This window comes from Pseudomonas sp., from assembly GCF_050739655.1.
Taxonomy (GTDB): Bacteria; Pseudomonadota; Gammaproteobacteria; order Pseudomonadales; family Pseudomonadaceae; genus Aquipseudomonas.
Genome location: NZ_JBOIBY010000209.1, coordinates 1 through 41,092, shown reverse-complemented (window position 1 = coordinate 41,092; position 41,092 = coordinate 1). Strand labels below are relative to the sequence as shown.

The following is a 41,092-nucleotide window of genomic DNA, read 5'->3' as shown; positions in this document are numbered from 1 at the left end:
ATCCCCACCTCAGCGCTGTAGGCTGGCTCGCTTTCTATTTTGGAACGTACGCAGCTACCGATTTGCAAATCTCTTCCCGCGCTTCATCTGCACTACCCCAGCGGCCCATCTTCACCCACTTACCCGGCTCCAATGCCTTGTAGTTTTCGAAGAAGTGCTGGATCTGTGCGAGCAGCAATGCAGGGAGGTCAGAGCACTCCTTCACGTTGCTGTACATAGAGCTCAGCTTGTCATGAGGTACTGCGATCACCTTGGCATCCGCACCAGCTTCGTCCGTCATGTACATCACACCAACCGGGCGGCTGCGAATGACAACGCCAGGTGACACGGGATAAGGGCAAACCACCAGGACGTCCAGCGGATCACCATCGTCGCTCAGCGTATTCGGGATAAACCCGTAGTTGGCCGGATAGAACATCGGGGTGCTGAGGAAGCGGTCGACGAAAATTTGTCCGCTTGGCTTGTCGACCTCGTACTTAATCGGCGAGTGATTTGCAGGAATCTCGATAACGGTGAAAAAGGCATCGGGGATGGCGTTTCCAGCAGGGATATCCGCATAGCTCATATTCATATCTCGAGGGTTCGAATGAGGGGGTGAGGCTAGTTGGCCTTTTTGCCGACGGTGCCCATTTCGATTGGGGTCTTTATGTAAAACACGGAGATGTCCTCAAGCTCCAATCGCTTGAACAACCTTTCGGATTCGTCCTCGGTGATAGCCATGCGAATTTCGGTCGGCTGATCCGCCAGTTCAAAAAAATGCGAGGAGTGCAACCGACCAGTATGCCCATAGCCCTCGATACCTGTAGAAAGGGTCGCGCCACGCAGCTCCATTTCCTTGGCTAAATCAACGATCCAGTCGCCCAGCATCTTTCCCTGATAACGACGGTTCTGTTGGGTAAAGAAAATCACCAGAAAACCTTTCATTTTCATCTCCTCAACGCGTGCCAATCATTTGAAAGGACAGAAGCCCGGCAGCCGTCATCGCCAACGAACCCACGACGTGCAACGAAATCGAGCCAAGTGCCCACAGCAATCTCCCTTCTTGGATTAGGGCAACTGTTTCGGCTGAAAAGGTGGAAAAGGTGGTAAGTCCCCCACAGAAACCCGTGATGATCAGCAGGCGCCATTCGGGGCTTAAGGAGGGAGATGCGGCCAAAAATGCGATGGCTAGGCCAATGATGTACCCCCCGACCATGTTCGCCACCACAGTGCCTGGGGGAATTGTCGGGAACAGCGCGTTAAGCTTCATGCCCAGGAACCAACGCAACCAAGCACCAAGTGATGCGCCGATGGCGATAACTAATAGTGATTTCAGCATGGCTGCAATTCTCCTCTGGGCTGGTAGAGCCGAGGAGGTGCTGATAACCGCAGATTGCGATAGAGAGCTGATATGAGGTTTGAATTCACGATCCTGTCCTAAATTGGGGGGGACAGGGAGGCACACCTACGCACCCTGTCCAGGGTTCACGTAGGCATCATCAGCACAAAGGCGGTTAAAGGAGGAATGCCATCTCCTGCTTTCATCCTAAAGCAGCGGCGGTCAAACATTCAAGCTGCTATGAGGTCGAGAATCCGAAACTGTAAGCAGTCATTCGAAGCGTTCAATCGATGTCGAACAAAATCCTCAACACATGAGCTAGATCAGTTGGATTCAAACCTGACTCGCTATACTGGCTACCGCCCAGCACCAACCTAAGGTTTCCCCATGACTCGTTCGTTCAGTGGCCAGCTAGATGTAGTCATTATCGGTGGGGGGCAGTCAGCCTTGGCGGTAGCGTATTTCCTACGTCGAACTCAACTTTCATTCGTTATCCTGGATGCGGAGGAAGAGCCCGGTGGTGCCTGGCGGCATGGCTGGAACTCGCTGCGTTTATTCTCCCCGTCCACCTGGAGTTCGATCCCCGGTTGGATGATGCCGCCCGCGCAAGATGGTTACCCCACACGAAATCATGTGGTCGACTACCTCAACCAATATGAGCAGCGCTACCAATTTCCGGTTGAGCGTCCAGTTCGGGTCGCTTCTGTGGAACGTACAGAATCTGGCTTACGAGTACGCTCTGCCGACAAGTATTGGGATGCCAAGGTTGTGGTCAGCGCTACCGGCACCTGGAGCAATCCGTATATCCCTCGCTACCCTGATGCCGAGTTATTCGCCGGTCGGCAATTGCACTCCGCGAACTATGTCGACGCACAAGCGTTTGCTGGCAAGAAGGTTTTGGTGGTGGGTGGCGGTAATTCAGGGGCACAAATTCTGGCCGAGGTGTCCAAAGTCGCCGAGACCACTTGGGTAACCCCTACTGAACCGGTGTTTTTGCCTGACGAAGTGGATGGACGGGTACTATTCGAGCGTGCCACTCAGCGCTTGAAAGCTCAGCAGGAAGGGCGTGTCATTGACCGGCCCGTCGGCGGGTTGGGGGACATTGTAATGGTGCCGCCAGTTGTAGAAGCCCGTGAGCGTGCAGCTCTCGAATCTGTACGCCCTTTTGAACGTTTCACTCGCGATGGCGTGATTTGGGCCGATGGATCTGAATCTGCCGTGGATGTGGTGATCTGGTGTACCGGATTCAGGCCAGCCCTTCAGCATTTGGATACGCTGGGGGTGATTAACACTGAGGGCCGCGTTGAGGTCGAAGGCACCCACTCTACCGAAGAGCCAAGGCTGTGGCTGGTCGGTTACGGCGAGTGGACAGGTTCGGCTTCCGCCACGCTGATCGGCGTAACACGAACTGCACGGAGCACAGTCAGTGAGATCGTGGCCTTTCTCGCCGATCAGTCCGCCTGAAGCAGACTGCAGCCGGCCTTGGTATATACCCCACGGCGCGCAGCGCGCAGAGAATCACTCCGTCATATCTGACGGTTTAAAGTCGCCTCGGCATGCCTGGGTAAGGCGATAGAAATTACAGCGGCCAGCAGCACGAAGACCGAGGAAACCCACAAGCAAGTCTCCAATCCGTAACTCTGATAAATCCAGCCGGACAGCACGGTGCCGAGCAGTCGGCCCAGGGCGTTGGACATGTAGTAGAAACCCACGTCCAGCGATACCCCGTCTTCTTTGGCATACGAGACGATGAGATAGCTGTGCAGAGAAGAGTTCACCGCGAACAGCGCGCCGAACACCATCAACCCGCCTAGAAGCACAACGTGAGGCGACCACCCCGCCGAGAGACCGAGGGCGATTGCCGCAGGCAGACCCGCCAGCAATGCCGCCCAAACGAAGGCAGCCCACCCATCTGGGACGTGGCCGCGCTTCTTTCCGGTGATGTTAGGGGCCAAGGACTGGACAATGCCGTAGCCGATAACCCAGGCCGCCAGGAAGCCACCGACCTTCCAGAAGTCCCAGCCGAACACGCTACTCAGGTAGACCGGCAACGCCACCACAAACCAGACATCGCGGGCACCAAAGAGGAACATTCGCGCCGCCGAGAGGATATTGATCGCCCGGCTCTTGGAGAGAATGTCGCGAAACTTCGGTTTGGCCTTGGCTTTGCCCAAATCCTTCTTCAACAGGAACAGACTGGCTATCCAGATCAACGCCAGAGTCGCGGCCATCGCCAGCACGGCAACCGTAAAGCCCAGCAATGCCAGCAGCGCACCGCCCAGGAAGAAACCTACGCCTTTAAGTGCGTTCTTCGAGCCGGTGAGAATTGCCACCCACTGGTAAAGGGTGCCTTGCTGGTTGTCGGGCACGAGCAGCTTGATGGAGCTCTTCGCGCTCATCTTGTTGAGGTCTTTGGCAATACCCGACAGCGCCTGGGCCCCCATCACCCAAGGGATGGTCAGCCAGGCAGCGGGCACAGTCAGCATCAACAAGGCCGCCACCTGGAGTCCCAAACCAATGTTCATGGTGCGATTGAGACCCAGGCGGGCACCGAGGTAGCCGCCGACCAAATTGGTGATGACACCGAAGATTTCGTAGAACAGGAACAGGAACGCAATTTGTAGCGGGCTGTAGCCCAACGCATGGAAGTGCAATACCACCAACATGCGCAAGGCGCCGTCGGTGAGAGTAAAAGCCCAGTAATTGCCGGTCACTAACAGGTACTGGCGCACTTGCGGGGAAAGGGCTGACAACGCGTTCATGATCGCTCCCTGTTAATCGGCCAAACCGACCAGTTTGGCCAACTCAACAGCGCGGTTGGCGTAACCCCACTCATTGTCGTACCAGGCGTAGATCTTCACTTGAGTGCCATTGATCACCATCGTCGACAGTGCATCGATGATCGATGAGCGCGGGTCAGTGCGGTAGTCGATGGACACCAGTGGGCGTACTTCATAGCCGAGGATATTTTTCAGCGGGCCTTCTGCCGCAGCCTTGAGCAACGCATTAACTTCATCCACCGAGGTGGCGCGCTCCACTTCGAACACACAGTCGGTGAGCGAGGCGTTGGCCAGCGGTACGCGCACCGCGTGGCCATTCAGACGGCCACGCAGTTCGGGGAAGATTTCCGCAATGGCGGTGGCCGAGCCGGTGCTGGTCGGGATCAGACTCATGCCTGAAGCGCGGGCGCGGCGCAGATCCTTGTGCGGCTGATCGAGGATGCTCTGGGTGTTGGTCAGGTCGTGAATCGTGGTGATCGAGCCGTGGCGTATACCCAGGTTCTCGTGGATCACTTTGACCACTGGGGCCAGGCAATTGGTGGTGCAGGAGGCAGCGGTCACTATGCGGTGCTGCGCCGGGTCGAACAGGTGCTGGTTAACGCCCATCACAACATTCAAGGCGCCTTGCTCCTTGACCGGCGCACAGACCACCACACGCTTAACGCCCTGATCCAGGTAGGCCTGCAGCACCGCCACAGTCTTCATCTTGCCACTGGCCTCGATCACCAGATCGCAACCCGACCAGTCGGTGTCGGCAATCGCTTTGTTCGCGGTGACCTTGATGCGCTTGCTTCCAATCACTACATGATCGCCTTCGGCGCTGGCTTCGTTGTGCCAACGGCCATGCACAGAGTCGAAGTTGATCAGGTGCGCATGGGTGACTGCATCGCCTGCCGGATCGTTGATTTGCACAAACTCGAACTCTGGCCAGCCCCAGGCTGCACGCAGGGCGAGACGACCGATGCGACCGAAACCATTGATACCTACTTTGATGCTCATGCTGTTGTTCTCTTGGGACTGCTGTCTGCGGGCAATTACGACTTCGCGATGTCGAATTGGCTGATGTAGTTGATATGTGCAGGGTGCTGAATCGCACGCGGACGCAGCGCTTGCACTTCACTTATCGCCTCACGGAACGGCACTCCGCATTCGATCAACAGTTGCGCTGCAATCAATCCAGTACGGCCCGAACCGCCCTTGCAGTGAATGGCAATATTCTTGCCTTCGATGAGCAATTGCTTGATCCGCTCACGATTGGTCTCCCAGGCAGCCTGAAACGGCTCACCAGGTGCCTCGTCATCCTCCACGGGCAGATGAAACCACTCGATACCACGCTGCAGGCACTGCTCTGGCAGATTTGCGACTTCGTTCTGGCTCAATTCTTCAACCGGCATCAGCGTCAGCAAGGCCGAAGCACCTGCTTCCTTCAGAGAGTCCAGCGCCTCAGCGACCGACGCGTCTTTCGTGCCTGGGCAAGGCGTGAAGATCAATTGGCCTTGCACAGCTGTCGTGGTGAAAACGGAATACGGATGTTGGTGCACGATCAGTCGTCCTTTAGATAGAGCGTTGATTAACGCGTTTGGAGAGTTCTTCCGCCGACTCCTTACGTTCGGAATAGCGGTCGACCAGATAGTCCTGCCGTTCGCGCAGCAGCAATGTGAACTTCACCAGCTCTTCCATTACGTCCACGACACGGTCGTAGAATGCGGAGGGTTTCATGCGCCCGGCTTCATCGAACTCCAGGTAGGCCTTCGGCACCGAGGACTGGTTGGGAATAGTGAACATACGCATCCAGCGACCCAGCACACGCAGCTGGTTGACCACGTTGAAGGATTGCGAGCCGCCACAGACCTGCATCACCGCCAGCGTCTTACCCTGGGTTGGGCGCACCGCGCCCATGGTCAACGGAATCCAGTCGATCTGCGCCTTGAACACCGCGCTCATCGAGCCGTGGCGCTCAGGAGAGCACCAGACCTGACCTTCTGACCAGAGCACCAGTTCGCGTAGTTCTTGCACTTTGGGGTGGCTGTCCGGCACGTCGTCTGGCAACGGCAGCTCAGATGGATTGAAGATGCGTGTTTCTGCGCCGAAGTGCTGCAACAGGCGCGCAGCTTCTTCGGTCAGCAGGCGGCTGAACGAACGCTCGCGAGTCGAGCCGTAGAGCAGCAGGATGCGCGGTTTGTGTGTAGCCGACAGCGTACTGCCGAGTTTATCGAGGGTCGGCAGGTCGACCAGTTCGGCATCGAGGTTGGGGATCATTTCTTCAGTCATAAATTTACTCCTGAGCGAGGGCGCCCTTCGGATGATCGAACCAGCGGCGCTTGAGCCAGAGGGCCACGCCGACCAGGGAGATCAACACCGGCACTTCCACCAGCGGGCCAATCACAGTAGCGAAGGCCACCGGGGAGGCCAGGCCGAATGTGGCAATGGCCACAGCGATGGCCAGTTCGAAGTTGTTACTGGCAGCGGTAAAGGCCAGTGCAGTGGTGCGTGGATAGTCAGCGCGGAGTAGCTTGCCCATCCAAAAGCTGATGAAAAACATCACCACAAAGTAGATGGTCAGCGGGATAGCGATACGCAGCACATCCAGCGGCAACTGCAACACCATGTCGCCCTTGAGGCTGAACATCGCCACGATGGTCAGCAACAGCGCGACCAGCGTCAGCGGGCTGATGCGTGGAATGAAGCGTTGGCTGTACCAGGTTTCGCCTTTGCGGCTGATGAGGATCCTGCGCGTAAGGAAACCGGCCAGAAATGGGATGCCCAGATAGATCAGCACGGACTCCGCGATGCTGACAAAGTTGGTATCAATCACACTGCCCTGAAGGCCGAACAATGGCGGTAGTAGACCTAAGAAGATCCATGCATACACGCTGAAGAACAGGATCTGGAAGATGCTGTTGAAGGCCACCAACCCGGCGACATATTGGTTATTGCCGCCCGCGATCTGATTCCACACCAGCACCATGGCGATGCAGCGCGCCAGACCGATAAGGATCAGGCCGGTCATGTACTCCGGCTTGTCAGCGAGAAACACGATGGCCAGTACGAACATCAGCACTGGGCCGATCACCCAGTTCTGAATCAGCGAAAGGGCCAGAATGCGCTTGTCCTTGAACACCTCCGGCAGCTCTTCGTACCTGACCTTAGCCAGCGGCGGATACATCATCACAATCAGGCCGATGGCAATCGGGATGTTGGTCGAACCCACCGAAAGGCTGTTAAGCCAGGCCGGCAGCCCCTCGAACAGACTGCCCAAGCTGACACCAACCGCCATAGCGAGAAAGATCCAGACCGTCAGATAGCGATCCAAAAAAGAAAGACGGCTTTTACTCATCGTCATGTCTCCAGTGTCAGAAGGTGCCGATCAGGGCCAACTCGGCCTTGAGTTGTTCGGCACTTAACTGCTTGAGCGGTAAAGCCAGGAAGGCTTCGATTCGGGTTCTGATCTGTTCCAGAGTGGCTTCGAAAGCCACCTCGATCTCTTCTTGAGTCCCTTGGTATTCCGAAGGGTCTGCCAAACCCCAGTGGGCCTTGGTGGCCGGCCCGAAAAACACCGGGCAGGCTTCGCCGGCAGCCTTGTCACACACCGTAATGACGAAATCAGGCGCCAGGTTCTCGTAGACATCGCTGGATTTGCTGTAGAGCCCTGCAGGCGAGATTTCAGCCTTATCCAACGTTTTCAGACTCAGCGGATGCACTTCACCTTTCGGCTGACTGCCGGCGCTGTAGGCGTGCATATCCGTCGGAGCCAAGTGATTGAACATGGCTTCACAAAGAATGCTGCGGCAGCTGTTAGCAGTGCAGAGAAACAGAATCTTCATCAGGCTATCTCGTAATGGCCCAGCGTTTCTTGGGCAGGCGTTAACTCAGCAACAAGCGGCCAGGCGCTGTGGGCGATCACCCATTACGTCGAGGCGTTTGGCATCTGGACTGAGCCAATGCTGGTTGGCGTCCAGTGTGGTTTTCAGTACGGCAATCACCCAGTCCGGCAGATTGGGGTGCAGGCGGTAATACACCCATTGACCTTGCCGACGATCCTCCAGCAAACCGCAACTGCGCAGTTGCGCCAGGTGCCGGGAGATTTTCGGTTGGCTCTCATCGAGTGCGCAGGTCAGTTCACAAACGCACAGCTCTTGCTCACGGGTGATGAGCAACATCAGACGAACGCGGGTTTCGTCAGCCAAGCATTTGAATACAGTGGTCGGTGTCAGATGGTCAGCCATAGGGGTCTCAACGTTTGGTTTTCACCAACACGAACATCTTGATGCGTTCATGGATCTCGTGAAGGGTGTGACGAAATGCATCGTGTTTGGTGCTGGTCACCGGGTCTTCAAAGTTCCAGGCCAGCACCTCTCCGGCGCCTGGGAGGGCATGACATTCCAGCGATGATTTATCGCATAGGGTGATGACGTAATCGAAACGCTCGCCCGCAAACTCATCGATAGGCTTGCTGCGCAACCCTTCGGTACTCACACGCAGGAGCTGAAGCGATCCCAAGGTGCGGGGATCGATCTCGCCGGGCGCAGTACCTGCACTGAAGGCGTCGAATTGTTCGGAGTCAGTGTGCCGCAGAAGTGCTTCAGCCAGTTGCGAGCGGGCAGCGTTAGCCACACAAACAAACAGCACGCGGGTCTTATCGGTCATCGCCAAGTCTCGAATTGGATATGGTTTTTCGAATATACGTTTTTTCGAATATCCAGTAAAGCAGTAAGACCAATGACTGTAAATATAGGCGGCTTCTAGCCCTCTACGTTCATGAACCTCAGCTTTATCGCAGCCAGTGGCACGTCTCCAGCCACATAACATCTGATTACTCGTATATCCGTATTTGGTAATTTATCTGTCATAGCGGTGGTTTAGACTCTCCCGCACCTCAACCCCAAACAGATACCTTGCGATGAACAAACTGACCCTCTCTGTTCTCTGTTAAAGGGGCAGTATCATTCTCCAAACAGCGCTTTACATGTGCATGTACATGCACATATATTCTCGACATGAACGTCACCACCAACCGATCTCAAGCCATTGAGTCTGCCATTGAGTCTCTCGACGGCACATTTTTCAAAGCCCTCTGCGAGCCGCCAAGAGTCGCGGTGCTGAAGCGCGTGATGCAATTAGGTCGAGCAGATGTGACCGCGATTGCGGCTGACCTACCCCAGGAGCGTTCGGTGGTATCTCGTCATCTTCAGGTGCTGCTGGACGCCGGGATCGTGCGCGCCACTAAGGTGGGGCGTCAGATGTTCTATGAGGTGGACGGCCCAGCCATCGTCAAGCGACTCGAGGACATCCTCCATCACACCAAAAGCATTGCTTTATTGTGCTGCCCAGGCGAATTGCGCTGATTTTTTTTGCCTTAATATGTGTATAGGTGCGCACACATGAACATAATGAATCACCCATTCGATGTTGTCGTAATAGGCGCTGGGCAGGCAGGACTGGCCTGTGGCTGGCATCTGAAACAGCAGGGAGTCGATTTCCTGATCCTGGATGAGCAGCAGCAACCAGGTGGTAACTGGCGTAACTATTACGACAGCCTCGAACTGTTCTCGCCGGCAGCGTATTCCTCCCTACCGGGGCTACCGTTTCCTGGAGAACCGGGGCGCTACCCCTCCCGCGATGAAGTAGTGCGCTACTTGGAGCAGTACGCCAGCTTCTTCCAGTTACCGATTCTTCCAGGGATACAGGTCATAAAGGTGGATCAGGAAGCTGGGGGGTTCCAGATAGTGGCTGCCAATGGGCAGCGCTTCTTTACCAGGGCGCTGATCGTGGCGTCGGGGGCATTCAGTCGCCCCTATACACCTGAAATTCCTGGGCTCGAAAGCTTCCAAGGAGTTCGCCTTCACAGTGCCGAGTATCGGAATGTGGAAACGTTCAGTGGGCAACGCATCGTAGTGATTGGGGCGGCGAACTCAGCAGTGCAGATTGCTTACGAGCTCGCCAAGGGGGCCGAGGTTACGCTCGCCACACGCCAGGCGATTCGATTCTTTCCGCAGAAGCTACTCGGCGCGGATTTCCATGCCTGGCTGAAATGGACAGGCCTGGAAAGAACCCGCTGGCTCAATGATCAGAGCACGCCGGTGCTGGATGACGGCACTTACAAAAAGGCGCTGAAGTCAGGCCTTTTCAATCAGCGGTCGATGTTCGGGCAAGTAACCCCAACCGGAGTTGTTTGGGTGGATGATCACCACGAAGCCGTTGATTGCCTGGTCTTCGCCACTGGGTTCCGCCCAAATATTTCCTTTCTTGAAGACCTCGCGGTGACGGATGATCGAGGGCGATTGATGCAGCGCGATGGACGAGCACTGCACATCCCGGGCCTGTACTTTATGGGGTTACCAAAGCAGCGCAATTTCGCCTCAGCAACCCTCAGAGGTGTAGGGCCTGACGCTGAAGTCATCCTTCCACATTTGCTACGCCATCTGCGTTCCACAGACACTGAAGAAGTGATCGCTGCGCAGCGATGAACAGCTAAAGCAATAAAACACTGTGCGAATTCCGTACCCTGACCACATCGTTGCATTGCCCTTGATCGGCCATGTGAAATCACCCGAGATCTAAGTCGGCGCGGATGATGGTTGGTGCACTTTCAGGAGCAACATCTGGAGCTAATTTTGATTCCGGATTCGGCTAGCGCTTCTACGATGGTGCAATCGGGTGCCATCGTTCCGGGACAGCAGCTTTGGCAATCCTTGGCCATAGACAGTAATTCTTGTCTGATGGTTTGCAATCGGGCCAATTTTGCTTCTACGGACTCCAGATGCTTTCTGACCACAGACAATGCCTCACCGCAAGAACGCTGCTGATCACCTGAGAGGCTAATCAGTTCGCGGACTTCATCCAGAGGGAATCCAAGCTCCCGTCCTTGGCGGATAAACAGCAGTCGCGCTCGGTGCTGTTCCGTGTAAACCCGGTGTCCTCCAGATGAACGATTGGCGACGGGTAGCAGGCCAATTTTTTCGTAGTACCGGATGGTTTCGATGTTACATCCGGTCTGCTTCGACAAGGCGCCGATTCCCCACATATCGCTTCTCCAAAGAAATCGCTTGAACCTGTAGTAGCTACAGATATTACTCTGGTTCGGCTTGATTTTGATAACCAGCGCACGGTGATCAGCTCAAGCCTTGTTTTCCTAAAGAGATGCTCAATGATGAAGGTCGCAAGCCTCAATAGAATAGGCGGTGCAGTGGGCCTGGGTTGCCTGGCCTGTTGTGTCACACCGGTGCTTGGGCTCATGAATGGGCTGATAGGGCTGCCTGCAGTTTCCATAACAGCCAGAATCACCAATGACTTCTGGCTTGCGCTGACCCTAGTGGCCCTATCGGTTGGAACTCTGGTATATCGCAACGTCCGCCACAAATGGAACCGTTGCGCGAATTCGCAAAAGCCTTGCAAAGGAGCGGAGTGCAGTGGTCACTGATATCGTGGGCACATCGCGTTTGATCGCCCTGCACAAGCACTTGGTACGCTTATGCATTACGTTGTTGCTCGGTGTCTACGCGGGCGCGCTATGGGCATCCACTGCGAGCAACGTAGTCACAACCGAGCACATGAGTGCGCAGTTGGTGGCAGAACACCAGGAGCTGACGCCGGGAAAAACATCGTCAATTGCGTTGAAATTGAACCACCATCCACAGTGGCACAGCTATTGGCGTACCCCTGGCGATTCCGGCATGCCGACGCAGATCAAGTGGAACGTGCCAGCAGGCATCAAAATGGGCTCGATTCAATGGCCCGCGCCTAAGCGACTACCGTTTGGCCCACTAATGAACTTTGGTTATGAAGGTGAAACCTGGCTCATTAGTGACATCACCGTGCCACCTGACTTTGCCAAACCGTCGGTCACGCTGAGTGGTCACGTAGAGTGGCTGGTTTGCTATGACGTCTGCATCCCTGAAGAGGGGCTGCTGACACTAACCCTGCCAGTCGGATTGCCGGGCACTTCTCCAATCGCCAATCCCGAGGCCGTTCAGGGCTTCGAGAAGCTGCGAACCCTGTTGCCAAAAAAGGCGGATGACTGGAGCTTTGCTGCGGTATCGACGAGTGCCGGTAGTACCCTTTCTATCGTGCCTCCACAGGGGCAATCCTTCCCTCAGAGCGTCAGTTTTTTTCCTTATGATGAAGGTGTGATCGAACCGAGCGCGGCTCAGACCTTGTCACACGATGGCGCTGGCTATCAGCTCTCCATCACACGTGCAGTTCAGCCAGTTGCTCCCCTGGTGAGACTTCGCGGCATTGTGGTGACGGAAAATGGCACGGCCTCACCAGAGGCGCTGGAAATCGATATTCCAGTCCAGGGTGCAGAAGCTGCCAAGCCGGACACGGCCATCGATACAAGCACTCAACTGGGGTTGATTGCTGCGGTGTTGCTGGCTTTTTCAGGTGGGATACTGCTCAACCTGATGCCTTGCGTCTTTCCGATCCTCTCGATGAAAGTGTTCGCATTTGCTCGCGAAGCAGATGCTGACAAATCGCGTCGAAATGGCCTGTTCTACTCCATCGGCGTCGTCATTTCGTTCTGGTTACTTGCGATTGTGCTGATGGGATTACGATCCGCTGGGCATGAATTCGGATGGGGCTTTCAGCTTCAATCGCCGGTAATAGTCGCCAGCCTTGCGTTGTTGTTTTTTGTGCTTTCGCTCAACCTTTTGGGTGTCTTCGAGATGGGCAGCCTGGTGCCGAGCCCTCTTGCATCCATCAGCCCTCGTCACCCAGACGTCAGTGCATTTTTCTCCGGTGTGCTCGCAGTTGCGGTTGCCTCGCCCTGTACAGGCCCTTTCATGGCGGTGGCGCTCGGTTATGCGGTGACCCAGCCGGGGTGGACTTCATTGGCAGTCTTCACCTCGCTGGGCCTCGGTATGGCCTTGCCGTATTTTTTTCTGGCGTGGTTTTCTGGCATCAGGAAATGGTTGCCGCGACCAGGGCCATGGATGGTGCAGCTACGTCAATTTCTAGCCTTTCCGCTGCTTGCAACCGTCATATGGCTCGCCTGGGTGCTGGGCGTCCAGGCTGGCGTAAGCCCGTTGATCGACCTTCTTTTGGCACTCTGGTTAATTGGTCTTGGTCTATGGTTTTTCGGCAGGTTTCCCTCTAGGTTGGGTAAAACAATTTCGTGGGTTTTTGCGTTAAGCGTCCTGATACCGATGACCAATATCGCCGGCTCCGCGACCTCCGGGTTAACACCCCAAGCTGGTAAGTGGGAGGCATACTCGCAAGCCAAGGTTGAGCAGCGACTGAGCGATGGAAAGACCGTATTTGTCGACTTTACCGCTGCCTGGTGCGTGACCTGCCAAGTCAACAAAAAGCTCGTGCTGAATTCCGATGAAATCGAGCATGCCTTCGAGCAAAGCGGCGTGGTCAGAATGCGGGCCGACTGGACAAATCGTGACCTAGAAATCACCCGTGCGCTGGCGCGCTATGGCCGTTCAGGTGTCCCGGTGTATCTCATTCTCCGTCCAGGCCAATCGCCAGAAATACTGCCAGAGTTGCTGACTAAATCACTGGTGAAGGCTGCACTTGCTTCTCCCGTGTCACCTGGTAACGAGTCATCAAAGCCCATTCTGGGCACTCATTAACTGAGGAAAACCCGACATGAAAACGTCCATCGTCGCATCAATGACATTACTGCTTGTATCGCTCTGGGCGAACGTGGCGAGCGCAGCGGCAGTCGTAGGGCAAGCCGCTCCGAACTTCACCGCCACGGACAGCAACGGCACTTCTGTCTCACTGGCAGACTACAAAGGGAAGTACGTGGTTCTGGAGTGGATGAATCCCGTTTGCCCCTTTACCCAAAAGCACTATCGCAGCGGCAACATGCAGGCCTTACAAAGCGAATACCGCGCAAAAGGCGTGGTGTGGTTGTCAGTCAACACCGCAGAGGCAGGAAGCTCTTCTTACCGTCCAGGTTCAGAGATGAACGCTTGGGAAACCGAGATGAAAGCAGCCCCATCCGCCTTGTTGATGGATTCAGACAGCAGCTTGGCCAAGCTTTATGGCGCTAAAACGACCCCTCACATGTTTGTGGTAAGCCCTGCCGGCATGGTGGTGTATGCGGGTGCTATTGATGACAAGCGCAGCACGAACATCGAGGACGTAAAAAACGCGAAAAACTTCGTGAAAACGGCTTTGGATGAAAGCTTGGCCGATAAGCCGGTCAGTATTTCTTCAACACAACCTTATGGTTGTTCCGTTAAATATCTGTGATGGTCTTCGCACAGCATTAGAAATACACGCACAACTCGACGGACGAGCTGCGCTTGCTTAGGCTGACGGCCTTTTTGATACCCGAGGGGAGCGCTATGGATAGGGATGCACTTGAACAGAACCAGATACCGATCTATTTCGTCGCGGTCATTGCCGCAGCAATCGGTGGGTTCATGGCGCCTGTCGCCGCTCAGGGGCTGAACGCTTTGGTGACTCCAACCATCGCCGTGCTGATGTACGCGATGTTCCTACAGATTCCCTTTCTTGATCTGCGCGAAGGGCTGAGCAACAAACGCTTCATGTCAGCCCTGCTGATCGCTAACTTCGTGTTGATTCCGCTGTTGGTTTGGGGGCTCACCCGAGGACTCACGGATCACCCGGCGATCCTTGTCGGTGCTCTCCTGGTATTGCTGACACCCTGCATCGACTACGTGGTGGTCTTTACGCATATTGGCAAGGGCGACTCTCGTGGAATCCTTGCGGCCACACCCATTTTACTGCTGCTTCAACTTGTACTGCTGCCTGTGTATCTGGCCTTCATGTTGGGTGGACAATCCGAAGTCGTGATTTCGATAGGCCCTTTTGTTGAAGCCTTTCTCGTGCTGATTGTCGCGCCGTTGTTGTTGGCCGTGGTTACAGCAGCACTGGCCAAAAAGTCGACAATCGTCAGCGGTTGGAACGCCGTCTGGGCTTGGCTACCCGTCCCAGCAATGGCAGCGGTTCTGATCGCGGTGGTCGGTTCTCAAATTTCCTCGGTCATTCGCGATATCGACAAACTTGCTCCGGTCATCCCTGTGTATATCGGATTCATGATGATGGCACCGTTGGTGGGTGCTTTGGCTTCGAGAGCTTTCAAGCTGCCTGCCACAGCAGCCAGGGCGGTCACTTTCAGCTCGTCAACGCGTAACTCTTTGGTCGTTCTCCCACTGGCCTTGGCATTGCCTGAAGAAATTCGAGGCCTTGCGGCGGCTGCGGTAATCACCCAGACGCTAGTCGAGCTGGTTGGTGAGCTGATCTACATCCGCGCAATTCCGGCCCTCGTCTGGCGTGACAAATCGCAGGTTGCATCGATGAGTTAGTAAGTACATCAGCTGCGTGCATGTAGATTTGCACATAGCTACGAGCAGCAGGAACCCTTTGCAACTTCGGCAACCTTAGCTGCATCGGTACAACAACTTGGCTCGCAGCAGCCAGGGCTTGCCGCTCGGTCGCAGCACTCAGAATCATCAAACTGCGTGCTGCACACACCTGTCTCTGGCAAGACCAATTCAACTCGCTTGGCCGCATCCCAATCACCGGCTAGCGCCGCTACCACCGAACGCACCTGCTCATAGCCTGTCAGGAGCAGGAAAGTCGGGGCACGGCCATAGCTCTTCATTCCTACGATGAAAATCCCTTCATCAGGGTGAGCCAGCTCGACGGCACCATGTGGGCGAACAGTGCCGCAACTATGCTCATTCGGATCAATCAGCGGAGCAAGATGAATGGGGCTTTGAGTCGCTGAATCTAGCGCCAAGCGCAGTTCGGCAAGTAGTCCCAATTCAGGTCGGAAACCCGTTGCGACTACGACCTCATCCACCATGGGAAGGGCTTGACCGCCCGCCTCAACAACGATGCCATCGTCAGTTGCAACAACCCTGTCGATGGCGATGCTGGTGAATAGCTCAATGGCCCCATCATTCAACAGCTGGCGAACCGTCTGCCCGAGTTTCCCTCGCTCCTCCAATTTGTCGTTTGCCCCTCCGCCCAATATGCGATCCAAAGAAGAGCCGCGAATCACCCAGAAAATCTTCGTGCCAGGCTCCTGGAGGGCAAGCCGGGCCAAGTCTTGCAAGACGTTGAACGCAGAGTGCCCACTGCCTATCACCATGACACGCCGATTTGCATACCGTTGGCGTTCCCTATGAAGCACTTCGGGAATGCCATAGGCGATACGTTCAGCCAAATCCTTCTCGCCCAACGCAGGAATACCATGTGCTCCCATCCAATTTGGCGAGCGGAAGGTGCCGGATGCATCTATGACAGCACTGGCGAGCACATCCTTTTCGCCCTCTGGAGTCCTGACCCGCAGCAAAAAGGATGCGGCTGTACGGTTCTTCGTCTTCATGACATCCTGGCCGAACCGAGTCACCGCCAGGACTTCGGTGTTCAGGCATAGATACCTATTCACGGATGGCAGTGCTGCAAGTGGATATACGTAGTCATCCAGCAGTTCACGCCCTGTGGGATAAACGTCCTCAGCGGGCGCTTCCCATCCTTGGGCCGTGAGCAACGAGGCAGCCTGCTTGTCGATGTTGAACCCCCATGGAGAGAACATCCGCACGTGTGCCCAGTTTTCGATGCTTGCCCCTGCACTGGGCCCTGCCTCGAAGATCAAGGGAGTCCCCCCTCTCGCGATGAGATGGCAGGCAGCAGCCAACCCTACGGGGCCGGCGCCAATGATCGCAATAGGAAGTTTACTGTCCATGACTGACTCCTCGCTTTAGTACGGTTGATTAGCAGGAATTAGGTGCTCGACGATTACACAATCGAGCCACTGGCCTTCAAGGCAAGCGTGTTTTTCGTACACACCCACCTCCCGAAATCCACACGAACGGCACAACGCCAAGCTGGCCGCATTAAAGGTGAAGATACGAGAAAGCACCTTCCAAAATCCTCGAGCCTGGGCCTCGTCCAGTAGCGATTGAAGCAAGACTCTTCCTAACCCCTGGCCACGAATGCTCCGATCCAGATAGATCGAAAAATCTGCGATACCGTCGTAGCAGGCGCGAGAACGGTAACTACTCAATCCTGCCCACGCGACCACTTCATCCGTATCGTTGACCATGACCAGGGTCGGGTAGTGATCCATTAAGGCAATGCGCTCAAGCATGTCCTCTGGCCTGCGTGGCATCGTCTCAAATGTGGAGCTTCTCTCCTCGATACCCTGGTTGTAGATGTCAGCTATTGACGCAGCATCCCCGACTTCAGCGAATCGAATGCGCATACTTAAACCCTTAAAGTTGGTAGTAACAACATTCTAGATAAAAAAGGGGCTTCCCCCTCATTTCACTTCAGGCACCGACGGACAGCAGCCACTGACCAGGCCACAGCGAATCTCAGTCGCTCGAGTGATCTGTTTTAGCAAGCTCAACGCGCCTTGCCGTGCTTCGGGTGACAAGTGCTCGATCATTGCCCGTTCTTCAGTGATCAGGTCAGCACGAATCTTCTGGTAAAGCGTATGTCCAGATTCAGTAACCTGAACCTGCACTGCGCGACGATCCTCGCTGTCCTCCACCCGAGATACATAGCCTTTTCGTTCAAGCGTATCGACCACCCGGCTCGCGGTGCTTTTATCCAGAAACATCTCTTCTGCCAGCGCTTGTAGGCGGAGTCGGCCCCTTTTAACCAAAGTCTCGATGGCATAGCACTGCGTGACCGAAACGTCATAGCAGCAGATGCGATCCCGGTCGCGGAACTGATACACCCGGACGAGCTGGTTCAAGGCTTCGTATAGATCCTCGGAGTCTTGAGTCAGCTGGTCTTTTTTTCGCTTTGCCATGGTCGCCACAAATTAGTTGTTAGGTGCAACGATAGTCCCGACTTCAGGAAATGGTCAACCGCTCCCTCATTTTGATTGACGACGCTGCTCAGGTGTAGCTAATTTGTTGCACCTAACAACTAAAATGGACTCGCGCCTTGTGAGTTATCCAATCAGCCGTCCTCACACAATCAACCGAACTGGGTTGGTCTGGGCGATGGGCATCGCACAGATACTGGCGTGGAGTACAACGTACTATTTGCCCGCAGTCCTTGCGTCGCCGATTGCACGAGATATGGGATGGTCAATTACCAGCACTGTAGCCGGACTTTCATGGGGTCTGTTGGTCGCAGGGGCTTGCTCTCCTATGGTCGGAAGGCAGATAGATCGGCATGGTGGCCGTCCCGTCCTGGCAACCAGTTCAATACTGATGTCACTGGGACTGCTGCTGATGGGCATGGCGAGCAACCTGGGCATCTACTACCTGGCCTGGACACTCATTGGCGTCGCCATGGCTGCCGGACTATATGACGCGGCCTTCTCGACTCTCGGACGTCTATTCGGAGAAAGTGCACGGACTTCAATGACCGGTCTTACTCTGTTGGGTGGCTTCGCGAGCACTTTGGGCTGGCCACTGATAGCCGGTCTTGAGCAGCAGATTGGCTGGAGATATAGCTGTGTGGCGCTAGCTGCAACTCACCTGGTCATTGGATTGCCAATTCATCTCTTTGTAATTCCAAAGAGTGAGAGGATTTCGAACAGCGGAACGCCGCCTATCCGCGATCCCTCCACCACTACTGCCCACCACGCAAAATCCTACAATCGTCTCTTCCTGCTACTGGCAACCCTTCTGACACTCCAGTCGCTGGTAGTTGCTTCGATTTCTGTCCATTTGCTTGATGTGCTGAAGCTGCTCGGCATCGCTACAGCGACCGCACTGGCCATCGGCATGATGATCGGGCCATCTCAAGTAATAGCCCGACTTGCGGAGTTTTCCGTAGGGCGAAATTTGCATCCGACCACCTCCGCCAAGACCGCGATACTGCTAAGCGGGATAGGAATCGGGCTACTGATACCGGCCATTCCATCGCTGGCATTCGTTGCAATGGCGCTGTATGGCGCTGGAAATGGGATTCTGACCATTGCACGTGGGACGCTACCACTGGCTCTCTTTGGGCAAGATGGCTACGGCACTCGCATGGGCTTATTGGCCCGTCCAATGCTGGTCGCACAGGCGGTAGGCCCCGTGGCAGCTGCTGTTATTCTGGACAAACTCGGCTCAACACCTTTGCTCGTTGTGATGTGCACTTTAGCGACGGCAAGCCTCATCGCCAGCTTCGGCCTTCCTTCGAAATAGTTGGTTGACGCTAGAGAGGCCACGATCACATCGCAGTGCCCGGTATGGAAACTACTCACAACCATTTTCCAAATAACTGGTTATAGTCGTGATCGTAGTGTCCAAATCACCCGACAATCCTTTGATCGGATTGAATTAACATGACCACCATCCTAGTCGTCGACGACGAATATTTGATCGCTGACATTCTCGGCTTCGCGCTGGAGGATGAGGGGTTCATGGTCGTAAAGGCCAGTAATGGAAAAAAAGGACTCGAAGTGCTGGACAGAGAGCGGCCAGCCCTGATCATTACCGACTTCATGATGCCGGTCATGGACGGCCTAGAATTCGCCACAGCCGTTCGGGCTCTGCCTTCGGCCAATCAATTGCCGATCATATTGATGAGCGGTGCTCAAGCACACATCGGTATGCAGAGATCGGATTTGTTTGATGCTGTGTTGGCAAAGCCATTCAACATCGACTTGATCATTGCCGAAGTTAGAACACTCTTGGATTCTGAGTAAGACTCAACTCTTTAAGGCAACGGAAATCTGTCAAATCAAAAAAGAGCCCTCGAAGGGCCCTTTTGTACTCAAATCAGTATCACTTGCCGAGCCAGGACTCGACAGTGTCGGAGCCATATTTCGCTTTCCATTCCTTTAGAATTTTGTGGTTGCCGCCTTTGGTTTCGACGACTTCGCCGGTATGCGGTTTTTTGTAGACCTTCACCTGGCGTGGTTTGCGGCTGCCGGATTTGGATTCGACTGCTAGAGCGCGACGACCAGACTGAGGATCAAGCAGGTTGATCACGTTTGGCAGGCTGTAGCCGTACTCGGCAAGCAGAGCGCGCAGCTTGGTTTCAAATTCGATTTCTTTCTTGAGGCCAGCGTCGCCTTTCAGCGCCTCAAGGGCTTCGAGCTGCTCGGAAAGTGAGCAGAAGCAGTTGAACACCTGGGTCAGTTTTCAGTCGGCAGAACAGCCTTTACTGGGTCAGTTTTCGGTCAGCCGCAACAATCAACATTGATAAAGAGACCACGCGTGAGCGCCAAAGCCTGCGTCCGCCCACGCGGAAGCCATGAGGATTCCACCCAGAGCCAGTCGTTTTGTGGGGGTAAAAACGACCAAACATAAAAAAGGGTAGCAAGATAAAATCTCGCAACCCTTTGAATTATATGGTCGGGACGGAGTGATTCGAACACTCGACCCCTAGCACCCCATCTCCTTTTTCATACTTCTTGAAAGATTCCAAAATTTTACTCTGGATTTTTCTAAGCTAGTATTTACTTGAGCTCCAGCGGTGTTCTGCTCTACGAGAGTCCAGGAACGTCCATCAAGAGCCGACGTTTTTGTGGGGGTAAAAGTAGGGGGAGTCCATTTCATGGCCAAAATCACCATCAAAGAACTTGAGTCGCTGACCGTCAATGATGCCGGCCGGATCCTCCGCGAGGATGGTAATCTCGCCGGTCGAATCTCAGTCCGCAAGGACGGCGTGTCAGTCAGCTTTTTCTACCGTTATCGCTGGGGCAATCAAAACAAAGAGTACGCCTGCGGAACCTGGCCGCGCAAATCCCTGACGGACATCCGCAAGGCCCGCAACCAGGCCCGGGCGCTCATTGATGAGCAGATCAATCCCAGCGAGCAAAAGAAAACCGCCAAGGCCCAGGCATACGCCGCTACTAACGTAGAGGCTGAACAAGTAAAAACGACGAAGGTGAAAACGCTGACCGTCCAGGATCTGGCCAGCGCGTGGCTGCTGGATGGCGTAGCGCGGAAAGATGGCAATGCTGAATTGCAACGACGCTTTAACAAGGACCTTTATCCGGCACTCGGCAAGACCGCGGTGAGCAGCGTCTCCGAACACGATGTTCGGGCGCTGATCCGCGCCGTGGTCAACCGCGGCGCTCACCGGCAAGCCATCAGTTTCTTCGCCGACCTCACTCAGATGTTCAGCTGGGCCAGAAAACGTCAGCCCTGGCGGGCCTTATTGATCGAGGGCGATCCGACGGAACTGGTCGACATCTCCCCTCTGATCCCAGCCGACTACGAGGCCGAAAGAAGCCGCATCCTTTCACCGGCTGAGCTGTTGGAACTGCACAACCGCTTCAAGCAAATGACTGCCGATTACAACGCCCTGCCCGCCGGGCAAAAATACGACGGCATACGGCCGCTAAAGAAAGAAACCCAACTCGCACTCTGGATCAGCCTGGGTACGCTGTGCCGGATTGGCGAGTTGCTCCAGGCCGAATGGAAAAATGTCGATCTTGACCGGCAGACCTGGTTCCTCCCCAGTGAAAACGTCAAAGGCACCCGGGGCAAGAAACAGGACCACCATGTGTTCCTCTCGTCATTTGCCCTGCATTTCTTTCAGGAACTCAAGACGCTGACGGGAAACTCTGAATGGTGCTTTCCCAACAAGCAGGATGATGGGCATGTGGATGTGAAAGTGGTGAGCAAACAGGTCGGCGATCGTCAGGCTCGGTTCAAAAACCGTAAGGCCCTCTCTAGACGGCGTCATGACGATACCCTGGTGCTTGCTGACGGCCAGAACGGTGACTGGACCCCGCATGACCTGCGCCGTACCGGCGCGACCATGATGCAGGCCTTGGGGGTCAGCCTGGACGTCATCGATCGCTGCCAAAATCATGTGTTGGCCGGCTCTAGGGTGAGGCGTCATTACCTGCATCACGACTATGCCGAAGAGAAGAAAAGCGCCTGGAACCTGTTGGGCGATCGGCTCAGTGCCGTTCTTTCCTCAACCTACGAGCATCCTCCGGTCGAGTCGATGATGTCCTTTCCAGACTACGCAGCCGCAGAGACTCTGCCGTCGTCATAAGTCGAATTCTTATAACGCTGAACTCCTTGTAGTTATGTATATATCGCTGAGAGCTCGGTTCGGGTCGATTCCGACCCGACATGACACGCAGCAATCGGCCAATAGCGGTATAGCTGGTTCTGTTATTTTCCCGCTGACAGATCGTCGGAGAGCTTACTTGCACGTCAGTTATGTGAAACAGAGGTATGCTATTAAACAACTAACACTAATCGCGTATACGCCCCTTCCGCCATAGGCAGAGCACTACCAGAAACCCGCCCATCGACATCAGTGCTGCACAGAGAAATATCGCAGCAAAACCAAAACCTGACGCAACCAGGCCCATCACCGGACCGGCCATCCCCACTGCAATATCGAAGAATAATGAAAGGGCGCTGAGCGCCGAGTTACGGTTCGCGGCCGGAGTGCTAGCCAAAGTCTCCACCCCAAGCCCCGGATAGACCCATGACACCCCTATCCCGGTTAACGCCCCGCCGGCAATGGCCAGCGCAGGCGAAGGCGCGAGCCATATCAGCAGCATGCCCAATGTCTGCACAAGCAGGCAGCCGCCCACCACTTTGTACCCTCTGAATCGCTGCAGTATTCCTGGCGACGACAATCGGGCAACGATAAAACCTGCGCCGAAACCACTTAAGCAATAGGCGGCGTAATCCCAGCCGAGACTATCGAAATACAGTGCGACGAACGCCGTAAGCCCGCCAAATCCCACCGAGCTGCAAACCAGGACCAGGCCATTGGGCATGACGGCGAACAGGACTCGGTGAAATGCCAGACGGGCGCCTGCAACCAATGGCGCTGGGCGCTTGCCCAGAGCCAAAAGCAGGAACGCCAAGCCAAGCAACACGGTGCACAACCCCACACTGGCGATACCCATCGAATTGCGCAGCAGCACACCCAGTGGCGCGCCAACAGCCGTGCCGCCGTAAGCCGCTATTCCGTTCCACGACATGACCTGTGCCGCCCGCGGGGCACCACATAACCCGATGGCCCAGGTGCAGCAGGGCGTGGAGATCATGGCCGTGGACGCCCCCAACACCAGCCTCCCCAGCAGTAATAGCGTCAGGGTCAACCAGGGTTGGGTGGGCAGGATAATGGCGAGCGCCGTCAGGGCGCCGCTCAACATCAAGCCACTGAACCCGCACACAACCGCGTATTTGGCACCCAGGCGATCGGCCACACCACCGGCCAAGGGGCGGGCCAGGAGCGTCGCCAGGTATTGCGAGCTGATAACCACGCCGGCGAAAACCGAGGTCAGGCCCAGGTCATTGAGGACATAGCCCGGCAACACCGCAAGCGGCAAGCCACTGCATATGTACGAGATAAAGTTGAAGCTGATAATGGACAGGATCAACCAATCGCTGCGGATTGCCTTGCCGTTGCTACGGATTGAAACACCGATATCGCTCATCACTCATGCCGCTCTATACCTCGTATGACATCCGCCAGTAGCTGCGGGTGTGATACGAACGGCTCGTGCGCCGTATCTATCTCGATAACCACGCCCGCGCCAGCACGTTGCGCAAAACGGCGTTGCCAGTCGACGGGCAGGATGTTGTCGCGCAGTGTGATGATGTAACTCGCCGGAATCATTCCCAGGTATCCCGCACGACTGATGGAGTCTGTCGCCACACAGAGTGGCGTCGTGTCCTGGCTCGCTTCGCTTAACAACCAACTCATGGTTTGCTCACTCAAGTCCTGACCGAACATGGCCACCGCCAGCGCTTGAGGGGTTGTGTGCGCGGGGTCCAGCGGCCAGCCGACATGTTCCGGGCTTTCGCCATGCAGCGTTGTGCCAAGTAACTCCAGAATCGATTGGCCTTCACTGGGCAATGCGCAGGCCAGGTAAACCAGCTGCGAATATAGTTGCGGAGCAGCCAACACCATCATTGGCAGCACGACCCCCGCAATGGAATGCCCAAGCAACACGGCCTGGTTCACACCGAGTGCATGCAGGTCGTCATTAAGCTCCTTGACCACATCGTCGAGCCGCAGGGACGCAACATCTCGACCGCGCTTCTTGCCGCACCCAGGCATATCCAGAGTGATCACTCGTTTGAAACATCCGGGTTGTTGGTTTAACGCCTCCACAAAAGGCTTCCAACACCACGAGCCATGGTTGCCGCCATGCAGCAATACTAAATCAGTCATGCGCACACTCCTTGCTGCGGGCGCCGGTGGTCCCTGTTTTGATCACTTGATTGCATAGCAGCCCACGGCGACGACGTATCCATTAACCCGCTGCAGAAAAGTCCTCTTGTATTCATTCTGCCCCGTCATAGGGTTACGCCATTGATAAGTGATCTCCCCTGCTTCATGCGTGTTCATCTGCTTGAGTATGTCCTCGCCAATCGGCTTGCCGTCGGTAGAGCGCAATGACTTGAAGTCGGTGCCGATCAGCCGGGGCGAAAAGCCGTGAGCGATGAACCGCCTGGTTTTCAGGTCCACCACAAAGGCATAGAGATCATCCTGGGTGAGCTGCTTATCGTGCTGATTAATGCGCCCGACAGTGGCTTTTGCGTCGCTGGCAACTTGCGCCGAAATCTGGCGCAGCAGCTGTTGTGCCTGTTCAGGGCTGGACCGTGGCATGTAGTAACCCACGGAGATCACCCGATCTTTCACACGTTGATAGAACACGCGCTTACGCTCGACCTTACCGTGTTGCCAGTTCCACCAGCGGTATTCGGCGCTACGCACGATGCCGTCGTCTGGCTGCGAAATCGCTTGCTGGAATGCAGCCTTGAGGTCGTCGTCCAGAACGTTGACCACCGGTTTTCCGACCAGTGAAACCGAAGGCCCTCCGCTGGCAAGCATCACGCCGGAGGTATCGACAACGTAGATGTACAGCTCTCCATCGACATAGGCTCCCTGGCGACTGAACTCAGCCAGGGCGGTGTCGCCCTTGGCTTTGTATTCGGCGACAGCTTTTAACAGCAAGGCGTTGGCACGCTGGGTGTCGGCACCATAGGCATCCACTGGCGCTTGTTGAGCCATGCCGACAAGAGAGACAAGGCACAGGCCAAGAACAGTGAACGCTCGATAGAGGCTCATGGGTGTTGTTCCTCTGGTGATCTTTTTGATGGCCGAAGGTCCACCGTCAGATTGTCAATGAGCCGCGTTTTGCCGATGCGCGCCGCCACAAGAATCACAAAGTGAGTATCGGAGCTGGTCAGAGGTTTTAAATCCTGAGCATTCCTGACTTCAAAGTATTCCGGCTGAAAACCGGCGTCGCTTATACGTTGATGACATTCAATCAACAGGTGCTCAGTCACCCGCCCCTCAACCTGGATACTCGCCTCCATTTGCTTCAAACAAGCGTAAAGGACGGGGGCCACCGAACGCTCATGGTCACTCAGATAGCCGTTGCGCGACGATAATGCCAAGCCGTCCGCGGCCCGGATCGTCGGTGCACCGACAACGTCAGTCACCATATTCAGATCCCTGACCATGGAGCGGACGACTGCCAGCTGCTGATAGTCCTTTTCCCCGAAAACAGCCACGTCTGGCTGAACAATGTTCAGCAGCTTGACGACGACAGTGGCCATGCCATCAAAGTGACCAGGACGTGCCGCAGCGCAAAGACCTTCAGACACGTTCGGCACACTGACGATGGCCTGATTGAGCATTCCATCTGGATAGATCTGTTCGACAGCAGGGGCAAACAGCGCATCACACCCGGCGTTGACCAGTCTTTCGCGATCGGCGTCGGGGGTCCGAGGATAGTTGGCCAGATCCTCATTCGCCCCGAACTGGAGTGGATTGACGAAGATGCTGGCGACCACAAAATCGGCTCGCTGCTTTGCGCAATGAATCAGGGCGATATGACCGTCATGCAGGTTGCCCATTGTCGGCACCAGCGCGACTTTCTTGTTTTCACCTCGTGCACGGGCCACGAGCGCACGAAGCGCGCTAACCGTATCGACTGTCAGCACCGCTTCACGCCTCTTGGACCAATTGAGCTTCGATTGCTTCAAGCAAACGAGGATCATCAGCCGCGATGTCTGGAGCGAAACGGGCAACGACCGTGCCCTGCCGATCAATCAGAAACTTTTCGAAATTCCAGAGTACGTCCGTTGTGTTGTCTGACTTGATGCCATAACCCGTCAAGCGCTCTCGGAAAGGACCTTCACCCGTGGACTCGGGCTGTGCAGCAGTCAGCTCGGCGTAGAGAGGATGCTGGTCCGCGCCGACAACCGAGATTTTCGAGAACAACGGAAAGTGAATGTCATAGTTCACTGAACAGAACTCAACGATTTCCACATCGCTACCCGGTTCTTGCTCCTTGAAGTTGTTGGCGGGGAAACCCAGTATTTCCAGGCCTTGGGATTTTTTGTCTTGGTACAGTTTTTCCAAGCCCTCGTATTGCGGGGTCAGCCCGCATTTTGAAGCGACATTGACCACCAACAGGACCTTGCCCCGATAGTCGCCAAGGGTGCGGACGCTTCCATCGATCTGCTTCAGCGAAATGTCGTAAAGGGAATTACTCATCTGTTTGCCTCATGCAAATGTGCTTCAAAGGGTACGGCCGATAATTTCTTTCATGATTTCAGAGGTGCCGCCATAGATGCGCGCGACCCGGGCGTCAACCCAGGCGCGGCTGATCTTGTATTCGCTCATGAAGCCGTAGCCGCCATGTAATTGCAGAAACTCATCAAGCAGCTTGCCTTGCATCTCCGAGCCCAGCAGCTTGGCCATTGCCGCGATTTCCGGCGTCAGTTCACCGCGCATCACTTTGGCCAGACAGTCGTCGACGAACACCCGCAGCATGGTGGCCTGGGCCTTGGCTTCAGCGAGTTTGAAGCGGGTGTTCTGGAAGTCGAGCACCGGTTTTCCGAAGACCTTGCGCTCCCGGGTGTAGCCGATGGTTTCTTCCAGCAGCGTGTCGATGGATTGCGCGGCACGGATCGCGATGATCAGGCGTTCCCAGGCCAATTGATGAGTCAGGTATTTGAATCCCATGCCCTCCTCACCCAATCGATTGCCGACGGGCACCCGGACTTCATCAAAAAACAATTCGGCAGTGTCTTGCCCTTTCAGGCCAATCTTTTCCAGCAGACGCCCCTTGGCGAAGCCGGCTCGGTCTTCCTCAACGCAGATCAGTGTGAGTTCCTTGGCCGCCGGATCAATCTTGGTGGCGGTGACCACCAGTCCGGCATTGCCGCCGTTGGTGATAAAGGTCTTCTGGCCGTTGACGATGTAGTCATCACCGTCACGCCGCGCCGAAGTGCGCATGGCACGCAGGTCGCTGCCGATACCCGGCTCGCTCATGGCGATGACGCCGATCAACTCACCACTGACCATACGTGGCAGCCATTGCTGCTTCTGCTCTTCGCTGCCATAGGCAACGATGTAAGGCGTGACGATTTCCGAGTGGGTGGTGAAACCCACGGCGGTAGCGTTGGCCCGCGCCAGCTCTTCGATCATCACCGCCGAGTGACCGAAGTCGCCTCCGGGGCCACCGTATTCTTCAGGCACCGTGGAGCATAACAAGCCGTTCTCACCGGCCTTGAGCCAGACTTCCTTGGGAACGATGCCGTTTTTTTCCCACTCATGCAGGTAGGGCACGATTTCGCGGTCGACGAAACGGCGGGCCTGATCACGGAACATGTTGTGGTCTTCTCGAAATACGCCACGCATTTTGCTTACTCCAGATCGATTCTTGTATTAGGCGATGGGTAATCAGCGGTCCTGGTAATTGGGATCGCGCTTGTCGACAAAAGCCGCCACCGCTTCATGATGGTCTTCGGTGTGATGCGCCAACGCCTGATACGCCGCCGACAATTCCAGCAGCGAATCGAGGCGCATATGTTGGCCTTCGCGCAGCAGACGCTTGCACAGGCGTAACGCATGACCCGGGTTGCTGGCGATTCGGCGCGCGAGCGCCTGCGCTTCCGATTGCAGCGTTTCGTGGGTGCAGACTTGCTCGACAAGCCCCCATTCCAGCGCCTTGGCTGCATCGATAGCGTCACCGGTAAACGCCATCAGACTGGCTTTAGGGATACCAATGATGCGCGGCAACAGCCAGGCGCCGCCGTCACCCGGAACGATGCCCAGACGCACGAAACTCTCGGCAAAGATCGCCTTGGGCGCCGCCAGCCGGATATCGCACATACAGGCAAGATCGAGGCCCGCACCGATCGCCGGGCCGTTAACCGCGGCGATCACCGGGATATCCAGCTCATAAATCGCCAGGGGAATACGCTGAATGCCGTCCCGGTAGGTATTGCGCAGTTCATACGGCGAGCCGGCGAAAATGCCGCCGCGCTCGTGCATGTCCTTGACGTTGCCACCGGCACAGAAAGCGCTGCCATTGCCGGTAAGCACCATTACCCGTACCGACATGTCACGGCGCAGTTCAGCGCAGAGATCGACAAACTCCTGGATCTGCTCGCGCGTCGTCAGGGCATTGCGCGTGTCGGGATGGTTCATGCGCACGGTGACGATGCCGCCCTCACGCTCAATCTGTAGAAACGGGCTCATACCGGATTACTCGCGAGACGGGTTAAGGGTTGTTGGCCATGGCTGGTGAGCAAGGGCCAGTATCCATCGCTGCCGCCTTGGCATATCTGAGTACCCAGGCGTTGACTCCAAAGGCTGGCCGAGCCGAATTCACTGCGCCACGCCCACAACCGACGGGTGAGCAGATGCAGCGGATATTCCTCGGTAAAGCCAATGGCGCCATGCACTGAATGGGCGATGCTTGCGCCGACGCTTGCGGCTTCTGCGGTGCTGATTTTTGCCGCGGCAATGGTCAGCGCCGCGAGCCCCGCACTGGATTCCGTGAAGGCCGCCTCGGCCGCGATGCCGGCGGCGGCAGCCTGCTCAGCGAACACTGCAAGCTGTTGTTGAATGGCCTGGAAAGAACCAATTGCCTTGCCGAACTGCTTGCGTTCACCGGCATAGTTGGCGGTCATGTCCAGTAGGGCGTGCAAAGCCCCGGCGGTCTGCGCCGCGCGCAGCATCGCGCCGCCCAGTTCCAGGACGTTGGCGTCGAGCCCGCCGGGCAACGGTGCTTGTGCCAGTACCTGGGCACTGGTGAAACCCAAATCATCGCGCGGTTCGCCTGCCACATTCAGACTCAACGTCAGTTCACTCGCCGCGATTCGCGACAGCAGCACCACATGCGCCACGCCGGTTGGGCTATTGGCGATGGCGACGACCGCTTCAACGTTGCGCCCCCAAGGGACCGAGTAGACGGTGCCGTAAACGCGCTCGCCCTCAAGTACCAGATCGGCGTTGGCGGCCACGCTGATGGCACCTGCCCTGCCCTCCAGGCCAGCCCTGCTCAGCAGCCAATTGCCGAGCAGGGCTTCACCCAAAGGTGCAGGTACTGAAAAGCGCCCAGCGGCACGGATCAGCACATACATATCGGCCCAACTGGCCTCAGCGCCGCCCAGCGCTTCGGTGACACCCGCCAGGGTGAAGCCCGACTCGTCCAGCGCAGCCCATAACTCGGCCGGCCATTCGCCGCCTTCACAGCTCATCACATAAGCCGGCGTCGCCAGATCGGCAAACAGGCGTTCAATCGTCGCTTCGAATATCTCGCGCATTATCGCAACCCCAGGCCGCGGGCAATGATGCCGCGCAGAATTTCGCGAGTGCCCCCGCGCAGTGAGAATGAGGGCGCCATCTGTGTCAGGTAGACCAGCACGCGTGCGTGCTCGCTGCCGCCGTCCTGCCGTGGCTCGGTTTCCAGCAACAGCTGGGCTACTTCGGGAATTTCCTGCTCAAAAGCATTGCCAAGGTCTTTCACACAGGAGGCCGCCCAGGCTGGATGTTCACCCGCTGCCAACTGTGCCGTGACCGACAACGACATATTGCGCAGCGTCAGCAGCTTGGCTGACAGTCGCCCGATCTCCCGCGCTTGTAGTGCGTCAGGGGACTTGCCCACCGCGTCGATCAGTGTTTTCAACAACGCCATACAACTGAGGAAGCGTTCAGGGCCGCTGCGTTCGAAGGCCAGTTCGGCGGTCACCTGGTCCCATCCCTTCCCTTCAGTGCCGATCAAAGCGTCGGCGGGTAGCCTTACATTGTCGAAGAACACTTCGTTGAAGTGCTCGCCACCGGCCAGGTCGCGAATCGGGCGAATGGTGATGCCGGGCAGGCTCAGGTCGACGATGAATTGCGACATGCCCTCATGCCGGGCCGCTTGTTTCTCACCGGTACGCACCAGGGCAATCATGTACTGCGAATGGTGCGCGTTGGTGGTCCAGACCTTCTGGCCATTGACGAGCCAGCTATCGCCATCACGCACAGCAGTGCTTTTGATCGAAGCCAGGTCCGAGCCGGAATTGGGCTCGCTCATGCCAATGCAGAAGTAACTTTCACCCCGGCAAATGGCTGGAAGAAAGTGCTGTTTTTGTTGCTCGGTACCGAAGCGATTGATCAGCGGCCCACTTTGCCGGTCGGCGATCCAGTGAGCCGATACCGGCGCACCGGCGGCCAGCAATTCTTCAATGATCACGTAGCGTGCAAAAGGACCCGCCTCGCCACCGCCGTAGGCTTTGGGCAAGGCCATGCCCACCCAGCCCCGCGCGCCGAGCTTCTTGCTGAATTCAGCGTCGAAGCCCATCCAGGACTGTGCACTCAAGGTCGGTGGGTAATCGGCCAGTGTGTCGAGAATGAACGCCCGCACTTCGGTGCGAAGCGCTTCCGCCTCGGGAGGAATATTACTGTAGGAAAATTGACTGATGGCCATATGCGCTCTCTAACGCTGAACACAGGCGCAATCGCTTCGAACGAAGCGACCACAGATCGGCAACCGCTCCACAGTCGCCGTTGGCCGGCGACTGTAGGAACAGCGGCAACTTACAACGCGGTTTGCGCGTCAGCCTCGGCAAACATCGCATTGATGTCGCCGGAGGTGACCGGCTTGTTGTCGTGACGACCATGATCGGCACCACCCAAGCCCAGTGCTGGCTCGGTGCTGACGTGCGTGGCCTGAGCCCGCAGCGCGCCGACCGTGCAGTTTTCCCGACCGTGGATAGCGAACGGATCGAAGGAAAACTCACGCATTGCGTTCAAGTGAGTGACTTTGTCGATCATCTCTTTAGGCAGGTGCTGCAACCCTTCCCAAGCGGTTTCCGGCGAGTTCGGCCAGGTGCAGTCGGAGTGCGGGTAATCGCTTTCCCACGTAACCATCTCGGCGTTCAGATAATCGAGGTTCTTCAGGCCGAAATTATCTTCAATGAAGCAGGTGATGAAGTGCTTGTTGAAGATGTCGCTGGGCATCTTCCCGTCGAAGTTGGAATTGGTCCACGCGTTATGGTGACGGTGGGTGAAGTCAGCACGCTCCAGCAAATAAGGAATCCAGCCGATGCCGCCTTCGGAAAGCGCCATGCGCAGGTCCGGGAATTTCTTCCACATCGGCGCCCAGATCCAGTCTGCGGCGGAGTTGGCGATGGAAATCGGCATGGAGGTGATCCAAGCGTCGATAGGCGACAAATCCGAAGCGTGTTGAGCTTTCACGCCGGTACCGATATGGCAGCAGATCACCACCTTGTTATCGCTGCAGGCTTTCCACAGCGGGTCCCAGTAATCGCTATGGATCGACGGGTAGCCATGAATAGCCGGGTTGTCCGACAGCGAAAGCGCGTGCACACCTTGTCTGGCCAGACGTTCGACTTCGGCAGCCGCGGCTTTCATGTCCCACCACGGCACGATCATCAGCGGAATGAAACGGCCTGGCGCAGCGTTGCACCAATCGTGCAAATGCCAGTCGTTGTAGGCCTGGATGGCCGCCATCGCCACGTCTCGGTCAGCGTGTACCTGGAAACGCTGTCCGGCAAAACCCGGAAAGGTGGGGAAGCACAATGAACCGAGTACGCCGTTGGCGTTCATGTCGTCGACGCGGTCCTTGATGTTCCAGGTGCCACGGCGCATTTGCTCGTAGCCCAGCGGCTCCATGCCGTATTCCTCTTTTGGTCGACCGACCACGGAATTGAGGCCCATGTAGCCAGTGGCCTGTTCCTCGAAGACCCACACATCACGATCACCCTTTTTGACCACATGCGGCTCACGACCCTTGAAGCGGGCGGGCATGTGGCGAGCAAAAGCATTCGGCGGCTCGATCGCGTGGTCATCGACGCTGACAAGAATCAGATCTTCAACTTTCATTGTTTTCCCCTTCGCATTCGGGCTTGTTGTTGTGCCTGAATCATAGTGCACATCTCTATTTAATTAAACACATTTTTTGAATCTGTTCATATTAAATCGAGTGCGCATCTCCATCAGTCCCACAGCACGTGCAAATAGTGCGGACCGCGCAGCTGTGCGCCGACGATCTGCGGCCCGGGTTTGTCAGGGTCGAGACGGATGTTGGGCATCAGGTCGAGGATCGCATTCAGTGCGCAGTTGATCTCGGTTTTGGCCACGAATTGACCGATACACATGTGTGGGCCAAAGCCGAAGCCAAACGAAGGTTTGGGCTTGCGGTCGATGTCGAATTTATCGGCGTTTTCGAATGCATCTTCGTCGCGATTGGCCGAGGTCACGATGCATTGCACCATTGCCCCTTTGGGGATGGCTACACCGCGGATCTCCAGGTCCTTGGCGGCCTGACGCACCTTGAAGGTGGCCACAGGCTCGAAGCGCACCGCCTCGTCGATGGCCTTGTTTACAAGGCTACGGTCATTACGCACCCGCTCCAGCACCTCCGGATTTTGCAGCAGCAACGACATCAAGGTACCGAAGGTGCGAGTCGTGGTTTCGCTGGCAGCCGGGAGCAGTGAGCGTACAAAGGTGGCGATTTCATGATCGTCCAGCGACCGTCCTTGATACTCCGCGTTGATCAGCCGGCTGATCAGGTCATCGCCCGATGCGCCCTCGGCGCGACGCTCGGACACCACCACTTTCACCACATCGTACAGAGCCTGAGCGGCCTGCATGGCCGCGCCGCGGGCCGCGGCGGCTTTTTCCGGATCGACTTGCGGGCCCGCCAGGATGGCCAGCGCCCAGGCCGCGTACTGCTCGATCTGCTCGGGACGATCCTCGGGAAAGCCGATCAACGCGTAAATCACCCGGATCGGAAAATACAGGGCAAAGTCCATCAGATCGGCACCCTTGGCCGGGACCATCGGCTTGAGATACTCCTCGCGAATCACCCGATCGATCTTAGTTTCTTTCCAGCGATTCACCGTCTCGGGCATGAATACCGGTTGCAGCAGATTACGGATGTTCTTGTGAGCATCCCCGTCCATTGCAGTGAGGATCAAGCCATCGAAAAACGCACCCAGCCCCTCGGCGATAAAACCGCTGGTAAAGGTGCCGGCGTCACGCATGACCGCCATGACATCGTCGTATTTGAACAGTGTGAAGGTTGGCCGGCTGGCATCCAGGCCGGCAATCGACGGCACGCCCAGACTTGCCATGAAGTTGCCTTGCAGCACGGGCGAATTGGCGCGCATATCGCGGTAAGTCGCGTGCAGGTCGATATCGCTGGTACCGCGATAATTACTGGCTACGTCGGTGAAAGCCTTCGTCAGATCGTTCTGCACCGGTGTGGACATGATCGTCTCCGCTATTTTTGTCATTATTTTTTGTCAGGTAGCTGCTTAAGGCCATACCTTCTGGCTGATAATAGGCCTGACTAGATCGGTATTGGACACTTATTAATAATTCGATCAACTATTTGTGCTGCGAGACGTGTCAATAGGCCTGCTGCACCAGTGTCATGCGGCCACCCGCCAACATCAGGGCGCAGTACAGCCCCAGCTCTGCCACCTGGGCGTCAGAGAAAAACTCCCCGAGTCGCAAGAAATGCGTGTCGTCGATCTCCAGGTAATCGCTGGCAAACAACTCGGCATAACGCAACGCGGCACGTTCGGCTGGCGTGAAGGACTCGCTGTCCGTCGCCATGCACGCAATATCCTCTTCAGTAACTGAGTCGGACTTGCGCGCCAGTTGGCAGGCCTGGCAAGTGGTGATGCTGGCGATTTTCAGCCGCACCAACTCGCGTAAACGCTCATCGAGCAGGCTGTCGCTGTGCAGGCTCTCCATCAAACCCAGCCAGGCCAGGGCTACCTTGGGTCGGTGAGCCCAGACCTGCACCGGCGTCGTTGAACTGAGCATGCGACTGCGCCGGCCCCGCTCCACCGCGTCTTGCAACGCAGCCGGCATGGCATCCAGTGGGATCAGCGGTAGGCGCGCCATCTCAATCGAGCCGTTCGATAATGGTCGCCGTGCCCATGCCGCCGGCGCAGCAAATGGCTTGCAGGCCAAAACGCCCGCCGCGGCGCTCAAGCTCGTTCAACAAGGTGGTCATCAAGCGTGCACCACTGGCGCCCAATGGATGACCGAGGGCAATAGCGCCACCGTTGACGTTCAACTTGTCGTGCGACACACCGGTCTCCTGCATCCAGGCTAGCGGCACCGAGGCAAACGCTTCATTGACCTCGAACAAGTCGATGTCGTTGATGTTCAGCCCGGCCTGGCTCAACACCTTTTGGGTGGCAGCAATCGGCCCGGTGAGCATTAACGTCGGATCGGACCCGACGGTTGTGAACGCCACAATCCGCGCTCGAGCCCTGAGCCCGAGTTTTTTCGCGGTTTCGGCACTCATCAACAGCAATGCCGCTGCTCCGTCGGAGATCTGTGACGAGTTGCCAGCGGTGATTCGACCGGTGTCCGGACGAAAACTGGTTTTTAGCGTCGACAGTTTTTCCCGCGATGTATCACGGCGAATGGTTTCGTCCTCGCGCAACACAGCAACTGGCTCCGTCAGCACTTGCTCTCGTAGCTCCTCGACCGCAACCGGCACTATTTCATTATCGAAATAACCAGCATCGGACGCCGCGGCAGCACGCTGATGGCTGGCAAAAGCGAAATCATCCAGCGCATCGCGACTGAGCGCCCATTTGTCGGCGATACGTTCAGCAGCCTCGCCCTGACTGGTCAGTTCATAGCGTTGCACTGCCATCCAGCCAAACGCTTCGCCGTGAATTTCACGGTTACTGCCCATGGGCACGCGGCTCATGTTTTCCGCACCACCTGCCACCACGATATCAGCGGATCCAGCCGCGATGGCGCCAACGGCCAAATGCACGGCCACTTCGCCCGACCCACATTTACGGTCGATGGTCAGGCCCGGCACGGTGACCGGCCAACCGGCACCGAGCAAGGCTGTACGGGCGATGTTGGCGGACTGCTCGCCAATTTGCGTGACATTGCCAAATATCACATCGTCGACCAACGTCGGCGACACATCGACCCGTTCCAGCAACCGGCTGAGCACCAGCGACCCGAGGTGATCGGCGCGCACGCCGGCCAGGCTGCCGCGGAACTTGCCGATTGGCGTGCGTACCGCATCAACTATGACGATGTCTTTCATAACGCACTCGCCTTGAGCCCTGAACCTGGTACTTGTTTACCGTCTTCGTAGCGGTAAACCCCCTGCCCTGACTTTCGCCCCAGTCGCCCGGCAGCGACCATTTTGATGATCAGCGGGCACGGCCTGAATTTCTCACCCAGGGTCTGATGCAGATAACGCAGAACAGACAGCCGCGTATCCCAACCAGTCAGGTCACCCAGCTCCAATGGGCCCATCGGATGGTTAAAGCCCAGGCGCAGAGCCGTGTCGATGTCTTCAGCGGTCGCGGTGCCTTCCTGCAGCATCCACATTGCCTCGTTGCCCAACAGCGCAGACATGCGACTGGTGGTCAATCCTGGTGACTCATTGACGATGATCGAGGTTTTGCCAATCTGCTCGCACAAGGTACGCGTGCGCGCCACGACCTCATCACTGGTAGCCAGCCCCCGCACGAGCTCCACCAGTTTCATTTTGTGCACCGGATTGAAGAAGTGCATGCCGATCACGCGATCTGCACACTCCACTGACGCCGCAATTTCGGTCACGCTCAGGGCCGACGTATTGGTCGCTATAATCGCGTCCGGTGCCAGCAGTGGCGCCGCTTGCGCGAGCACCGCCTTCTTCACTGCCAACTGCTCTGAGACTGTTTCAACCAGCCAATTGGCGCCACTCGCCGCTTCAGTCAAGTCGCTGCAGGTCAGTAGATTGGCCAACGATTGCCGGGCTTTTTCTTCGCTGACTTTGCCCAGGCGCACGCCATCGGCGAGGATTTTTTCGATGCTCGCCCTGGCGTTTGTCAGGGAGGCGGCATTGGTATCGACCAACAAGGTACTGAAACCGGAGCTGGCGAACGCATGCGCAATACCGGTGCCCATCAGACCCGCACCGACGACGACTACTTTTTCTTTATTGGCGTTCATGTTTGGCTCTCGATTAGGCGCGGTTCTTTTTACTGACCACATTGCGCAACGTGCCAATGCCTTCGACGCTGGCTTCGACCACATCGCCTTCCTTGAGGAACAGACCGGTGCCCATCCCCACTCCCGCCGGCGATCCCGTGAACAACACATCGCCACAGGCAAAACTCGAGCGCTGCTGGACAAAGCGGATCAGATGATCAACACCCCAGGTCATTTCGCCGGTGGAGCCGTCCTGGCGCGTCTCACCATTTACTTTCAAGGTCAGGCGCAGCGTTGGTGACCCTTGCGCAAATTCATCCTTCGTGACGATCCAGGGACCAAGTCCAGTAGTCCGATCCTGGCTTTTGGCCGCGAACAGATCCATGCCGATGCCCGCCGGCCCACTACGCTGCAGATCGCGCGCGCTGACGTCATTGCCGACGGTGTAACCGAGCACGCAGGCAAGCGGGTTTTCCAGGTCAATCTCGTCAGTACCGATGACCGCCACCAATTCAACTTCGTGATCGAGCTCCTCAGTCAACGGTGGAAAGCGGATCGGGTCATTGGCGCCAATCAGCGCGCCATAAGCCTTGAGAAAGGCGACTGGCTGGGACGGCGCACTCAATCCAAACTCCACCAGATGCTTGGCGTAATTAGCGCCAGCCACGACCACCCGGTTGACGGGTTCTATCGGCGGCAACAGGCGCACTTTGGAAAGGGGGAGCGCTGGCCCGGCGAATCGCAACGAACTGATGCCGCGTCCGGCAGTCACGCCGGGCGCCCAATCTTTGAAATTGCCGGAAATTGGCGTCACCTGGTCCTGGGCCTCATCCACGACAGCCCAAAAAACGCCGGTAGCAAAATACTCACATCGTGCCAGCTTCATCAGGCACCTACCTTGCCCAACTTGGCAGGATCGATGTGCAGCAAGCGGCATGCGTTTTCATAGCGAATCTTGCGCAAGTCGGCGTCGGACAACTTCAGGCCATGGGTCAGGTCGTGACGCACGGCATCGCTACCGCCGAAGTTGCTGCCGTACAGCACATGGTCTGCACCGATGATATCGACCAACGCCTGGCGCATCGGTACTTCATGCAGCTCAACGTCGAAGTAGAAGTTTTTCATGTACTCGAGCAGCGGCTTTTTGTTGTATTTGACGTCGAGGTTCTCGTTGGTCTTGGCCAGACGACCGAGCTGGTACGGGACATAGCCGCCGCCATGGGTGATGTACACCTTAAGGTCAGGGAAGCGATCCAGTACGCCGCCGCAAATCAGGTTCCAGAAACAACGGCTTTCGTCGTACTGCATGCCAACGATGGCGGTGGTTTCGTAACGGTCGTCGTTGGCGTTCTTGCCCCAGGTGACCGACTGGTTGTAGCCGTGAATAAACATCGGCAGATCCAGATCACAGAGGGTTTTCCACACCACGTCGAGTTCCGGCGAATCGAACTCCAGGCCGCCGAAGTTGGCGCCGCCAGCGACCAGACCTTTAGCGCCCAGTACGGTGCAGGCGTAGCGCAATTCAGCCGCCGCCGCTTCTGGCGCATTCAAAGGCACGTGAGCCCAGAACATCAAGCGATCAGGAGCTGCGGAGCAGTATTCAGCCAATGTCTCGTTGACGGTACGGGCGAAAGGCACGGCGAATTCGGCTTCGGTCCAGTACATGTAGCAGTGGGACGGTACGGACACGACCTGCAGGTTTTGTCCCGCCGCATCCATGCCAGCCAAGCGCACTTTCGGATCAGCCCAGCGCGCAAAATACTCTTCAAGCTTGGGCCCCTTGCCGGAGCGCACGGCAGCCTTACGCTCTGGCGACCCAAGACCGAGAATCCAGTCACCGACACGCAGCTTGATATCGCCATCGGCGTGCTGCTCAAAGAACGGCCCCCAGTGAGGGTGCTGGTTGTAATAGCCAGGGTGCGGTGCGTGGGCGTGAAGATCGATAAGCATGTCTAGGTACCTCGAAGTTGGCACTTTTTGTTGGTTATTTGTGCGGTGCCTTCACGTGGCCTGGATCAAATTGCCGCGAAAAGGGGAAGCCGACGGCTCACTGCCAAGACCAGAGCTTAAGATTAAATTGAGCAGAAATCAAAATACTGTTCAATTTATTTTATTTGCGCGCGGAGAGGCCTGACCCAGAGCCCTCAACTCGCGTCGAAAAATGCTTAGAGGGGTCCAAAACTTCGAGTCAGCCTCGAAAAAGAGTGGAATGCAGGAGGGGAAAAATTAGCGTACGGAAACGCAAAGCCCCCGATAAACGGGGGCTTTTGTTTGCGCGATGGGTAGTTCTTTAAGGTCAGCGGCGGGTGCGCGAGGTAGAACCCATGATCAGCGCGCCCAGGAGTTTTTTCACCCGGACCGGGAACAATCGACGCCCCGCGGCTTCTGGCACGAGGATTTCGCTCAACACGTAACGAATGATCATTTCGCAGATCAGCTCACGGTCAAGACGCACCCCGAGGCGTTCGTCCCAGTCGTCGAAAACGATGCCCAGGCCATCCTGAAAGCGCACGATCGAATCGTGGAAAATCCGTCGGAAGAAGCCCAGCGCGTAGTCGGGTGCAACCACCAGAAGACGCCGAGCCCGACTTTGCTCCAGGTAGTTGTCGAGATAGGCAAACAGCGCATTCAAGCGCGCTTCAGGATCACTGATGTGACCGAGTTCCTGGGACAGCGAGCTGTGAAAGCTTTCGCGCTTGTGGCGTGAAAAGGTGTCCAGCAAGTCCTCTTGCGAAGCGAAATAGCGATAAAAGGTGCCACGGGAAACGCCCGCTACCTGGCACACATCCAGGATCGAAATACGATCCGCGCCAGACATCAGCACGACTTCCTCAGTGGCTTTAAGGATGTTGGCAATGGTTTCTTCCGAACGGCGATTCGGCTTGACTTTGGTTCCTGCCACTGAGTTGGCAGCAGCACGTCGCTCGACGGGTTTAGCCGGGCTCGCCCCTGCTTCAGGTGGCGCATTTTTTTTGGGTTTGCTAGCCGGCGCTGGCGCCTCTGCTTTCTTGGGTGCGGCTTTTGGCATGGCGTGACAGGCTCATGAAGAGTAAAGATTGTGCAACGTTAGCACAGGATCTGTGCATAAATAACACTATATGTTCAACTTATTGCTAAAGACATTTAAGACGTTTGTATTTAGAATCAGATTCTCTCTTCAAAATAAAATCAGGCAACCCGACCGCTTACGGATGCCTAAAGGAGAAAACTGATGGGTAGCAGTGGAAATCCAGACACCTGGGCAGTGGGAGAACGAGACACTGTCATTGACGCGTTAGATCGCGCGGTAGCAAGGCATCCAGACAAAATATTGCTGGATTTCAGCGGTGAGTTATACACATATGCTCAGGTTGACTCACTTTCCACCAAGATGGCCAACGCACTTGCCACCCTGGGCGTCAAGGCCGGTGAAACCGTGCTGACGATGCTGGATAACAATATCGATGCCGTCACCACCTGGCTGGCCATCAACAAGCTCTGCGCCGTGAGTGTGCCGATCAACACCGCGCTCAAGGGCGAGTTCCTCCGCCATCAGATCGCCGATACCGGCACCTCGGTGGTAATTTGCGAAGCAGCCTACCTGCCACGCATCACCCCGCTCGCCTCACAACTGCAGGACGTCCACCACATTCTTCACCGTGGCACCCTCGAAGCAGTTCCTGATTGCCCGATTCGTATTGCGCCACTGGATGAATGGCGTGGCCATGACGCCACCCCACTCGTCAATAAACCGCAACCTTCAGACCTCGCCTGCCTGATTTACACCTCGGGTACAACGGGCCCTTCCAAGGGCTGCATGATCAGCTACAACTTCATGTGCAATCTGGCGCGCCTGCAACTACGTGCCGGTCCGGCCAGTGCCGACGACGTCACCATCACGCCGCTGCCGCTGTTTCACATGAATGCGCTGTGTGTATCCATCATTGCCAGCATTCTGGTGGGCGCGCGCGCCGCCATTCTTGCGCGGTTCTCGGTCTCGAATTTCTGGCCGGAAGTGGAGCGCTCGGGCGCGACCATTGCCTCGATCCTGGGTGGCATGGGCGGCCTCCTCGCCCAGGCGCCAGATAACGAAGCGATGTTGCGCTGCGTCGGGCAGATCCATACCGCCCGTGGCAACCCTTATACCGAAGAAACCAAAAAGATCTGGCGCGAGCGCTTCGGCACCAAGCTGGTAGGCGGCAACGGCTATGGCCTGACCGAAGCCTGCGTTATCACTTCGCTGGCTGCCGGGGAATACGCCGCGCCCGGCTCGTCGGGTAAACGTATTGCAGATTTTGACGTTAGGATCGTCGACGACCTCGATCAGGAAGTACCGCCCAACTCCCCTGGCGAAATCGTGGTGCGCCCGCTCCGTCCCGACATCATGTTCCAGGGCTACTGGCGTCGTCCGGAGGATACCCAGAAGCTGATGCGCAACATGTGGTTCCACACCGGCGACGTTGGCAAATTCGATGATGATGGCTTCTTCTACTTTGTCGACCGCAAGAAGGACTACATGCGTCGCAGGGGGGAGAACATTTCCAGCTTTGAAATGGAAGCAGCCTTTGCTTCTCACCCGGCACTGGCCGAAGTGGCGGTGCATGCCGTGCCTTCTGATAAAGGCGAGGATGATGTGAAGGTGACTGCCGTACTGCATGAAGGCGTGACGCTAGACCCGGAGCAGCTGTTCCATTGGGCCACCGACTCGGTGCCCTACTATGCCTTGCCGCGCTACATCGAGTTTCGCAGCAGCTTGCCGAAAAACCCGCAGGGTCGGGTGTTGAAGTATCTGCTGCGCGATGAAGGTAAAACCGCCGCCACCTGGGATCTGGAAACCACATCGATCGTGGTGTCCAAAAAGTAACGGTCCTGCCCGGTATGTCTCGTCGATCCAACGTCGAAAGCCCGCTTTGAAGCGGGC

At 56.5% G+C, this 41,092-nt stretch carries 43 protein-coding genes and 1 riboswitch; of the genes, 10 read left to right on the top strand and 33 right to left on the bottom strand.

Annotation, left to right across the window (positions count from 1 at the left end; all coding sequences use genetic code 11):
* Positions 1-34: 34 nt before the first annotated feature.
* Genes ppa through crcB form a run of 3 tightly spaced genes read right to left on the bottom strand, consistent with a single transcriptional unit; the run spans position 35 to position 1,318 of the window.
* Positions 35-565: an inorganic diphosphatase gene (gene ppa / locus ACRESJ_RS10365; RefSeq protein ID WP_431757817.1), complete on the bottom strand. Its 531-nt coding sequence runs from the start codon at positions 563-565 to the stop codon at positions 35-37.
* Between the two features lie 35 nt (positions 566-600).
* On the bottom strand, positions 601-924 hold the full coding sequence (locus tag ACRESJ_RS10360; RefSeq protein ID WP_431757816.1) for a DUF190 domain-containing protein: 324 nt from the start codon (positions 922-924) through the stop codon (positions 601-603).
* A 10-nt stretch (positions 925-934) separates the two neighbouring features.
* Positions 935-1,318, bottom strand: coding sequence for a fluoride efflux transporter CrcB (crcB, locus tag ACRESJ_RS10355; protein ID WP_431757815.1), 384 nt, complete (start codon positions 1,316-1,318; stop codon positions 935-937).
* Positions 1,319-1,462: 144 nt separating this feature from the next.
* Positions 1,463-1,524: riboswitch (Fluoride riboswitch) on the bottom strand.
* Positions 1,525-1,705: 181 nt separating this feature from the next.
* Here crcB and ACRESJ_RS10350 point away from each other — a divergent pair.
* Positions 1,706-2,782 carry an ArsO family NAD(P)H-dependent flavin-containing monooxygenase gene (locus ACRESJ_RS10350; protein ID WP_431757814.1) on the top strand — a complete coding sequence of 359 codons (1,077 nt, stop codon included), beginning with the start codon at positions 1,706-1,708 and terminating at the stop codon, positions 2,780-2,782.
* Positions 2,783-2,844: 62 nt separating this feature from the next.
* On the opposite strand, the gene arsJ is transcribed toward ACRESJ_RS10350, so the two are convergent.
* The 8 genes from arsJ to ACRESJ_RS10310 are packed head-to-tail and all read right to left on the bottom strand — an operon-like array spanning position 2,845 to position 8,745.
* On the bottom strand, positions 2,845-4,080 hold the full coding sequence (gene arsJ, locus ACRESJ_RS10345) for an organoarsenical effux MFS transporter ArsJ (RefSeq protein ID WP_431757813.1): 1,236 nt from the start codon (positions 4,078-4,080) through the stop codon (positions 2,845-2,847).
* Between the two features lie 12 nt (positions 4,081-4,092).
* Positions 4,093-5,097, bottom strand: a complete 1,005-nt coding sequence (locus ACRESJ_RS10340; RefSeq protein WP_431757812.1) for an ArsJ-associated glyceraldehyde-3-phosphate dehydrogenase — start codon at positions 5,095-5,097, stop codon at positions 4,093-4,095.
* Positions 5,098-5,132: 35 nt separating this feature from the next.
* The gene (locus ACRESJ_RS10335) at positions 5,133-5,639 is read right to left on the bottom strand and encodes a cyclin-dependent kinase inhibitor 3 family protein (protein WP_314382855.1); all 507 of its coding nucleotides are present in this window, start codon (positions 5,637-5,639) and stop codon (positions 5,133-5,135) included.
* Positions 5,640-5,652: 13 nt separating this feature from the next.
* Positions 5,653-6,369 carry an arsenical resistance protein ArsH gene (gene arsH, locus ACRESJ_RS10330; protein WP_028621207.1) on the bottom strand — a complete coding sequence of 239 codons (717 nt, stop codon included), beginning with the start codon at positions 6,367-6,369 and terminating at the stop codon, positions 5,653-5,655.
* 4 nt (positions 6,370-6,373) lie between these two features.
* Entirely contained in the window at positions 6,374-7,435 is a 1,062-nt protein-coding gene (arsB, locus tag ACRESJ_RS10325) for an ACR3 family arsenite efflux transporter (RefSeq protein WP_431757811.1), read from the bottom strand.
* 16 nt (positions 7,436-7,451) lie between these two features.
* Positions 7,452-7,922: an arsenate reductase ArsC gene (locus ACRESJ_RS10320; protein WP_314382859.1), complete on the bottom strand. Its 471-nt coding sequence runs from the start codon at positions 7,920-7,922 to the stop codon at positions 7,452-7,454.
* 45 nt (positions 7,923-7,967) lie between these two features.
* On the bottom strand, positions 7,968-8,324 hold the full coding sequence (locus tag ACRESJ_RS10315; protein WP_314382860.1) for a metalloregulator ArsR/SmtB family transcription factor: 357 nt from the start codon (positions 8,322-8,324) through the stop codon (positions 7,968-7,970).
* Positions 8,325-8,331: 7 nt separating this feature from the next.
* Positions 8,332-8,745: an arsenate reductase ArsC gene (locus ACRESJ_RS10310; RefSeq protein ID WP_431757810.1), complete on the bottom strand. Its 414-nt coding sequence runs from the start codon at positions 8,743-8,745 to the stop codon at positions 8,332-8,334.
* A gap of 350 nt (positions 8,746-9,095) precedes the next feature.
* On the opposite strand from ACRESJ_RS10310, the gene ACRESJ_RS10305 reads away from it, so the two are divergent.
* Both ACRESJ_RS10305 and ACRESJ_RS10300 read left to right on the top strand, forming a co-directional pair.
* The gene (locus ACRESJ_RS10305) at positions 9,096-9,443 is read left to right on the top strand and encodes an ArsR/SmtB family transcription factor (RefSeq protein WP_314382861.1); all 348 of its coding nucleotides are present in this window, start codon (positions 9,096-9,098) and stop codon (positions 9,441-9,443) included.
* A 36-nt stretch (positions 9,444-9,479) separates the two neighbouring features.
* A complete protein-coding gene (locus tag ACRESJ_RS10300; RefSeq protein ID WP_431757809.1) occupies positions 9,480-10,565 on the top strand; it encodes a flavin-containing monooxygenase in 1,086 nt (361 codons plus the stop codon).
* Between the two features lie 122 nt (positions 10,566-10,687).
* On the opposite strand, the gene ACRESJ_RS10295 is transcribed toward ACRESJ_RS10300, so the two are convergent.
* Positions 10,688-11,122, bottom strand: coding sequence for a MerR family transcriptional regulator (locus ACRESJ_RS10295; protein ID WP_390898742.1), 435 nt, complete (start codon positions 11,120-11,122; stop codon positions 10,688-10,690).
* 385 nt (positions 11,123-11,507) lie between these two features.
* Between ACRESJ_RS10295 and ACRESJ_RS10290 the strand changes: the two genes are divergently transcribed.
* The 3 genes from ACRESJ_RS10290 to ACRESJ_RS10280 all read left to right on the top strand — a co-directional run bounded on the left by ACRESJ_RS10290 (position 11,508) and on the right by ACRESJ_RS10280 (position 15,380).
* The gene (locus tag ACRESJ_RS10290) at positions 11,508-13,673 is read left to right on the top strand and encodes a protein-disulfide reductase DsbD family protein (protein WP_431757808.1); all 2,166 of its coding nucleotides are present in this window, start codon (positions 11,508-11,510) and stop codon (positions 13,671-13,673) included.
* 16 nt (positions 13,674-13,689) lie between these two features.
* A complete protein-coding gene (locus tag ACRESJ_RS10285) occupies positions 13,690-14,301 on the top strand; it encodes a redoxin domain-containing protein (RefSeq protein ID WP_314382867.1) in 612 nt (203 codons plus the stop codon).
* Between the two features lie 95 nt (positions 14,302-14,396).
* Positions 14,397-15,380, top strand: coding sequence for an arsenic resistance protein (locus ACRESJ_RS10280; RefSeq protein ID WP_314382869.1), 984 nt, complete (start codon positions 14,397-14,399; stop codon positions 15,378-15,380).
* Between the two features lie 38 nt (positions 15,381-15,418).
* Here the strand turns inward: ACRESJ_RS10280 and ACRESJ_RS10275 are convergent, their stop codons facing one another.
* Genes ACRESJ_RS10275 through ACRESJ_RS10265 form a run of 3 tightly spaced genes read right to left on the bottom strand, consistent with a single transcriptional unit; the run spans position 15,419 to position 17,842 of the window.
* Complete coding sequence (locus ACRESJ_RS10275; protein WP_431757807.1) at positions 15,419-16,768, bottom strand: NAD(P)-binding domain-containing protein; 1,350 nt, start codon at positions 16,766-16,768, stop codon at positions 15,419-15,421.
* 15 nt (positions 16,769-16,783) lie between these two features.
* Entirely contained in the window at positions 16,784-17,287 is a 504-nt protein-coding gene (locus ACRESJ_RS10270; protein WP_431757806.1) for an arsinothricin resistance N-acetyltransferase ArsN1 family A, read from the bottom strand.
* A 57-nt stretch (positions 17,288-17,344) separates the two neighbouring features.
* Complete coding sequence (locus ACRESJ_RS10265) at positions 17,345-17,842, bottom strand: MarR family winged helix-turn-helix transcriptional regulator (protein ID WP_431757805.1); 498 nt, start codon at positions 17,840-17,842, stop codon at positions 17,345-17,347.
* Between the two features lie 124 nt (positions 17,843-17,966).
* Between ACRESJ_RS10265 and ACRESJ_RS10260 the strand changes: the two genes are divergently transcribed.
* A complete protein-coding gene (locus tag ACRESJ_RS10260; protein WP_431757818.1) occupies positions 17,967-19,178 on the top strand; it encodes an MFS transporter in 1,212 nt (403 codons plus the stop codon).
* Between the two features lie 140 nt (positions 19,179-19,318).
* On the top strand, positions 19,319-19,681 hold the full coding sequence (locus ACRESJ_RS10255; RefSeq protein WP_431757804.1) for a response regulator: 363 nt from the start codon (positions 19,319-19,321) through the stop codon (positions 19,679-19,681).
* Between the two features lie 79 nt (positions 19,682-19,760).
* Here ACRESJ_RS10255 and ACRESJ_RS10250 read toward each other — a convergent pair whose 3' ends face one another.
* Positions 19,761-20,108 (bottom strand): histone-like nucleoid-structuring protein, MvaT/MvaU family, encoded by a 348-nt coding sequence (locus tag ACRESJ_RS10250; RefSeq protein ID WP_431757803.1) that lies wholly within the window; start codon positions 20,106-20,108, stop codon positions 19,761-19,763.
* 427 nt (positions 20,109-20,535) lie between these two features.
* On the opposite strand from ACRESJ_RS10250, the gene ACRESJ_RS10245 reads away from it, so the two are divergent.
* On the top strand, positions 20,536-21,990 hold the full coding sequence (locus tag ACRESJ_RS10245; RefSeq protein WP_431757802.1) for a tyrosine-type recombinase/integrase: 1,455 nt from the start codon (positions 20,536-20,538) through the stop codon (positions 21,988-21,990).
* Positions 21,991-22,195: 205 nt separating this feature from the next.
* Here the strand turns inward: ACRESJ_RS10245 and ACRESJ_RS10240 are convergent, their stop codons facing one another.
* From ACRESJ_RS10240 to ACRESJ_RS10160, 17 genes are all read right to left on the bottom strand, one after another.
* The gene (locus tag ACRESJ_RS10240; protein WP_057005065.1) at positions 22,196-23,398 is read right to left on the bottom strand and encodes an MFS transporter; all 1,203 of its coding nucleotides are present in this window, start codon (positions 23,396-23,398) and stop codon (positions 22,196-22,198) included.
* Positions 23,398-24,138 (bottom strand): alpha/beta fold hydrolase, encoded by a 741-nt coding sequence (locus tag ACRESJ_RS10235; protein WP_057005064.1) that lies wholly within the window; start codon positions 24,136-24,138, stop codon positions 23,398-23,400. Before ACRESJ_RS10235 ends, ACRESJ_RS10240 begins: the two co-directional genes overlap by 1 nt.
* Positions 24,139-24,180: 42 nt before the next feature.
* Positions 24,181-25,038 carry a cache domain-containing protein gene (locus tag ACRESJ_RS10230; RefSeq protein WP_126588880.1) on the bottom strand — a complete coding sequence of 286 codons (858 nt, stop codon included), beginning with the start codon at positions 25,036-25,038 and terminating at the stop codon, positions 24,181-24,183.
* Positions 25,035-25,919: a pantoate--beta-alanine ligase gene (gene panC / locus ACRESJ_RS10225; protein WP_126588901.1), complete on the bottom strand. Its 885-nt coding sequence runs from the start codon at positions 25,917-25,919 to the stop codon at positions 25,035-25,037. Before panC ends, ACRESJ_RS10230 begins: the two co-directional genes overlap by 4 nt.
* A gap of 4 nt (positions 25,920-25,923) precedes the next feature.
* Positions 25,924-26,475, bottom strand: coding sequence for a glutathione peroxidase (locus ACRESJ_RS10220; protein ID WP_057005061.1), 552 nt, complete (start codon positions 26,473-26,475; stop codon positions 25,924-25,926).
* Positions 26,476-26,499: 24 nt separating this feature from the next.
* Entirely contained in the window at positions 26,500-27,624 is a 1,125-nt protein-coding gene (locus tag ACRESJ_RS10215) for an acyl-CoA dehydrogenase family protein (protein ID WP_057005060.1), read from the bottom strand.
* A 42-nt stretch (positions 27,625-27,666) separates the two neighbouring features.
* Positions 27,667-28,467, bottom strand: coding sequence for a crotonase/enoyl-CoA hydratase family protein (locus ACRESJ_RS10210; RefSeq protein ID WP_057005059.1), 801 nt, complete (start codon positions 28,465-28,467; stop codon positions 27,667-27,669).
* A complete protein-coding gene (locus tag ACRESJ_RS10205; protein ID WP_057005058.1) occupies positions 28,464-29,537 on the bottom strand; it encodes an acyl-CoA dehydrogenase family protein in 1,074 nt (357 codons plus the stop codon). The genes ACRESJ_RS10210 and ACRESJ_RS10205 overlap by 4 nt, the downstream gene beginning before the upstream one ends.
* Positions 29,537-30,685 carry an acyl-CoA dehydrogenase family protein gene (locus ACRESJ_RS10200; protein WP_431757801.1) on the bottom strand — a complete coding sequence of 383 codons (1,149 nt, stop codon included), beginning with the start codon at positions 30,683-30,685 and terminating at the stop codon, positions 29,537-29,539. Before ACRESJ_RS10200 ends, ACRESJ_RS10205 begins: the two co-directional genes overlap by 1 nt.
* A gap of 110 nt (positions 30,686-30,795) precedes the next feature.
* Positions 30,796-32,103 carry an amidohydrolase family protein gene (locus ACRESJ_RS10195; protein ID WP_057005056.1) on the bottom strand — a complete coding sequence of 436 codons (1,308 nt, stop codon included), beginning with the start codon at positions 32,101-32,103 and terminating at the stop codon, positions 30,796-30,798.
* 113 nt (positions 32,104-32,216) lie between these two features.
* Complete coding sequence (locus tag ACRESJ_RS10190; protein ID WP_057005055.1) at positions 32,217-33,494, bottom strand: cytochrome P450; 1,278 nt, start codon at positions 33,492-33,494, stop codon at positions 32,217-32,219.
* A gap of 139 nt (positions 33,495-33,633) precedes the next feature.
* The gene (locus tag ACRESJ_RS10185; protein WP_169850674.1) at positions 33,634-34,137 is read right to left on the bottom strand and encodes a carboxymuconolactone decarboxylase family protein; all 504 of its coding nucleotides are present in this window, start codon (positions 34,135-34,137) and stop codon (positions 33,634-33,636) included.
* Position 34,138: 1 nt separating this feature from the next.
* On the bottom strand, positions 34,139-35,314 hold the full coding sequence (locus ACRESJ_RS10180; protein ID WP_057005054.1) for a thiolase family protein: 1,176 nt from the start codon (positions 35,312-35,314) through the stop codon (positions 34,139-34,141).
* Complete coding sequence (locus tag ACRESJ_RS10175) at positions 35,311-36,213, bottom strand: 3-hydroxyacyl-CoA dehydrogenase (RefSeq protein WP_057005053.1); 903 nt, start codon at positions 36,211-36,213, stop codon at positions 35,311-35,313. The genes ACRESJ_RS10180 and ACRESJ_RS10175 overlap by 4 nt, the downstream gene beginning before the upstream one ends.
* Positions 36,214-36,226: 13 nt before the next feature.
* Positions 36,227-37,078 carry a fumarylacetoacetate hydrolase family protein gene (locus ACRESJ_RS10170; protein ID WP_057005052.1) on the bottom strand — a complete coding sequence of 284 codons (852 nt, stop codon included), beginning with the start codon at positions 37,076-37,078 and terminating at the stop codon, positions 36,227-36,229.
* The gene (locus ACRESJ_RS10165; protein WP_020300781.1) at positions 37,078-38,142 is read right to left on the bottom strand and encodes an amidohydrolase family protein; all 1,065 of its coding nucleotides are present in this window, start codon (positions 38,140-38,142) and stop codon (positions 37,078-37,080) included. Before ACRESJ_RS10165 ends, ACRESJ_RS10170 begins: the two co-directional genes overlap by 1 nt.
* Before the next feature lie 346 nt (positions 38,143-38,488).
* Positions 38,489-39,220, bottom strand: a complete 732-nt coding sequence (locus ACRESJ_RS10160) for a TetR/AcrR family transcriptional regulator (RefSeq protein WP_057005051.1) — start codon at positions 39,218-39,220, stop codon at positions 38,489-38,491.
* 183 nt (positions 39,221-39,403) lie between these two features.
* Between ACRESJ_RS10160 and ACRESJ_RS10155 the strand changes: the two genes are divergently transcribed.
* Positions 39,404-41,035 (top strand): ATP-dependent acyl-CoA ligase, encoded by a 1,632-nt coding sequence (locus tag ACRESJ_RS10155; protein ID WP_057005050.1) that lies wholly within the window; start codon positions 39,404-39,406, stop codon positions 41,033-41,035.
* The last annotated feature ends 57 nt before the right edge of the window (positions 41,036-41,092 follow it).

What these genes read in the sequence shown, in the direction of transcription:
- ppa (WP_431757817.1), bottom strand. Translation starts at nt 565, where the DNA reads ATGAGCTATGCGGATATCCCTGCTGGAAACGCCATCCCCGATGCCTTT.
- ACRESJ_RS10360 (WP_431757816.1), bottom strand. Translation starts at nt 924, where the DNA reads ATGAAAGGTTTTCTGGTGATTTTCTTTACCCAACAGAACCGTCGTTAT.
- crcB (WP_431757815.1), bottom strand. Translation starts at nt 1,318, where the DNA reads ATGCTGAAATCACTATTAGTTATCGCCATCGGCGCATCACTTGGTGCT.
- ACRESJ_RS10350 (WP_431757814.1), top strand. Translation starts at nt 1,706, where the DNA reads ATGACTCGTTCGTTCAGTGGCCAGCTAGATGTAGTCATTATCGGTGGG.
- arsJ (WP_431757813.1), bottom strand. Translation starts at nt 4,080, where the DNA reads ATGAACGCGTTGTCAGCCCTTTCCCCGCAAGTGCGCCAGTACCTGTTA.
- ACRESJ_RS10340 (WP_431757812.1), bottom strand. Translation starts at nt 5,097, where the DNA reads ATGAGCATCAAAGTAGGTATCAATGGTTTCGGTCGCATCGGTCGTCTC.
- arsH (WP_028621207.1), bottom strand. Translation starts at nt 6,369, where the DNA reads ATGACTGAAGAAATGATCCCCAACCTCGATGCCGAACTGGTCGACCTG.
- arsB (WP_431757811.1), bottom strand. Translation starts at nt 7,435, where the DNA reads ATGAGTAAAAGCCGTCTTTCTTTTTTGGATCGCTATCTGACGGTCTGG.
- ACRESJ_RS10320 (WP_314382859.1), bottom strand. Translation starts at nt 7,922, where the DNA reads ATGAAGATTCTGTTTCTCTGCACTGCTAACAGCTGCCGCAGCATTCTT.
- ACRESJ_RS10315 (WP_314382860.1), bottom strand. Translation starts at nt 8,324, where the DNA reads ATGGCTGACCATCTGACACCGACCACTGTATTCAAATGCTTGGCTGAC.
- ACRESJ_RS10310 (WP_431757810.1), bottom strand. Translation starts at nt 8,745, where the DNA reads ATGACCGATAAGACCCGCGTGCTGTTTGTTTGTGTGGCTAACGCTGCC.
- ACRESJ_RS10305 (WP_314382861.1), top strand. Translation starts at nt 9,096, where the DNA reads ATGAACGTCACCACCAACCGATCTCAAGCCATTGAGTCTGCCATTGAG.
- ACRESJ_RS10300 (WP_431757809.1), top strand. Translation starts at nt 9,480, where the DNA reads ATGAACATAATGAATCACCCATTCGATGTTGTCGTAATAGGCGCTGGG.
- ACRESJ_RS10295 (WP_390898742.1), bottom strand. Translation starts at nt 11,122, where the DNA reads ATGTGGGGAATCGGCGCCTTGTCGAAGCAGACCGGATGTAACATCGAA.
- ACRESJ_RS10285 (WP_314382867.1), top strand. Translation starts at nt 13,690, where the DNA reads ATGAAAACGTCCATCGTCGCATCAATGACATTACTGCTTGTATCGCTC.
- ACRESJ_RS10280 (WP_314382869.1), top strand. Translation starts at nt 14,397, where the DNA reads ATGGATAGGGATGCACTTGAACAGAACCAGATACCGATCTATTTCGTC.
- ACRESJ_RS10275 (WP_431757807.1), bottom strand. Translation starts at nt 16,768, where the DNA reads ATGGACAGTAAACTTCCTATTGCGATCATTGGCGCCGGCCCCGTAGGG.
- ACRESJ_RS10270 (WP_431757806.1), bottom strand. Translation starts at nt 17,287, where the DNA reads ATGCGCATTCGATTCGCTGAAGTCGGGGATGCTGCGTCAATAGCTGAC.
- ACRESJ_RS10265 (WP_431757805.1), bottom strand. Translation starts at nt 17,842, where the DNA reads ATGGCAAAGCGAAAAAAAGACCAGCTGACTCAAGACTCCGAGGATCTA.
- ACRESJ_RS10260 (WP_431757818.1), top strand. Translation starts at nt 17,967, where the DNA reads ATGGACTCGCGCCTTGTGAGTTATCCAATCAGCCGTCCTCACACAATC.
- ACRESJ_RS10255 (WP_431757804.1), top strand. Translation starts at nt 19,319, where the DNA reads ATGACCACCATCCTAGTCGTCGACGACGAATATTTGATCGCTGACATT.
- ACRESJ_RS10245 (WP_431757802.1), top strand. Translation starts at nt 20,536, where the DNA reads ATGGCCAAAATCACCATCAAAGAACTTGAGTCGCTGACCGTCAATGAT.
- ACRESJ_RS10240 (WP_057005065.1), bottom strand. Translation starts at nt 23,398, where the DNA reads ATGAGCGATATCGGTGTTTCAATCCGTAGCAACGGCAAGGCAATCCGC.
- ACRESJ_RS10235 (WP_057005064.1), bottom strand. Translation starts at nt 24,138, where the DNA reads ATGACTGATTTAGTATTGCTGCATGGCGGCAACCATGGCTCGTGGTGT.
- ACRESJ_RS10230 (WP_126588880.1), bottom strand. Translation starts at nt 25,038, where the DNA reads ATGAGCCTCTATCGAGCGTTCACTGTTCTTGGCCTGTGCCTTGTCTCT.
- ACRESJ_RS10220 (WP_057005061.1), bottom strand. Translation starts at nt 26,475, where the DNA reads ATGAGTAATTCCCTTTACGACATTTCGCTGAAGCAGATCGATGGAAGC.
- ACRESJ_RS10215 (WP_057005060.1), bottom strand. Translation starts at nt 27,624, where the DNA reads ATGCGTGGCGTATTTCGAGAAGACCACAACATGTTCCGTGATCAGGCC.
- ACRESJ_RS10210 (WP_057005059.1), bottom strand. Translation starts at nt 28,467, where the DNA reads ATGAGCCCGTTTCTACAGATTGAGCGTGAGGGCGGCATCGTCACCGTG.
- ACRESJ_RS10205 (WP_057005058.1), bottom strand. Translation starts at nt 29,537, where the DNA reads ATGCGCGAGATATTCGAAGCGACGATTGAACGCCTGTTTGCCGATCTG.
- ACRESJ_RS10200 (WP_431757801.1), bottom strand. Translation starts at nt 30,685, where the DNA reads ATGGCCATCAGTCAATTTTCCTACAGTAATATTCCTCCCGAGGCGGAA.
- ACRESJ_RS10195 (WP_057005056.1), bottom strand. Translation starts at nt 32,103, where the DNA reads ATGAAAGTTGAAGATCTGATTCTTGTCAGCGTCGATGACCACGCGATC.
- ACRESJ_RS10190 (WP_057005055.1), bottom strand. Translation starts at nt 33,494, where the DNA reads ATGTCCACACCGGTGCAGAACGATCTGACGAAGGCTTTCACCGACGTA.
- ACRESJ_RS10185 (WP_169850674.1), bottom strand. Translation starts at nt 34,137, where the DNA reads ATGGCGCGCCTACCGCTGATCCCACTGGATGCCATGCCGGCTGCGTTG.
- ACRESJ_RS10180 (WP_057005054.1), bottom strand. Translation starts at nt 35,314, where the DNA reads ATGAAAGACATCGTCATAGTTGATGCGGTACGCACGCCAATCGGCAAG.
- ACRESJ_RS10175 (WP_057005053.1), bottom strand. Translation starts at nt 36,213, where the DNA reads ATGAACGCCAATAAAGAAAAAGTAGTCGTCGTCGGTGCGGGTCTGATG.
- ACRESJ_RS10170 (WP_057005052.1), bottom strand. Translation starts at nt 37,078, where the DNA reads ATGAAGCTGGCACGATGTGAGTATTTTGCTACCGGCGTTTTTTGGGCT.
- ACRESJ_RS10165 (WP_020300781.1), bottom strand. Translation starts at nt 38,142, where the DNA reads ATGCTTATCGATCTTCACGCCCACGCACCGCACCCTGGCTATTACAAC.
- ACRESJ_RS10160 (WP_057005051.1), bottom strand. Translation starts at nt 39,220, where the DNA reads ATGCCAAAAGCCGCACCCAAGAAAGCAGAGGCGCCAGCGCCGGCTAGC.
- ACRESJ_RS10155 (WP_057005050.1), top strand. Translation starts at nt 39,404, where the DNA reads ATGGGTAGCAGTGGAAATCCAGACACCTGGGCAGTGGGAGAACGAGAC.